Origin of the sequence: Hyphomonas oceanitis SCH89 (assembly GCF_000685295.1) — a bacterium.
GTDB classification, from domain to species: Bacteria; Pseudomonadota; Alphaproteobacteria; order Caulobacterales; family Hyphomonadaceae; genus Hyphomonas; species Hyphomonas oceanitis.
On record NZ_ARYL01000017.1, the window covers coordinates 1 to 54,931 of the forward strand.

57 protein-coding genes, 3 tRNA genes and 1 pseudogene (1 of these 61 cut by a window edge) are annotated in these 54,931 nt (G+C 60.7%); 31 read left to right on the top strand and 30 right to left on the bottom strand.

Annotated features, from left to right (window positions below; genetic code table 11):
- Window positions 1–848 precede the first annotated feature (848 nt).
- Both HOC_RS11775 and HOC_RS11780 read left to right on the top strand, forming a co-directional pair.
- Window positions 849–1,058 carry a SlyX family protein gene (locus HOC_RS11775; RefSeq protein WP_035538807.1) on the top strand — a complete coding sequence of 70 codons (210 nt, stop codon included), beginning with the start codon at window positions 849–851 and terminating at the stop codon, window positions 1,056–1,058.
- Window positions 1,059–1,062: 4 nt separating this feature from the next.
- Window positions 1,063–1,590, top strand: a complete 528-nt coding sequence (locus tag HOC_RS11780) for a VOC family protein (protein WP_035538809.1) — start codon at window positions 1,063–1,065, stop codon at window positions 1,588–1,590.
- On the opposite strand, the gene HOC_RS11785 is transcribed toward HOC_RS11780, so the two are convergent.
- The gene (locus HOC_RS11785; protein WP_051624816.1) at window positions 1,583–2,323 is read right to left on the bottom strand and encodes a nucleoside/nucleotide kinase family protein; all 741 of its coding nucleotides are present in this window, start codon (window positions 2,321–2,323) and stop codon (window positions 1,583–1,585) included. The genes HOC_RS11780 and HOC_RS11785 overlap by 8 nt on opposite strands.
- A 145-nt stretch (window positions 2,324–2,468) precedes the next feature.
- On the opposite strand from HOC_RS11785, the gene HOC_RS11790 reads away from it, so the two are divergent.
- The 5 genes from HOC_RS11790 to HOC_RS11810 are packed head-to-tail and all read left to right on the top strand — an operon-like array spanning window position 2,469 to window position 7,333.
- Window positions 2,469–3,389 carry an oxygenase MpaB family protein gene (locus HOC_RS11790; RefSeq protein ID WP_035538811.1) on the top strand — a complete coding sequence of 307 codons (921 nt, stop codon included), beginning with the start codon at window positions 2,469–2,471 and terminating at the stop codon, window positions 3,387–3,389.
- Window positions 3,390–3,408: 19 nt separating this feature from the next.
- A complete protein-coding gene (locus tag HOC_RS11795) occupies window positions 3,409–4,614 on the top strand; it encodes an acyl-CoA dehydrogenase family protein (RefSeq protein WP_035538812.1) in 1,206 nt (401 codons plus the stop codon).
- Window positions 4,615–4,638: 24 nt separating this feature from the next.
- Entirely contained in the window at window positions 4,639–5,427 is a 789-nt protein-coding gene (locus tag HOC_RS11800) for a glutathione S-transferase family protein (RefSeq protein WP_035538814.1), read from the top strand.
- Between the two features lie 46 nt (window positions 5,428–5,473).
- Window positions 5,474–6,451, top strand: a complete 978-nt coding sequence (locus tag HOC_RS11805; protein WP_035538816.1) for an NAD(P)H-dependent flavin oxidoreductase — start codon at window positions 5,474–5,476, stop codon at window positions 6,449–6,451.
- Between the two features lie 18 nt (window positions 6,452–6,469).
- Complete coding sequence (locus HOC_RS11810) at window positions 6,470–7,333, top strand: enoyl-CoA hydratase-related protein (RefSeq protein WP_035538819.1); 864 nt, start codon at window positions 6,470–6,472, stop codon at window positions 7,331–7,333.
- Between the two features lie 82 nt (window positions 7,334–7,415).
- Here HOC_RS11810 and HOC_RS11815 read toward each other — a convergent pair whose 3' ends face one another.
- Both HOC_RS11815 and HOC_RS11820 read right to left on the bottom strand, forming a co-directional pair.
- The gene (locus tag HOC_RS11815) at window positions 7,416–9,959 is read right to left on the bottom strand and encodes a TonB-dependent receptor (protein ID WP_035538821.1); all 2,544 of its coding nucleotides are present in this window, start codon (window positions 9,957–9,959) and stop codon (window positions 7,416–7,418) included.
- Window positions 9,960–10,067: 108 nt separating this feature from the next.
- Window positions 10,068–11,255 carry an acyl-CoA dehydrogenase family protein gene (locus HOC_RS11820; protein WP_035538824.1) on the bottom strand — a complete coding sequence of 396 codons (1,188 nt, stop codon included), beginning with the start codon at window positions 11,253–11,255 and terminating at the stop codon, window positions 10,068–10,070.
- Between the two features lie 107 nt (window positions 11,256–11,362).
- On the opposite strand from HOC_RS11820, the gene HOC_RS22830 reads away from it, so the two are divergent.
- Window positions 11,363–12,130, top strand: a complete 768-nt coding sequence (locus HOC_RS22830) for a helix-turn-helix transcriptional regulator (RefSeq protein WP_277813048.1) — start codon at window positions 11,363–11,365, stop codon at window positions 12,128–12,130.
- An 80-nt stretch (window positions 12,131–12,210) separates the two neighbouring features.
- Window positions 12,211–13,101 (top strand): dienelactone hydrolase family protein, encoded by an 891-nt coding sequence (locus tag HOC_RS11830; RefSeq protein WP_035538826.1) that lies wholly within the window; start codon window positions 12,211–12,213, stop codon window positions 13,099–13,101.
- A gap of 8 nt (window positions 13,102–13,109) precedes the next feature.
- Here the strand turns inward: HOC_RS11830 and HOC_RS11835 are convergent, their stop codons facing one another.
- The 4 genes from HOC_RS11835 to cpdR all read right to left on the bottom strand — a co-directional run bounded on the left by HOC_RS11835 (window position 13,110) and on the right by cpdR (window position 14,813).
- A complete protein-coding gene (locus tag HOC_RS11835; protein ID WP_035538829.1) occupies window positions 13,110–13,883 on the bottom strand; it encodes an EAL domain-containing protein in 774 nt (257 codons plus the stop codon).
- 130 nt (window positions 13,884–14,013) lie between these two features.
- A tRNA-Val gene (locus HOC_RS11840) sits at window positions 14,014–14,088 on the bottom strand.
- Window positions 14,089–14,133: 45 nt separating this feature from the next.
- Window positions 14,134–14,454, bottom strand: coding sequence for a hypothetical protein (locus tag HOC_RS11845; RefSeq protein ID WP_035538832.1), 321 nt, complete (start codon window positions 14,452–14,454; stop codon window positions 14,134–14,136).
- A complete protein-coding gene (cpdR, locus tag HOC_RS11850) occupies window positions 14,454–14,813 on the bottom strand; it encodes a cell cycle two-component system response regulator CpdR (protein ID WP_034736245.1) in 360 nt (119 codons plus the stop codon). Before cpdR ends, HOC_RS11845 begins: the two co-directional genes overlap by 1 nt.
- Window positions 14,814–14,963: 150 nt before the next feature.
- Here cpdR and HOC_RS11855 point away from each other — a divergent pair, with 150 nt between their 5' ends.
- The 4 genes from HOC_RS11855 (at window position 14,964) to HOC_RS11870 (ending at window position 18,144) form a co-directional block, all read left to right on the top strand.
- A complete protein-coding gene (locus HOC_RS11855; protein WP_035538834.1) occupies window positions 14,964–15,866 on the top strand; it encodes an N-formylglutamate amidohydrolase in 903 nt (300 codons plus the stop codon).
- Between the two features lie 265 nt (window positions 15,867–16,131).
- Window positions 16,132–16,530, top strand: coding sequence for a helix-turn-helix domain-containing protein (locus HOC_RS11860; protein ID WP_035538835.1), 399 nt, complete (start codon window positions 16,132–16,134; stop codon window positions 16,528–16,530).
- Window positions 16,531–16,562: 32 nt separating this feature from the next.
- Complete coding sequence (locus tag HOC_RS11865) at window positions 16,563–17,432, top strand: inositol monophosphatase family protein (RefSeq protein WP_035538837.1); 870 nt, start codon at window positions 16,563–16,565, stop codon at window positions 17,430–17,432.
- Window positions 17,433–17,463: 31 nt separating this feature from the next.
- Window positions 17,464–18,144: an HAD family hydrolase gene (locus tag HOC_RS11870; RefSeq protein ID WP_035538839.1), complete on the top strand. Its 681-nt coding sequence runs from the start codon at window positions 17,464–17,466 to the stop codon at window positions 18,142–18,144.
- Window positions 18,145–18,207: 63 nt separating this feature from the next.
- Here the strand turns inward: HOC_RS11870 and HOC_RS11875 are convergent, their stop codons facing one another.
- Entirely contained in the window at window positions 18,208–18,540 is a 333-nt protein-coding gene (locus HOC_RS11875) for a PRC-barrel domain-containing protein (protein WP_034736253.1), read from the bottom strand.
- Window positions 18,541–18,618: 78 nt separating this feature from the next.
- Window positions 18,619–19,443: a LytTR family DNA-binding domain-containing protein gene (locus HOC_RS11880; RefSeq protein ID WP_156950473.1), complete on the bottom strand. Its 825-nt coding sequence runs from the start codon at window positions 19,441–19,443 to the stop codon at window positions 18,619–18,621.
- A gap of 102 nt (window positions 19,444–19,545) precedes the next feature.
- On the opposite strand from HOC_RS11880, the gene HOC_RS11885 reads away from it, so the two are divergent.
- Window positions 19,546–20,751 (top strand): acyltransferase family protein, encoded by a 1,206-nt coding sequence (locus tag HOC_RS11885; protein WP_035538845.1) that lies wholly within the window; start codon window positions 19,546–19,548, stop codon window positions 20,749–20,751.
- On the opposite strand, the gene HOC_RS11890 is transcribed toward HOC_RS11885, so the two are convergent.
- The gene (locus tag HOC_RS11890; RefSeq protein ID WP_051624817.1) at window positions 20,708–21,697 is read right to left on the bottom strand and encodes a TraB/GumN family protein; all 990 of its coding nucleotides are present in this window, start codon (window positions 21,695–21,697) and stop codon (window positions 20,708–20,710) included. The two genes, HOC_RS11885 and HOC_RS11890, sit on opposite strands and share 44 nt — an antisense overlap.
- A gap of 118 nt (window positions 21,698–21,815) precedes the next feature.
- On the opposite strand from HOC_RS11890, the gene HOC_RS11895 reads away from it, so the two are divergent.
- The 3 genes from HOC_RS11895 (at window position 21,816) to HOC_RS11905 (ending at window position 23,496) form a co-directional block, all read left to right on the top strand.
- Window positions 21,816–21,892, top strand: a tRNA-Arg gene (locus HOC_RS11895).
- Window positions 21,893–21,968: 76 nt separating this feature from the next.
- Entirely contained in the window at window positions 21,969–22,820 is an 852-nt protein-coding gene (locus HOC_RS11900) for a CPBP family intramembrane glutamic endopeptidase (RefSeq protein WP_084146285.1), read from the top strand.
- A gap of 145 nt (window positions 22,821–22,965) precedes the next feature.
- The gene (locus HOC_RS11905; protein ID WP_035538848.1) at window positions 22,966–23,496 is read left to right on the top strand and encodes a hypothetical protein; all 531 of its coding nucleotides are present in this window, start codon (window positions 22,966–22,968) and stop codon (window positions 23,494–23,496) included.
- Window positions 23,497–23,756: 260 nt separating this feature from the next.
- On the opposite strand, the gene HOC_RS11915 is transcribed toward HOC_RS11905, so the two are convergent.
- Entirely contained in the window at window positions 23,757–27,071 is a 3,315-nt protein-coding gene (locus HOC_RS11915; RefSeq protein ID WP_162174835.1) for an autotransporter outer membrane beta-barrel domain-containing protein, read from the bottom strand.
- A gap of 557 nt (window positions 27,072–27,628) precedes the next feature.
- Here HOC_RS11915 and HOC_RS11920 point away from each other — a divergent pair.
- Window positions 27,629–27,961 carry a hypothetical protein gene (locus HOC_RS11920; protein WP_035538855.1) on the top strand — a complete coding sequence of 111 codons (333 nt, stop codon included), beginning with the start codon at window positions 27,629–27,631 and terminating at the stop codon, window positions 27,959–27,961.
- Between the two features lie 396 nt (window positions 27,962–28,357).
- Window positions 28,358–28,879 (top strand): thioesterase family protein, encoded by a 522-nt coding sequence (locus HOC_RS11925; protein WP_051624818.1) that lies wholly within the window; start codon window positions 28,358–28,360, stop codon window positions 28,877–28,879.
- Here HOC_RS11925 and cdd read toward each other — a convergent pair.
- Window positions 28,876–29,280 (bottom strand): cytidine deaminase, encoded by a 405-nt coding sequence (cdd, locus tag HOC_RS11930; RefSeq protein WP_035538967.1) that lies wholly within the window; start codon window positions 29,278–29,280, stop codon window positions 28,876–28,878. The genes HOC_RS11925 and cdd overlap by 4 nt on opposite strands.
- A 139-nt stretch (window positions 29,281–29,419) precedes the next feature.
- Here cdd and HOC_RS11935 point away from each other — a divergent pair, with 139 nt between their 5' ends.
- The 3 genes from HOC_RS11935 to HOC_RS11945 all read left to right on the top strand — a co-directional run bounded on the left by HOC_RS11935 (window position 29,420) and on the right by HOC_RS11945 (window position 32,059).
- Entirely contained in the window at window positions 29,420–30,346 is a 927-nt protein-coding gene (locus HOC_RS11935; protein ID WP_035538857.1) for a nucleoside hydrolase, read from the top strand.
- Complete coding sequence (locus tag HOC_RS11940; protein ID WP_035538859.1) at window positions 30,343–31,194, top strand: ribokinase; 852 nt, start codon at window positions 30,343–30,345, stop codon at window positions 31,192–31,194. The genes HOC_RS11935 and HOC_RS11940 overlap by 4 nt, the downstream gene beginning before the upstream one ends.
- 76 nt (window positions 31,195–31,270) lie before the next feature.
- Window positions 31,271–32,059, top strand: coding sequence for a S1/P1 nuclease (locus HOC_RS11945; protein ID WP_035538861.1), 789 nt, complete (start codon window positions 31,271–31,273; stop codon window positions 32,057–32,059).
- 135 nt (window positions 32,060–32,194) lie between these two features.
- On the opposite strand, the gene HOC_RS11950 is transcribed toward HOC_RS11945, so the two are convergent.
- The 6 genes from HOC_RS11950 to HOC_RS11975 all read right to left on the bottom strand — a co-directional run bounded on the left by HOC_RS11950 (window position 32,195) and on the right by HOC_RS11975 (window position 37,818).
- On the bottom strand, window positions 32,195–33,496 hold the full coding sequence (locus tag HOC_RS11950) for a hypothetical protein (RefSeq protein ID WP_162174836.1): 1,302 nt from the start codon (window positions 33,494–33,496) through the stop codon (window positions 32,195–32,197).
- A 73-nt stretch (window positions 33,497–33,569) separates the two neighbouring features.
- A complete protein-coding gene (gene rpoN / locus HOC_RS11955; RefSeq protein WP_084146287.1) occupies window positions 33,570–35,072 on the bottom strand; it encodes an RNA polymerase factor sigma-54 in 1,503 nt (500 codons plus the stop codon).
- Window positions 35,073–35,094: 22 nt separating this feature from the next.
- Window positions 35,095–35,829, bottom strand: coding sequence for an LPS export ABC transporter ATP-binding protein (gene lptB / locus HOC_RS11960; protein WP_051614637.1), 735 nt, complete (start codon window positions 35,827–35,829; stop codon window positions 35,095–35,097).
- 97 nt (window positions 35,830–35,926) lie between these two features.
- Window positions 35,927–36,448 (bottom strand): LptA/OstA family protein, encoded by a 522-nt coding sequence (locus HOC_RS11965; protein ID WP_035538865.1) that lies wholly within the window; start codon window positions 36,446–36,448, stop codon window positions 35,927–35,929.
- Window positions 36,435–37,109 (bottom strand): hypothetical protein, encoded by a 675-nt coding sequence (locus tag HOC_RS11970; protein WP_035538868.1) that lies wholly within the window; start codon window positions 37,107–37,109, stop codon window positions 36,435–36,437. Before HOC_RS11970 ends, HOC_RS11965 begins: the two co-directional genes overlap by 14 nt.
- 94 nt (window positions 37,110–37,203) lie before the next feature.
- The gene (locus tag HOC_RS11975) at window positions 37,204–37,818 is read right to left on the bottom strand and encodes a ribonuclease D (RefSeq protein WP_035538869.1); all 615 of its coding nucleotides are present in this window, start codon (window positions 37,816–37,818) and stop codon (window positions 37,204–37,206) included.
- 125 nt (window positions 37,819–37,943) lie between these two features.
- Here HOC_RS11975 and HOC_RS11980 point away from each other — a divergent pair, with 125 nt between their 5' ends.
- The gene (locus HOC_RS11980) at window positions 37,944–38,348 is read left to right on the top strand and encodes a PaaI family thioesterase (protein ID WP_241766995.1); all 405 of its coding nucleotides are present in this window, start codon (window positions 37,944–37,946) and stop codon (window positions 38,346–38,348) included.
- Here the strand turns inward: HOC_RS11980 and HOC_RS11985 are convergent.
- The 6 genes from HOC_RS11985 to HOC_RS12010 all read right to left on the bottom strand — a co-directional run bounded on the left by HOC_RS11985 (window position 38,345) and on the right by HOC_RS12010 (window position 42,314).
- On the bottom strand, window positions 38,345–39,628 hold the full coding sequence (locus tag HOC_RS11985; protein WP_084146288.1) for an acetyl-CoA hydrolase/transferase family protein: 1,284 nt from the start codon (window positions 39,626–39,628) through the stop codon (window positions 38,345–38,347). The two genes, HOC_RS11980 and HOC_RS11985, sit on opposite strands and share 4 nt — an antisense overlap.
- A complete protein-coding gene (locus HOC_RS11990) occupies window positions 39,625–40,410 on the bottom strand; it encodes an enoyl-CoA hydratase/isomerase family protein (RefSeq protein WP_034736286.1) in 786 nt (261 codons plus the stop codon). Before HOC_RS11990 ends, HOC_RS11985 begins: the two co-directional genes overlap by 4 nt.
- 85 nt (window positions 40,411–40,495) lie before the next feature.
- A complete protein-coding gene (locus HOC_RS11995; protein ID WP_035538872.1) occupies window positions 40,496–40,972 on the bottom strand; it encodes a YaiI/YqxD family protein in 477 nt (158 codons plus the stop codon).
- Window positions 40,973–41,130: 158 nt separating this feature from the next.
- Entirely contained in the window at window positions 41,131–41,373 is a 243-nt protein-coding gene (locus tag HOC_RS12000) for a DUF1150 family protein (protein WP_051624820.1), read from the bottom strand.
- A gap of 273 nt (window positions 41,374–41,646) precedes the next feature.
- A tRNA-Ala gene (locus tag HOC_RS12005) sits at window positions 41,647–41,722 on the bottom strand.
- Between the two features lie 49 nt (window positions 41,723–41,771).
- Complete coding sequence (locus HOC_RS12010; RefSeq protein WP_035538874.1) at window positions 41,772–42,314, bottom strand: TIGR02300 family protein; 543 nt, start codon at window positions 42,312–42,314, stop codon at window positions 41,772–41,774.
- Between the two features lie 113 nt (window positions 42,315–42,427).
- Here HOC_RS12010 and aroA point away from each other — a divergent pair, with 113 nt between their 5' ends.
- From aroA to mscL, 5 genes and pseudogenes are all read left to right on the top strand, one after another.
- Window positions 42,428–43,756: a 3-phosphoshikimate 1-carboxyvinyltransferase gene (gene aroA / locus HOC_RS12015; RefSeq protein WP_156950475.1), complete on the top strand. Its 1,329-nt coding sequence runs from the start codon at window positions 42,428–42,430 to the stop codon at window positions 43,754–43,756.
- A complete protein-coding gene (gene cmk, locus HOC_RS12020) occupies window positions 43,753–44,391 on the top strand; it encodes a (d)CMP kinase (protein WP_035538878.1) in 639 nt (212 codons plus the stop codon). The genes aroA and cmk overlap by 4 nt, the downstream gene beginning before the upstream one ends.
- 132 nt (window positions 44,392–44,523) lie before the next feature.
- Window positions 44,524–46,203 (top strand): annotated as a pseudogene (rpsA, locus tag HOC_RS12025) (30S ribosomal protein S1); the annotation flags it as partial.
- Window positions 46,204–46,632: 429 nt separating this feature from the next.
- The gene (locus tag HOC_RS12030; protein ID WP_034736304.1) at window positions 46,633–46,932 is read left to right on the top strand and encodes an integration host factor subunit beta; all 300 of its coding nucleotides are present in this window, start codon (window positions 46,633–46,635) and stop codon (window positions 46,930–46,932) included.
- A 98-nt stretch (window positions 46,933–47,030) separates the two neighbouring features.
- Complete coding sequence (gene mscL, locus HOC_RS12035) at window positions 47,031–47,441, top strand: large conductance mechanosensitive channel protein MscL (RefSeq protein ID WP_035538882.1); 411 nt, start codon at window positions 47,031–47,033, stop codon at window positions 47,439–47,441.
- A gap of 117 nt (window positions 47,442–47,558) precedes the next feature.
- On the opposite strand, the gene HOC_RS12040 is transcribed toward mscL, so the two are convergent.
- From HOC_RS12040 to HOC_RS12060, 5 genes are read right to left on the bottom strand one after another with little or no spacing between them, the layout of a single operon-like run.
- Window positions 47,559–48,179 carry an HAD-IA family hydrolase gene (locus tag HOC_RS12040; protein WP_035538883.1) on the bottom strand — a complete coding sequence of 207 codons (621 nt, stop codon included), beginning with the start codon at window positions 48,177–48,179 and terminating at the stop codon, window positions 47,559–47,561.
- Between the two features lie 7 nt (window positions 48,180–48,186).
- Complete coding sequence (locus HOC_RS12045) at window positions 48,187–48,906, bottom strand: DUF3299 domain-containing protein (protein WP_035538884.1); 720 nt, start codon at window positions 48,904–48,906, stop codon at window positions 48,187–48,189.
- 59 nt (window positions 48,907–48,965) lie between these two features.
- Window positions 48,966–50,234 (bottom strand): ABC transporter permease, encoded by a 1,269-nt coding sequence (locus HOC_RS12050; protein WP_035538885.1) that lies wholly within the window; start codon window positions 50,232–50,234, stop codon window positions 48,966–48,968.
- Window positions 50,231–50,926 carry an ABC transporter ATP-binding protein gene (locus HOC_RS12055; protein ID WP_035538887.1) on the bottom strand — a complete coding sequence of 232 codons (696 nt, stop codon included), beginning with the start codon at window positions 50,924–50,926 and terminating at the stop codon, window positions 50,231–50,233. Before HOC_RS12055 ends, HOC_RS12050 begins: the two co-directional genes overlap by 4 nt.
- An 18-nt stretch (window positions 50,927–50,944) precedes the next feature.
- Complete coding sequence (locus HOC_RS12060; RefSeq protein WP_035538888.1) at window positions 50,945–51,550, bottom strand: ZrgA family zinc uptake protein; 606 nt, start codon at window positions 51,548–51,550, stop codon at window positions 50,945–50,947.
- Between the two features lie 196 nt (window positions 51,551–51,746).
- On the opposite strand from HOC_RS12060, the gene HOC_RS12065 reads away from it, so the two are divergent.
- Together HOC_RS12065 and HOC_RS12070 are read left to right on the top strand one after the other, a co-directional pair.
- Complete coding sequence (locus HOC_RS12065) at window positions 51,747–52,538, top strand: ZIP family metal transporter (protein ID WP_241766996.1); 792 nt, start codon at window positions 51,747–51,749, stop codon at window positions 52,536–52,538.
- 103 nt (window positions 52,539–52,641) lie between these two features.
- Entirely contained in the window at window positions 52,642–53,523 is an 882-nt protein-coding gene (locus HOC_RS12070; RefSeq protein ID WP_035538892.1) for a hypothetical protein, read from the top strand.
- Here HOC_RS12070 and HOC_RS12075 read toward each other — a convergent pair.
- A complete protein-coding gene (locus HOC_RS12075; RefSeq protein ID WP_035538894.1) occupies window positions 53,520–53,981 on the bottom strand; it encodes an Lrp/AsnC family transcriptional regulator in 462 nt (153 codons plus the stop codon). The two genes, HOC_RS12070 and HOC_RS12075, sit on opposite strands and share 4 nt — an antisense overlap.
- A 111-nt stretch (window positions 53,982–54,092) precedes the next feature.
- Here HOC_RS12075 and HOC_RS12080 point away from each other — a divergent pair, with 111 nt between their 5' ends.
- A protein-coding gene (locus tag HOC_RS12080; protein ID WP_084146289.1) for a PLP-dependent cysteine synthase family protein crosses the window boundary here: on the top strand, window positions 54,093–54,931 show its 5' portion. Its footprint extends 232 nt past the window's final position; the window shows 839 of its 1,071 coding nt (coding positions 1–839); it begins with the start codon at window positions 54,093–54,095; the stop codon falls past the right edge of the window.

Sequence of the window (54,931 nt, forward strand, 5' to 3'; positions counted from 1 at the left end):
GATCAACCCTGATCGTTGCACTCAATGCGCTGCGGCTTCTTGCATTCAAAGAGCGAAAGGAAGCAGAGGCATGATCAGAGTTCGCAGGAAACTGTTTCACGCGTCGGCGTCACAATGGCGAACGACGCTGCTTTTGCTCGCGACATGGGTCGGCCTTGGTGCCGGGATCAGTGGGTGTGCCACAATTGCAGGCAGCACCAAGCCTCTGACAGATTTTGAGCGAGCGGCTATACGCACCGAATGTGGAAATTATCCGGTATCGCGAATTCGCGCTGGCGGCGCTGGCAGGAAGTATCGCTACCTTGCCTGCAAACAGACCGTTCTGGACCGCGAGAGCGGCCAAACAGCCGTCTCATCAGGTGTCGACTAAGCCGATCTGTGGACGTCGGCCAGCCTTACGCAAGCTACTTGCTGCGTCAGCCAAGAACGGCGATCAATTTCCCGACTTTTCACACCACATCGTAACACGTCCGCCTGACTTGGCTGGAACCAACGCTGTTCTCAATTGACATACCGCAAAGCGATCTGGGTATCCGAAGCCCCTACGCAACCGATGCCCAAACTAGACGAATGGACGATCCCAATTCGGTTTGGATAGCAGAGCAGAACCAACAACCCGATTGCCGAAATGAACGAACAACACGCGCTTGAGGCTGCACACGTAGCGCACACGCAAGCTTGTAATATATTGTTTTACCTATGTTTTTTATGCCATCCATCATGGGGGCCACGGAGAAGCGGTAGTCGGTCATGCGGCCCCGTTTAGTGCGGGGGATGGGGGCGCGTCCAGCGTCTTTGCCGTGATCAATGTATTTGCAGGCAGGGCGCCCGGCAGCTATGAGCAGGGGATGACAGATACAGCCCGCATCGACACGCTTGAAATCCGCGTCGCCCATCAGGATGAGGTGATCGACGATCTGAACAAGACGGTGATTGCGCAGTGGAAAGAGATCGACCGGCTGACGCGGCAAATGGCGCGGCTGACCGAGCAGTTCGCCAACATGGGACAGGCCGAGCGGCCCACGCAGGGCGACGAGCCGCCCCCGCCGCACTGGTGACGCGATGAGCCGCATTTTCGGGAAAGTCTGCCAGAACGGCTATGTCGTGCGCGATATCGAAGCGGCGATGAAACACTGGATCGAGGTGATGGGCGTTGGCCCCTGGTTCTATATTGAAGACGTGAAGACCGACTGGTTCACCTATCGCGGCGTGGCCTCCGACGTGAAGATGAGCATTGCGCTCGCCAATTCCGGCGACCTGCAGATCGAACTGATCCAGCAGCGCAATGACGCGCCGTCGATGTACAAGGACTTTCTCGATGCGGGCCGTGAGGGGCTGCAGCACATGTCCTACTGGACCGAGGATTATCAGGGCCTCTACGACAAGGCCCTTGGGCTTGGTTACACAGTGGGCCATGAGGGGCAGATCGGCGGCGAGAAGGGCCGGTTTGCCTATTTCGATACCGAGGCCCATCCCGGCACCGTGGTCGAGATTTCCGATATCAGCGGCGCCAAGGGCAAGACCTTTGCCTATATCCGCAAGCAGGCCGAAGGCTGGGACGGGACGAACCCGATCCGCACGTTCAGCTGATCCGATCTTCCGCAATTTCGACTGTGTGATCGCGCGCCTTGTGCACGACGATATCGGCGTGGGCTTTCAGCGGATGGATATGGTCGCGCAGGTTCGGCAGGTTGACGCCGTCCCAGACGGTCTTTGCGAAGGCGCGCAGCTCTGTTTCGCTCATGTGGAGCCATTGGGCGTAGAAGGAGCTTGGGTCGGTTCGCGCCGCGTTCCAGAAGCCGACGAAGCGTTCGACATACCAGAATTCAAGATCGGCCTCGGAGGCGTCCAGATAGACCAGCACGTCCGGCTCGCCGTCCGGGCGCTCGGGACGGGTTGGCGGCTGGAAGCCGAGGCCTTCCAGGATGAGCATGTCCGGCAACTGCACAGTGCGCGTCAGGGCGGGGTCGATGTCATAGATGTCGTGGCTGTGGGCCGGGAACGCGGCCGCCCCTTGCCTTATGCTGACGAGCGCATTGGTAAAGCCATCGCGGTCAAAGGTTTCCGGGAAGCCCTTGCGCATGAGCAGGCCCTGCGGTTCCAGCACGGCGTTCGGGAAGAGGAAGCCGTCGGTCGAGACGGTCTCGACGCTGAGCGGCGGGTTGAGCGCGTCAGCCACGTCGCGGGCGAGCGTGGTCTTGCCGGCGGCGACCGAGCCGGTGAGGCCGACGATGCGGGCGGCAGCACTGGACTGTAGCTCGGCGAGGCGTTCGGCCAGCGCGGCAATGCCGGCGCCTTGATGGATGATCACGTCGCGGTCCATGCAGTCAGTTCCCTAGCTTGCGCGCACAGCTTAGCGGTGGAGCGCCAAGGAACCAACGGGAAAACGGCCCGGACGGACCCGCTTGGTGGCGCCCCCTCCCCCTGTTAGATTGAAGAGGTACCGGACGGGGGAAGGACAGCCTACGATGCTGGGCATGAAAACATATCTCGGATGGAAAGTGGATTTCCTGCAGCCTACAGGCGAGCCCGCCTATGCGGGGCCGGACTCCGTATCATGGCGCGTGTTCAAAAACCCGATTGCGCTGGGCGTGGGCGGCATTGCCGCCGTGCTGCTGGAATTTGCCGATGCGCGCATACGGTCCGGCGTGTGGGACCATTCCACGTTCAAGACGGACCCGGTCGGGCGATCCAAGCGCACCGGCATGGCCGCCATGGTGGGCGTTTACGGACCGCAGAGCGCGGCGCGCCGGGTTATCCAGGGTGTCACGAACATGCACACTCAGGTGAAAGGCGAAACACCGTCTGGCGAAGCCTATTCAGCGCTGGATGTGGAGCTGCTCGACTGGGTGAGCGCGACGGCGACCTATGGCTTCCTGACCGCCTATGACCGGTTTGTGGCGCCGCTGTCGGATGCCGACAAGACGCGCTTCTATGAAGAGGGCGAGGCGGTGGCGCGGCTCTATGGCGTGCAGAATCCGCTGCGCAGCGAGGCAGACTTTCATGCGATGCTGGCAAAACTGATGCCGCGCTTCGAGCCGCACCCGATCAATACCGAATTCCTCGATATCATGAAGTCCGGCCGCGCCGCCAAAGGCGTGCCAAAAGGCCTGCAAAGCGCGGTCGTGAATGCGGCGGTGTCGATCCTGCCTGTGGACGTGCGCGACCGGCTGGAGCTTGGGGCGGACTATGACCTGCGGCCCAAGGGAGTCGCGACGGTGAAGGCCATGGGTGCCCTTGCGGAACGTCTGCCTTTGCCTGCAAGTCCCGCGGGTCAAGCTTGCGTCAGGCTGGGTCTTCCTGCCACATTTCTATGGAAGAGCCCTGAGAAACAGGCAAGTATACGCCACACAATACAAGAGGGACGGGCGGCTTCACTGGCGCACTGATCCCCGGAGGAGCGGCAAAGTGAATCTGGAATTTCTTCCCGAAGAAGAGGCCTTTCGTGACGAGGTGCGCGCGTTCCTCGACCGCGAACTGACGGCAGACCTGCGCGCCTATGCAGCGCGGATGACGAGCGTCTATTCTGACAAGGAAACGGCCCTCGCCTGGCAGGCCATTCTTGTCAAACAGGGCTGGGCCGCGCCCGGCTGGCCCGTTGAATATGGCGGCTGCGACTGGACCGTGGCGCAGAAATATATCTTCGACGTGGAGATGGCCCGCGCGGGCGCCCCGCCCCTCTCGCCGATGGGCATTGCCATGTGCGGCCCGGCTTTGATCGGCCATGGCACGAAGGAACAGAAAGACCATTACCTGCCGCGTATCCTCTCCGGCGAGGATTTCTGGTGCCAGGGCTATTCCGAGCCGCATGCAGGGTCTGACCTCGCCTCGCTGACCATGTCGGCCAAGGATGATGGCGACGCCTTCATCTGCAATGGCTCGAAGATCTGGACGACGCATGCCCATGAAGCCAACATGTGTTTCTGCCTGGTGCGCACAGATGCCAGCGGCAAGCCGCAACAGGGCATCACCTTCCTGCTGATCGACATGACGACGCCAGGCGTGCGCGTCGACCCAATCATCATGACATCCGGCGAGCATATCCAGAACGCGATCTTCTTCGATGATGTGCGCGTGCCGAAGGCCAATGTGATCGGCAAGGTCAACGAGGGCTGGACGGTCGCGAAATACCTGCTCGAGTTCGAGCGCGGCGGATCAAGCTACGGCCCCCGCCTGAAGGCACGGGTTGCGTCGCTGCGCATGCATGCGGTGGAGGCCGGCACGGGGCCGGACATGTTGGCGAAGCTCTCTCAGGCGGAAGCGGATGCCTCGGCGCTCGAAGCGGCCGAGCTGATGATGATGTCGGAACTGTCGGGCGGCGGCACACCGGGCCTCAAGGCCTCGATGATGAAGATCAAAGGCACGGAACTCAGCCAGCGCCTGACGGAGCTTGCGCTCGAGATTGCCGGCAACTGGGTCGAACCCTTCCAGCCTCACCACACCAATCCCGGCGGCGAAGTGGTCAACGCACCATCGAACTCGGGCGCGCTTGTCGGGCCTGAAAGCGCCGTGACCGTGTCTGCCAAATACCTGAACGACCGGGCAGGTTCGATCTATGCCGGCTCGAACGAAATCCAGCGCAACATCCTTGCCAAGGCCCAGCTCGGGCTTTGATCACCTAACGGAGCACTAAACCGTATGCTCGTCCTTTATGAACATCCGCTGTCGCCCTATGCGCAGAAGGTCAAAATTGCCCTGCGCGAAAAGGGCCTCGAATTCGAGGTGCGCATGCCGGAAGGCATTGGCGCCGGGCATACAAAGGGCGAATTTGCCGATGCCAACCCACGCCGCGAAGTGCCTGCCCTGATCGATGACGATGTCGCGCTGTTCGATTCCACCGTGATCCTCGAATATATCGACGACAAGTGGCCAGAGCCTTCGCTTATGCCGAATGCGCCTGAAGAGCGCGCCCGCATGCGCCAGATCGAAGACGTGATGGACACGCATTTCGAGGCGATCACATGGGGCCTCGGCGAGTTGCATTTCTTCAAGCGCGGCAATGACGAAATGCGCAAGACGATCGAAGCGCAGGCAAGCCGTCAGATTGCGGGCTTCATGACCTGGCTGGAAAAAGAGCTGGGCGACAATGACTGGTTCAGCGGGCATGAATTTGGCCGGGGCGACCTTAGCGTCATTCCCTATCTCAATGCCGCTGACGGTTTCGGCTACAAGCCTGCCGAAGGCTCGCCGCTCGCTGCATGGATTGCCCGCGCCAATGCGCGCGAGAGCGTTAGTCAGACAGACGCGGAATCGCGCGCGTCGATTACCGGCATGCAGATGGTCAGCGCGGCGGTCGAATCCGGCCTGTTCAAGCGCCAGTACCGCGATCACAGGCTGGAATGGATGATCAGGTCCGGCGGCATGGACATTGTGCGGGACGGCATCGAAAAGCAGACCATACGCTTCACCGATCACTGGGATACCTGAGACACACAACACGGACCGCTCGTGGCGGCAAAGGGAGACAACAAGAATGCACATCAAGACACGTTTCACCGAGATGTTCGGTATCGAGCACCCGATTGTTCAGGGCGGCATGCAATGGGTGGGCTATGCCGAAATGGTTGCGCCCGTGGCCGAGGCCGGCGCGCTTGGCTTCCTGACGGCGCTGACGCAGCCGACGCCGGAGGACCTCGCCAAGGAAATCGCCCGCACCAAGGAGATGACCGACAAGCCGTTCGGCGTGAACCTGACCATCCTGCCCGCCATCACGCCGCCGCCTTATGCAGAATATCGCCAAGCGATCATCGAAGGCGGCATCAAGATTGTCGAGACGGCAGGCTACAAGCCGCAGGAACATATCGATCACTTCAAGCAGCATGGCATCAAGGTGATCCACAAATGTACCGCCGTGCGCCACGCGCTGTCGGCGGAACGCATGGGCGCTGACGCCATCTCGATTGACGGCTTCGAGTGCGCTGGCCACCCGGGCGAGGATGACATCCCCGGCCTGATCCTGATCCCGGCAGCGGCCAACAAGGTGAAGGTGCCGATGCTGGCTTCCGGCGGCTTTGCCGACGGGCGCGGACTTGTCGCTGCGCTGGCCCTCGGTGCTGACGGCATCAACATGGGCACGCGCTTTTGCGTGACCAAGGAAGCGCCGATCCATGACAGCTTCAAGGCCCAGATGGTGGCCAATAATGAACGCGACACGAACCTGATTTTCCGCACGCTGCACAATACGGCGCGCGTGATGAAGAATGCGGTCAGCGACGAAGTGGTTGAGATCGAACGCAAGGGCGGCGCCAAGTTCGAGGATGTTGTGCACCTCGTAGCCGGTGCACGTGGGCGCAAGGCCATGGCCGAGGGCGACGCGGATGGCGGCATCTGGTCGGCCGGCATGGTGCAGGGCCTGATCGACGATATCCCAACCGTGAAAGAACTGATCGACAGCATCATCGCGGATGCCAACGCAATCATCAATTCGCGCCTCGCCGCCACGACCAGATAAACCTCAGGAGGATATGTGATGGCCTACGAGCAGATCCTTTTGGAAAAGGATGGCCCGGCGGCCATCATAACCCTTAACCGTCCGGAAAAGCTGAACGCGTTCACCGCGCAACTTGGCCAGGAGCTGGCCGATGCGGTATATGCGTGCGACGCTGACGATGAGGTGCGCGGCATCATCCTGACGGGTGCGGGCCGCCACTTCTGTGCGGGCGCCGACATTTCCGATGGTGCCGATGCGTTCGATACGAAGAGCGGCACGGGCGCGAAGAATTTCGGCGCGTCAGAGCCCGGCAAGAAGCGCGACGGGGCTGGTTTCATCGGCGCGCTCTATAATTGCCGCAAGCCCGTGATTGCCGCTTTCAATGGCGCGGCTGTCGGCGTTGGCCTGACGCTGGCCTTGCCGACCGATATCAAGATCGCCTCGGAGAAAGCCAAGTTCGGCTTCGTGTTTGCGCAGCGCGGCCTGCCGCCGGAAGCGGGCAGCGCGTGGTTCCTGCCCCAGCTGGTCGGTCTGCCGCAGGCGCTGCGCTGGTGCATGACGGGCCGCGTGTTCGATGCGGAGGAAGCGCTGGCCGGCGGCCTGATCAGCGAGATCCATCCGCCGGAGGAGCTGTTGCCGGCTGCCAAGCGCATTGTGGACGAGATTGCCCGCAACACAGCGCCGGTCTCTGTCGCGCTGGTGCGCCAGCTGCTCTGGCGCTTCGGGCCGACAGGTGATCCGTTCGAATTGCTGAAAGTGGACGGACAATTTGCGCTGACGCTCGGCTCATCGCCCGATGTGAAAGAGGGCGTCGGATCGTTCCTCGAAAAACGCGCGCCTAATTTTCCCGGAAAGATCTCCACCGACATGCCGGAAGGCTATCCCTGGTGGGAGCGTACCTGACGCCTCCCCTGCCCTAAAAAAACGGCCGCGATCCAGAAGGATCGCGGCCGCGGTGCCCGAGGGGAGGAAACACTTTTCGGTTCTAGAACCGGTACGTGAGGGAGGCACCATAAGTCCGTGGCATGCCTGCAAAGCGCATGACGACGTTCGCGTTTGTCGTGATCTGCTGCCAGTAATACTCGTCGGTCAGGTTCTTGCCCCAGACCGAAACTTCCCAGTTCTGGTCGATGGAATAGACGCCGATCGACCCGTTGAGCAGACCATAGGAGTCGATGTCGTAGAGCGGGTCATTTGGCTGACCAGCTGTCGACTCGCTCTGCCAGCGACCACTGAGCGATGCACGCAGGCCCAGGTCCGTCGTGACCGGACGATCATAGAGCAGCGCGAGGCTGACAACGGATTCAGGACTGTAGAGGAAGGGATCGCCCTGACGGTTTGTCGGCAGGCCGAAGCTGTCGACCGTGTCGAAGTCGCCGATCTCGGTGTGCAGAAGCGTGAGGCCACCCATCGCCGTCAGCTCTTCACTGATCAGGTAGGTGACTTCTGCATCGAGACCGTAGGCTTCAGCGGTTGGCACGTTCTGAAGACGGGCGAGCGCCTTGTAGATCGGGTCGGCGAAGAAGGCCGAGATCTGCTTGTCTTCATAGTCGTAATAGAAGAGCGCCGCGTTGGCCTGCATGCGCTGGTCGAGCAAGCTGGCCTTGAAGCCGACTTCATAGGCGAGCAGGCCTTCCTGCGTTGCAGGGGCGTTCTGTTCGGACTTGGACGCCGCGTTCACAGGCGTGGAGGCCGACTTGTAGCCCTGCGTTGCCGAAGCAAAGAGCACGAGGTTGTCAGTCGGTGTCCAATTGCCAACGATGCGCCAGGAGACGTTGTCTTCCTTGGTTGAAGACGCGACCGGGCCGAAGGAGTTGGTTGCGACGTCAAACGTGTTGCAGCCGTTTTCGAGCAGTGGCGCGGCTGGAGCCGTCCCGTAGATCAGCGCGAAATAGGTGCGATTGAAGACGTTGACGTTCGGCTGCATCGAGCCGTTCACGTCGCCCGAGCAGCCGACATAGTCCTGCGTGTCTTCAGTGTAGCGGATGCCTGTCGTGAGCGTGAATTCAGGCGTCAGCTCCCAGTCGGCGTTAGCAAAGATGCTCCAGGTTTTCGTCTCGAATTCGCCAGTGTCCCGATAGGTCTGGAACGAGTTCAGAAGCTCGGCCACCGTGTAGGGCACGCCGGTTTCCGGATCCACGTTCAGGGGCGAGGCCGCAAGCGTGGCAGCGATGGTTGCGACATAGCTGGAGTTAGCATTGTCGAGCAGGAGCGTGCGGTTCGTATCCGAGGTTTCGTCCTTGCCGTAATAGGCGCCGACGAGCCAGTTGGCCTTGCCGGTCTCGCCTTCCAGACGCAGTTCCTGGCTGAAGGATTTGATCTCGGCATCGACATCCTGGAGCAGGACCGCGAAGGGCGCGGATGAGAAGTCCAGCACGGCCTCGCGGTCCAGCTTGTTGTAGCCGGTCAGCGAAACAAGGTTGAGGCCATTGTCGAAGCCATAGCGGACACCGAGCTTAAGGGCGTCAAACTTGGAGTCCTCTTCCAGTGGACCATCAATGCCGTTAACACCGATGCCGTCCGTTGTGCGAGCGTAATTTGGTGCCCAGTCGGTCTGTTCCGCATTGGTCGGGAAGTTATTATTGACGAAGTCAACGAGGCTGAGCCCGGTGACCGGATCAACCGCATTGAAGAGCGAGGTGGTGGACGGGCCGCCGGTGCCGGGAACCACGAAAGTCGGATCGGTGTTCGGTGTCAGCGCGATGGCCTGACCACCGATCGTGTCGGACTTGTTGCGCCAGCCATTATAGGAAACGTCGATGTCGAGGCTGTCGGTTGGCTGCAGGGCCAGCGCGGCGCGGAAGCCGAGCTTGTCTTTCGTGCCGCGATCTTCACCGCGCGTGATCGACTTTTGCCAGCCTTCGTCGCTGTTTTCGCTTCGGATGGCGAAGCGGGCCTGCGCGCGCTCGGACAGCGGCACGTTGAGCATGCCTTCTATGTTCCAGGTGTCATAGTTGCCGACATCGGCACTGACAGACCCTTCGAACTGGTCGGAGGGCTTGTTGGTGACCATATTGATCAGGCCGGCCGTCGTGTTGCGGCCAAACAGGGTGCCTTGCGGTCCTTTCAGCACTTCGACGCGCTGAATGTCGAACACAGGGCCCGAGTTCATGAACGGATAGGGATAGGCCACTTCGTCAACATAAGTACCGACCGTGGAGGTGGCCGAGACGTTGATCGTGTTGAAGCCGATGCCGCGCAGCGTGTAGGTCGGCACGCCCTGATAGCTCTGCGAGACAGAGAAGCTCGGCACGACATTCTGGAGGTCGTCGACACTGTCGACGCGCAGGGCATCCAGCGTGTCTTCGCCGAAGGCCTGAATACTCATCGGCACGTCATTGATGGATTCTTCGCGGCGCTGCGCGGTCACGACGATCGAGCCAAGCTTCAGCGAGCTGTCAGCGGGCGTCTCGGCAGGTGCCGCCGGTGCAGCGTCGGTTTCCTGCGCCATGGCTGGCATCTGCGAGGCCAGCGCGAAAAGCGAGGCGCCCAACATGGCATAACGGCGGATTCGGGGTGTCTGGGTCATCTGATTTATCTCCTCCCGGCAGCCTCCTCTTGGCGGGAGCTGTCCATTGAGCGGGACAGTCAGTAATTATTGGACAATCAACAAGCTATCGGAAGTGACAGGGTCGGCTCACAGCCCCAGCACCATCTTGGCCATGATGTTGCGCTGGACCTCGTTCGAGCCGCCATAGATGGAGGCCGCCCGATTGTTGAGGTAACGTGGCACAAGCGTCACGCGGTCAGACGGACCGACAGCGTCAATATTGCTGCCCGGCTGGCGCGCATCCAACTGCTCGACACATGCATAGGTGCCGCCCGCCTCGACCCCAAGCGTGTCGATCCGCTGCATCATCTCGGTGCGCTGGACCTTGAGCATGGAGGCCGCAGGGCCGGGGTTTCCGCCGCTGGACAGCGCGGAAGAGACACGCTGCTCGGTGATCTTGATGGCTTCGAGGCCAATCTCGGCTGCTGCCAAACGGCTGGTAAAGCCCGGATCGGATGCCAGCAGGCCATCGCGCTGAGCAAGCGCGCGAATGCGGCCGACACTGGCTTCGAGGCCAGCGGACGAGCCGCCGCCCCGCTCGAACTCGAGCAGGTATTTGGCGACGGTCCAGCCATCATTTTCGGCGCCGAGGCGCCCGGCCTTGGGCACGCGTACATCATCAAAGAAAACCTGATTGACCTCATGCTCACCCGCCAGCGTGATGATCGGATCGACTTTGATGCCCGGCAGGGTCATGTCGAGCAGGAGGAAAGTGATGCCTTCCTGCGGCTTGCCATCGAACCGCGTGCGCACGAGGCAGAACATCATGTTCGCGTGGTGGGCGTGCGTGGTCCAGATTTTGGTGCCGTTGAGGATATAGTCGTCGCCGTCGGACGTCGCCTTCAGGCTGAGGCTGGCGAGATCGGAGCCTGAACCCGGCTCGGAATAGCCCTGGCACCAATAGTCCTCACCAGCGAGTATGCGCGGTAGGTAATAGGCCTTCTGCTCGGGCGTGCCGTGCCCGATGATGCAGGGGCCGACCATGGCGAGCCCCATGGGCGAAAGGGACGGCGCCCCTGCCCGCGCGCACTCAGAGGCAAAGATATAGCGCTGCATCTCGGTCCAGCCCGTGCCACCATACTCCACGGGCCAGGCGGGCGCGGCCCAGCCCTGGGCATGCAGGATTTTTTGCCAGGGCAGGCTGAACTGCGGCTCGATGAACACACTCGTGACCAATCGCCCGGCATCTGCCAGTTCTTCGGTCAGGTTGTCGCGAAGGAACGCTCGCACTTGCGAACGAAATTCACTATCCTCAGTTGTGAGATCGAGGTTCATTTTGGGCCTCCGGGTTTGCACGACTCCGATGCCGCGTCCGCTTATCAGGTAAGCTGACAGTATACGGCCTGATCATGCAACCTGCTCTATTTGATAGGGTTTATTTATTGACGGATTTTGCCGACACGCAGGATGCTCCCGGAGACGCTGGCGCCCAAGCCATGCGCCTCGCCCGCGAGGTTGCTGCGCTGGGCGAGGACATTGGCCTGCCCTACATTGCCGTCAGTGCCGATATTGGCAGCCCGGAACCCATGTGCGACCCGACCGGCCGTCCGCTCGCCGAAACGCTGTTTCGCTGGATAGACCCCGAACTGGCCTATTGGAAAGACCGCGCCTTTGCGCTGAGGTCTGGCTATGTGCGCGGGGCACGGACCTGCGCCGAGCCGTTCTTCCATGCCGACAAGCAAATTGGCAGCTGGCGCCATATTGCGGCCCTGGACGGCCTGGCCAAGACGATGCGGGCCGAGGACTATAGTGTCGGGGCCGCAATCATTTCACCCTGCCATCTTCCGTCTGGCGTGATTGGCGCCATCGTGTGGGCAACACCCGAGAAGGGTTTCCCAATCCGGAACGTGTTCGACGCTCGGGCCGCCGAGATCCACGTCCTGACTTTGAAGTTCATTGCCACCTATCACGAGTTCAGGGGCGCCGGGCCGACTGACCTCGCCGTCGCCCTCACGCGCCGCGAAATCCAGTGCCTGAAATGGGCCGCCGCCGGCAAGACCGACCATGAGATCGCGACCATTATCGGCATTTCCCAACCGACGGTGCGGTTCCACATTACCAATTCGAGCCGGAAGCTCGGCGTCTCCGGCCGGTCGCAGGCCGTCCATCGCGCGACGACGCTTGGTTATATCGGCGGCAGTGCGAGCTGAAACACAATTTGCGGAGCGGGGTTTCCCGACCGGAATTGCGGCCTATCATCGCCCATGAACCCGACAAGAGGAAACGCGCCATGACCCGACTGCCACACAACCAGCCTGTGCCCCAGGGCGTGCTCGACCTTTATGATGGCTATTGCCATGGCGCGATGTCGCGGCGGGACTTCTTCGACAGGCTCGGCAAGTATGCCGTTGGCGGGCTCAGCGTGTCGATGCTGGCCGCCTGCGTCATGCCGGATTACGAGGGCACTTTGCAGACGTCGGCGGATGACGCGCGCCTGAGCGTCGAGACCTTCCAGTATAATTCACCCAATGGCGCAGGCGACATGGCGGGCGATCTGGTGCGCCTCAAGAAGGGGCCTGCCAAGCGGCCCGGCGTGATTGTCGTTCATGAGAACCGGGGCCTCAATCCCTATATCAAGGATGTCGCCCGGCGTACGGCGCTTGAGGGCTATATCGCTCTTGCCCCGGACGCGCTCTACCCGCTCGGTGGCTATCCCGGAAACGATGACGATGGCCGCGAGATGCAGGCGACACGCGACCGCGACGCGATGATCCAGGATTTCATGGCTGCCGCCGAGGCCTTGCGCGACCATCCAGAATGCAATGGCAAGGTCGCCTGTGTCGGCTTCTGCTTTGGCGGCAGCGTGACCAACATGATGGCGGTGAACCAGCCCTGGCTGTCAGCTTCAGCTCCCTTCTATGGCGGCTGGCCGACCGAGGAAGAGGCCGCAAAGGTCGAGGTGCCGCTGATGATCCATCTCGCCGGCCTCGACGAGCGCGTGAATGCCGGCTGGCCGGAATATGAAGCCGCGCTCAAAGCCAATGACGCCGAGTACCAGGTCTTCATCTATGACGGCGTGAACCACGGATTCCACAATGACACGACGCCCCGCTATGACGCGGACGCGGCAACGCTCGCCTGGTCACGGACGATGAATTTCTTCAAGGCGAAGCTGGCTTAGTTCGACCGTTACATGACCCGGCTGATGGTGTTTCCATCTGATGGCCACTCAGCCGTCGGCAAGACACCAAGACCGGGCCGCGCAAACAAAAAGCCCTGCATGAGATTGACGCCGAGATCGCGCAGCATCTCGTACTCGCCGACGGTTTCGATGCCTTCGCAGATGGGAATTATGCCGAGATCATCGAGCATATTGAGCGTATTGCGCACGATGACCTGTTTCACGCGATTCTTATCGACGTCGCGGATAAGCTCCATGTCCAGCTTAACGAAATCCGGCTGAAAGTCGGCCAGAAGGCCAAGCCCGGCATAACCTGCCCCAAAGTCATCAATCGCCGTCTTGAGGCCCAGGGACCGGTAGGTGCGCAGGATGTTGAGAATATGCGCTGAATCGAGACGCTCCACCTCGGTGAACTCAAACATGATCTGCTGAACCGGAAAGCCTGTCCGCATCGCAGCGGCCAGCGTCATGCGAATACAGGCGCGTGGCTCATAGACGGCGTTGGGCAGGAAATTGATCGACAGGAGCGTGCCGGACTTTGCAAGGTCCAGTCCGGCTGCCATCTCGATCGCCGTCGTACGGCATTGCTGGTCAAATGCGTACCTGTTGGAATCCGATACGTGGGCCAGAACCTCCCCGGCGCCCATGCCATCAACACCGCGCACCAGAGCTTCGTATGCGAACGTGCTGCGCGCATTGGTATCGGCAATCGGCTGGAACGCCATCGTGATCGGCAGGTCAAAGCCGGCGCCATCGTGGCAGCCATTGCATGCGGTCGTCATTGTAACTTCCCCCGTAGATCAGAGCAGGAGAGTTTCGCATGATTAAAATGAAGAAAATGTGTGTGGCTGCAACGCTTCTACAGGCCAACGTGCATCAGGTAACATCCGGAACGCGCGCACCGGCTTGGAATGGTGGGCGGTACAAGGTTCGAACTTGTGACCCCTACGATGTCAACGTAGTGCTCTACCACTGAGCTAACCGCCCGATCCATTCGGGAAGCAGGGGTAATGGATAATTCGGGGCGTGCCGTCAAGACGCGTTTGACGGTGTCACTATGTGAAGGGCGATTTTCTGCAGTATCGCTTCAGGTGTTTCCGGGTCGTCGGCATAGAACCAGACCTCCCGGAGGGGGTCGCTGGCCGTGAAACTGTAGCCATCCAGCTGGAAAACCAGCCATTGGCCTATCTCGGCCGGCACCAGCGAGGCGATGTCGATACCGTCCATCGCAATCAGCCGGATGACACAGTCATCCATACTCATTTGTGCCGGCGCATCAAAGAAATGACGCCCCGTATCGGTCACAGTGGATTTGATCAGCTTCGGCGGCTCGTCGGACGAACCGCCGGCCATCAGGCAGCCATCACCTTGTCAACTTCGTCGACAATCTCACGCAGGTGGAACGGCTTGGAGAGGACTTTCGCCCCGGCCGGCGTCGGCGCGCTGGAAGACAGCGCCACAGCGGCAAAACCCGTAATGAAAACAATCTTCATGGCCGGGTCGAGCTCTGCGCCGCGACGGGCAAGCTCGATGCCGTCCAAGCCGGGCATGACGATATCGGTCAGCAAGAGGTCAAACACTTCGCGCTCGAGCGCGTGCAGGGCTGTTTCGCCGTCCGCATAGTCCTGGATCTCATGGCCAGCCCGGCGCAGGGCTGCAGCCAGGAATGTGCGCATTGAGTCGTCGTCTTCTGCGAGAAGGATCTTGGTCACGCTCGCCCCCTTGGATGCCAGTAATTGATTTAAGACATAAACAGCCTATCCGGTAAATCAGCGGTGAAGACGGGTGAAATTTCAGAGTTCTTTTTTACCAGACCCCTGAAAAGGCTTGACCTTCATGCGAACAGGCAAACCATTGGCCCCATGACCGGCGCCCTCCCCCTGACACGATCGGCCACTTCGCCCCCTGCCGGGCCGTTCGGCTATGACACGCCCTATACGCTGGACGTGCCCGAAGGCCCCCCGGCGCCGGTGCTGTTTGCGTCACCCCATTCGGGCCGCGACTATCCCGAGAGCATGCAGGCGGCCCTACGCGTGCCCCTGATTGATGTGCGCCGCACCGAAGATGCGTTCGTGGAAGAATTGTTCGGCGAAGCCCCCACGCTTGGCGCAACGCTGATGGCCGCGCGCTATGGCCGGTCGGTAGCCGATCTCAACCGCGACCCGCGCGAGCTGGATGCCAGCATGTTCAGCGACGGCCTGCCGCGTGCGTCCGGCCTGCCGACGGCGCGGGTGGATGCGGGACTCGGGTGCCTGCCCCGTGTCGGCGCCCGGGGCGAGGCCATTTATGCCCGACGCCTGACCCGTGAGGAGGGCGAGGAGCGCCTCAGCTGCGTGCATGATGCCTATCATGACCGGCTTGGCCAGGAGCTGGCCCTGCTGCGCGAGGCGCATGGCGCCGTTCTGCTGATCGATTGCCATTCCATGCCATCGGTCCAGCCGGGCCGCAGGCAACTGGCCGATATCGTGCTGGGTGACCGGTTCGGATCGAGCTGCGATCCGCGCCTGACAGGACGGGTTGAGCGGGCCTTCCGCACGCATGGCCTGAGCGTGGCCCGCAATGCGCCCTATGCCGGGGGATATACGACGCGACGCTATGGCCGACCTAAACGCCAAGTGCATGCCTTGCAGATTGAGATAAATCGCGGGCTCTACATGGATGAGCACACGATCAGCCGCCTTGAGCGATTTGCTGAAATAAGAGCCATCATTACAGATGTGACAGCGGAGATCCTTGAGATCGCCGCGCTTGTCGTCCGTCCCTGACATTCCGACAAAAAAAAGGGCCGCACCCGTGGGTGCGGCCAAAGTCAAAGGGAGGAAACGCCAGAGGCGTCTGCACCGAAGTGCAAGGACAGGAATATGTTGCGGTGCACAAATAGGCAAGCGCAGGAATGTCGCACCTGTGCAATTAACCTCAACTGCCCGTTTATTGGGCACAATAATGCTCTGCGGCACACCTATTGCGTAGGACTTGCTCGAAATTCCTGTTTTGGGACTGAAACGGTCCTGCATAAGTTTGGAGCAAGTAATGGCTGATGAAACCGATCTGCACGTAGGCAAGCGCCTTCGCCGCCGCCGCCGCCTTCTGGGCATGACCCAGCAGGATCTCGCGGGCCAAGTTGGCGTGCGATTCCAGCAAATCCAGAAGTATGAGTGCGGTGCCAACCGCATTACGTCCTCGCGTCTTTATGAACTGTCGCGGGCACTGAACGTGTCGGTGCAGTACTTCTTTGACGGCATCCCGGTGGCCGATGCCCCTGACGCCGCCAATGACGCCAATGAATACATGGAAGGCGATATTCTTTCGCAGAAAGAAACGCTGGAACTGGTTCGGGCCTATTACCGCCTAGGCGAGCGCCCTCGCAAACGTCTGCTGGAGCTTGCAAAAGCACTGGAAGGCGACCAGTCGAGCCACGGCGCCGCTTGACGCCGGGCGCAAGGCAGGGCTAGCCCTGCCGGATGCCAGACGGAATTTCCCTCGAAGATGAGCTTGCCCTCGCCGGGCGGCTCGCAGATGCGGCCTGGACAGCAATCCGGCCGCATTTTCGTGCGCTGACAAACGTGGATAACAAGGCGCAAGACACCTCGCTCATCCCGTCAAACGGGCGCCCGAAACCCACATCGACCCCGTCGGTCCCGACAAGAACACCGTTCGACCCGGTAACCGAGGGCGACCGCGCCGCCGAGCGCGTCATTCGCGACATCCTCACATCCGAACGCCCCCACCATGGCGTCACCGGCGAGGAATTCCCAGAAACACCGTCGCAGAGCGGTTATCGCTGGCTGATCGACCCGATTGACGGCACCCGCGCCTTCGTGGCGGGCCTGCCGGTTTGGACGACGCTGATTTCACTGGTTGATCCGGATGATGTGCCGGTCATCGGCATTATTGACCAGCCGGTTCTGGGCGAGCGCTATCTCGGCTGGCCGGGCGGCGCCGCGATGGAAAAAGGCGGGGAGCGCACACCTATTCATGTGTCCGGTTGCCAAGACCTGCGCGAAGCGACGATCGCAACAACCGATCCCTTCATCTTCAATCCGGCAGAACAGGGCGCGTGGACGCATTTGCGCGCGACGGCCCGGATCACGCGCTATGGCCTCGACGCTTATGCCTATGCCCGCGTAGCCGGGGGCACGGTGGACCTTGTCGCCGAGTCAGGCCTCAAGCCCTGGGACGTGGCAGCACTGTTCCCGGTCGTGCGCGGCGCTGGCGGCCTCGTGACCGACTGGCGCGGCAACACGCCGAAGCTCGGGGGACAGATTGTCTGCGCCTCAAGCGAAGGCGTCATGGAACAGGCGCTGCTGGCCCTCAGGCGATCTGCAACATAAGGCCGACACAATCGGCAGGCACTTTCAAAGCATGACGACCCATCCCTATGCCGCCCTGATTTTCGATTGCGACGGCGTACTCGTCGACTCCGAGACGATCCATGTGGCCGTGGAAATCGCGCTGCTGACCGAGATGGGCCTCGCCTATGAGTGGGACATCTATCTCTCGCGCTTTGTCGGGCTCGGTGTTCCGGAGTTTCACGCCGCCCTTGCGGAGGACTATGCCGCCCTTGGCTACGGCCCCTTCCCTGATGATTTCGGACCGCGCCTGCATGCGCGGGCCTGGCCGCGTATCGAGGCTGAGCTGACAGCCTTGCCGGGCGCGGCGGCGCTGGCCGCGAAATTTTCCGGACCGATCGCGGTCGCTTCCTCGTCCATCACACCAAAGCTGCGCCGCAAGCTGGAATTGACCGGTCTGACGGAAACGTTTGCCCCACACATCTATTCGGCTGACCAGGTGGCACGCGGAAAACCTTCGCCTGATCTATTCTTGTTTGCCGCAGACAACATCAAATCCGCCCCGGCAACATGTCTCGTCATAGAGGACAGCGTGAATGGCGTGAAAGCCGCGCGCGCGGCGGGCATGACCGCTTTTGGCTTCACCGGCGGAGGTCATGCCGATGCGGGCTTGTGCGAACGGCTTATCGCCGCCGGCGCTGTGGCAAGTTTCGACAGCCATGACGCCATCGCCGCACACCTCTTCCCCTCCTGACCCGTTCGCGCAAACAAAAAGCCGGCCCCAGAAGGACCGGCCCTTGATGGCATCAAGCTGAGATCAGCCGTAATGCGTCGTCATCGATGTGCGAAACTGCGGGTCGGCGAAATCCGGCCACTTATCCTTGTCGAAGCCCGGCGCGTTCTTGAGTCGCTCTTTTTCCACGTTGAGGACCATGCGCTTGTTGGCGCGGTCAACGCTAAGGCGTTCGAAAGGCACGGCGAAATACTTGTCGCCCATGCCGAGAAAGCCACCAAAACTTAGAACGGCATATTCAATCTGGCCGCTGTCTGTGTCGACCATGAGGTCCTCGATCTTGCCAAGATCCTCACCGGCAGCGTTGTGAACAGAGTCGCCATTGATAGACGAAGCAGACAATACGAAATGTGTCATAAGCGTTTCCTTTCCATTTGACTCTATGGAAAACCAATGCGCGGGACCGGCCTCGCGTTCCGATGCGCCAGCCTTAAATTACATAGAGGTTGCAAGCACTTCCCGGTAGCGTCGGCTGCCCGTAATGACCCGGTCGTCATCAAGCGTGATATCGACATCACCGGAAGCGCGCGGTTTGAGCGCGCCGATCCGGGCCCTGTTGACGAGGCGGGAACGATGCACACGGACAAAACCCTGACCCCCGAGACGCCCCTCCCAAGCTGCCAGCGTTCCCCGCACCAAGTGTTCCTTTTCCTGCGTATGAAAGGCCACGTAATTCCCGGCCGATTCGACGAACAGGATATCGCGCGCAGAAAGGAAGACAGACGTATTCCCTTCCCTCAGCTCAATGCGTGAGGCATCTGGCGGGACAATGGGCGGCGAGACAGCAAAGCGTTCAAACGCCCAGTAGGTCGCCGCGACCAATGCATAGGAGAGCACATCCTTGCGCCATTCATAAATGAAGGCGAGCAAGACACCATCGCCGAAGAAGTCATAGCGGATGCCCATGGCGCCGAGCCACAGGTTGCGCAGCACAACCATGCCGCCAACATGGATCAGAGAGATCACGACAGTCATCGCAGCATGGAACAAGGCAAAGCGTGCATAGTGTCCGCCGCGGGGCGGCACGCGGCGTATGGCGAGGCCAATCAATGGCGCCAGCCCTATCCAGAAGATGTAACTGGTCGCTTCAAGAATGAAAGGGACAGCCGTATTGATCGCATCTCCGTCGCTCCGCGCTTCCAAGATGCCGGACGTCGCGTTGACGAACAGGTTGACCAGACCGATGACGATCACCGTCAGCCATGGCCACAGCCACAGGCGCCTGTCACCGCTCGTCCCGCCAGTCCCTCCACTCGTCACAAGGTCATCTCCGTTTGTCCCGGCCCGCTGCCGCTCGCGTCACGACGATAGCGCGGCCCGCAGCTTCGCGAAAGGAAGAGGGACACGCGAAGGAGACGCTACATGACCGAACGCCGCTATGACCTCGACTGGCTTCGCATTGGCGCCTTCGGCCTTCTGATATTCTATCATGTCGGCATGTTCTACGTGACCTGGGACTGGCACGTGAAATCCAGCCATGCGAGCGCGCTGATCGAGCCGATCATGCAGCTGTCGAGCCCCTGGAGGCTGGTGCTGCTCTTTCTGATCTCGGGCGTCGCAACGCGTTTCATGGCCAACAAGATCAGCACATGGCAGCTGACCAAAGCGCGGATGGGGCGCCTCTGGCCGCCCTTGCTGCTGGCAATGTTCGTGATCGTGCCCCCTCAGAGCTATTACGAGGTTGTCGAAGCGCTGAGCGCCATGCACGCGCCGCAATCGCCCTGGCTTGATGATTTCTATGTGAAATACGTGACATCCTCGGGTCACTGGTGCGACGCTGACGGGTGCCTGATGACGCCGACCTATAACCACATGTGGTTCGTCGCCTACCTGATCCTCTACTCACTTGCGCTTTTGCCTCTGATCCCGCTGCTGCGCCGCCTGCCGGCAGCACTGGCGGCCCTCATCCGGGGGCCGGGCCTGATTATCGCGCCATGGCTGTTCCTCTATGCAGCGCGCGTCTTTCTCATGCCGCTGTTCGGCGAGACGCATGATTTCCGCAATGACTGGTATCTCCATGTCACCTATTTCGTCACTTTCCTGTTCGGATTCGCCATCGCGAAGCACGCGACCTTCTTCGAGACTTGTATGCGCTGGCGGTGGGCTGCGCTGGCCATCATGGGTGCCGCCTGGGCAGCGCTGATGACTTATTACGCCGCATGGCCGGGCGATTCCATCCCGCCCGAATGGCAGCGCATCATCTTCCGTGGCGTGCGCGAGATGCAGGCGTGGACCGCAATTGTCGCGGCCATCGGCTTTGCGCACCGGCATCTGCGGGGCCATGATGGCCCGGTGCGGCGCATGCTGACAGCAGCAGTGTTCCCGTTCTACCTGATACACCAGACCATTATCGTGGTCGCCGGGCACTATCTGAATGAACTGCACCTGCCTGTGACATTAGAGGCGAGCCTCCTGATCCTGATCACATTTGCCGGTTGCTGGCTTTTCTACGACCTTGGCCGGCGTATCCCTTTCCTGCGCATATGGATCGGGCTGCCCTCGCGGGCAAAGACGGCGCGGGCCGCTATGGCCCCGCCACGTCCAGACCCTGCGCCCTCAGGAGGGTGATAACACTGTCGTCACCAGCAAGGTGGCCCGAGCCGACCGCGACCAGACGCGTGCCGGGCGTGTCCAGCATCGCGGCGATCTTGGGCGCCCAGGTCTCGTTGCGCGTCTTGAGGAGGGCGTCATAGACCTCCTCGGAGCCCATCATTTCCGGGTTGGCCATTAGAAGTCCGAGGCCATTCACGTCGCCATCGGTCCATTCTTCAACCAGCATGTCGAGCATTTCGGCACCGTCCTCTATGGATTCCGCCGAGCTGATCAGAAAGTCCACCTGCACATCATCAGGCAGGCGGGCGAGGCGGCCCAGCTGGTCATCGACGGTTTCGAGATAGGCGAAGGATTTGCCCTGCGCCGCGCCCTCGGCCATCAGCACCTGCTCGACGCCAGCTGTCGGGTCGAAGCCATCCTTGGTCATCTGCATGACTGACAGGTTCACGGCGGCAAACCAGGGCCGCATGTTCTGCACCGCGCCGAGCGGCAGGCCGACATAATCGAGCGCCGCCTGAAGCTCGACCGTCTCGGCATCGCTCAACAGGTTGGTCAGCTGGCCGCCATTGGCAAAGAGGCCTTCCTCGCGGACGAATTTCATCATTTCAGCGCCCGCCTCAGGGCTCGAAACGTCGGCCTCGAAGACAAGCGTATCGGCCGCATTCACGGCCTGATTTATTGCATCGCTGCGCCAGTCGAGTTCCGGGCGCAGGAGGTGGACCGTGCCCATTACATATATGGTCGTGTCCTCATCCTTGAGCACCCAGAGGGCCGGCTCACCAATGCCATGCGAGGCCTTCGCCGCCGCAACAGCTGCCTCTGTGGCTGCTTCCATCTCGGCGCGGGCCTCGGCCGCCTGTGCAGCTACACTGGCCGCATCGGGCGCCTCCTCCTTACAGGCTGCAAGGCCCGTCAGCGAGAGGCCAATGATCAGGGAGAGGGCCAGGCCGCGAATCTGCATGTCGGTTCCTTTTCGGTTGCCGCCCTAGCTAGCGCATAAACCAGCCAGCGCAAACGACCTCAGGCGGCATTGAACCGTTGCACCCCCGCCCGGCTTGGCCTAAAGACACGGCCACCCCGCACCCATAGCTCAGCTGGATAGAGCGCTGCCCTCCGAAGGCAGAGGTCACAGGTTCAAATCCTGTTGGGTGCACCATTCTCCAAGCAAATGCGCGAACAGTCAGGGCCGTTCAGAAGGCGCTGGACAAATTATCGAAATTCGATATGCCTTGATGATGACACGTGCTCAAACCGATCAGCGGGATGCCTGGATAACGATTTCCATATTCATGGGAATCCTGTGCGGCCTGAGCGCGATTGCGCATTTTGCCATCCTCGAACTCAATCCCACCAGCCTCTATGTCGGCGCATTGATGCTGACTCCGGCGATCGCCGCCCTGGCGACACAAAAGATCAGGGGCCGCACGATTTCCAGCCTGCCTTGGGCATGGGGTAAGTGGCGGAGCAATATTCAGGCATATCTAGTACCGGTCGCTTATATCGCATTGGCTTATGGTCTGATCTGGGCATTCGGGCTGGGCACGCCGTTCAACCCTGAAACCCTTTCCGAATGGTCTGATGACCTCGGCTTTCCGCCAAATGTGCCTGCGGTTTCCATGTTTGTGATGATCGCCCTTCTGGCCAGTGTGCAACTGGTCAAGTCCCTTGGGTCCATAGCCGGGGAGGAGATTGGCTGGCGCGGCTTCCTTGTCTGGGAATTGCGCAAGGTCATGCCCTTTGGCGCCGTGTCCGTGGTGAGCGGACTGATCTGGGCCGCATGGCACTATCCCATCGTCATCAAGTATGGCGGCGGCGATCCGCTATTCCAGGTCGCGTGTTTCACACTGATGATCACAGCCATGTCCGTGATCATGACGTATTTCACATTCAAATCCGGAAGTGTCTGGCCCGCGATCATGTTTCATGCCGCCCATAATATTTTCATCCAGAAGATCTTCACGCCCCTGACAGGGGAGACCGCCGGCACGCAAATGTGGATCGACGAATACGGGCTGATGATCCCCCTCGTCGTGACCGGTTTTGCCCTCTTCTACTGGCGCAAGGCCAAGGCTGAAGGGTTCTAGGAGGGCTTTGTTGGAGGGATGAGCCCATATCTTTTCTCAATCGCACTACAGGCTTTTTCATCGTCAGATTCCTGAACGCGCCAGCGAATGGAAGAAATTGATGTGTTAGGGCTTGCAACTCTACCCCAACGTGAAAATGTAGCGCATGGGTATTGAACAAATTATCGCCAGCCTGCCAGACAAGTCACCTTCTGATCGCGAGAAGATACGCGCAAATATTAGTCGGCTTCTTGAGAAGGGCAGCGAAAAAGAGCGCAAGGACGCTCAAGCCCTGCAGGATGCGATGAACGCTCTGGCCCACACGGAAGCCCAATCACTTTTTGAACGGCTCGACGGGCTTGATGACGCCCAGCTCGTTGCTGCAGCTTTTGCTTTCCTTCCGGCGACCGATACGGAAGTGAAAATCATTGAAGCGCTCTTGAACCATCCTGCCAGCACCTCGACGGAACTCAGCAAGGCCTGTGGCTGGAAGGCCCAGACCTGGCACATGCATTTTGGAAAAATGTGTAAGGATCGCGAAATTTATCTCTGGCCCGCGCCACCCTCGGTGGTGCGCGATGGCGAGAAAATCATGACAGCCATACTCGCAGACCTGGATGAAAACGAGAACCGCTGGACCATGAAACCAAATGTGGCCGCCGCATTCCGTGCCATGAATATCGGTGCTGGCAAATGAGTGCCGCGCCAGCGCAAATGTAGTTCAATTCAAACAGCCCCCGTTTCACGCGCGCTTTTCGGCGAGGAAGTCGATGAAGGCGCGGACTCTCGCCGGAAGGGTTGCACCGCCGAGATGGAGTTCGCAGAACGGCTCGATATCGTGGGGGCAGTAATCCTTCAGAATCTCGACCAGCGGGCCGACCCAGACATTGATCAGGCCACATAAAAAAGGCCGGCTGCAGTTTCCCGCAGCCGGCCTCTTTCAGTTTGGGGTGAGGCCTACCAGGCGACGTTCACGCCGACCATGAGCTGTTGGGCATCATAGTTGTCGCTGTTGTAACGGCCGGTGTACTCAATCTCGAAGCCAACCCGCTCAGTAATGTCGCGGCGGGCGCTGGCACCGTAATTATAGGTGTCCAGTCCGCGGCCAACCGACCGGGTCTGCCAGATCGCATTGCCCAGCGACACCGCACGTTCGACGGTCGGATCATCACCGAGGTCATGTGCCCAGTTGGTGAACACGGCGAGATCCGTGCCGCGATAGCTGTGAACTACTTCACCGCCGAGTTTGGACTGAACCGTGTTACGCGATTCCGCCATGACATCGAGCTGGGTGTAATCGACATTGCCGTACTCGGTGTAGCCATCCTGATTGAGGCTGGCTGCGCGCAGGCCGCCAATCGCATAAAGGCTGGTCGCACCACGCTGGAGGAGCGCATAGCGCGCCTCGGCCTGAACGTGCATGACCGAGAAATCTTCCTTCGACTTCGAGGCGGCAACGAGGCCACCCAGCGGTGTCACGCGGTCGGTCTTGGGCGAAGCCTTCGTGTAGCCGACAAGGCCCGAAAGGGTCAGGCGCGGTGTCACTGTGCGGCTGCCATAGGCGTAGAGCGATGCCATGTGGTTGGTCGCCCCACTGGCCGTGTCGGTGTAGAGTTCGACCGTGTTATAGCTGGCTGCGACGCCCACACGCATTTCAGATGTATTTATGAAAGTCGCGCCCAGCGTAACGCCATACGTGTCTTCATCGAAGCCCATCGTGTTGCCGTCCGGATCATAGCTGGCGCCGCGCGCGTCGACGCGTGACCAGACACGAACCCCGTTTTCGAGCTGATTGTCGACACCCCCGAGACCAGTGTTCCCTTGCGCGGCGGCGATAATGATATCGTCAGACCCAAACAGGACCGATTCTGTGCTCTCAAGGACATGAGCATGCATGTCGCCCGACAGGGATTCCATCGCCACACCAATCTGAGCAGCCCGCATGGGCATGAGGGAGACAAGCAGGTCGTCAAGATCGCCCGTCGCGGCGTTGCCATAGCCCGTGCCATAATCAATGGCCTGAGCTGCAGCAATCGCATTACCCGTTCCATACATATCCGTGACCAGAACTCTCAGGCTCTCTGGAACTACCGCCAGCTGTACAGAGTCCGCATTGTAGATGACCTTGAACCGGGCATTTGCCTGAAGGCCTTCGCTCGGCTGTGTCAGGGCATCAAACTCCCCTGTCACATTGGCCGCCGTCACGATTGTGAACATATCGCCGATGACCGGCTCGAAATCGTTATTGGCGGTGCCCGAAATTCCGCGAAGGATCGGATTGACCGAACCTGCCGCCGTGAAGGTCGAATCCGCGCCTGTGAGAACGACCCGGTCATAGCTGCCAGCACCACCAACGAGTGAGTAATCGCGACCGTCTATTTCTGTAAGGAAGATGGACCCGTCATTCAGCGTGACATCGCCGGACACATAGAGCGTGCCCGGAGAGTTGCCCGGTGTCAGCGTGCCGCCGCTCAACACCCGGACTGAGCCGTCGACCACGCCGGAACCATAGAGAGAGGCCGTGTCATAAACGATCAGATCGCTCGTGCCGAATAATCCATTCACGCTCAGGCTGCCGGACTCGACCGTGCTTGTGCCTGTCATCGTGCTATTACCCGTCAGCATCAGCATGCCGTTGCCCAGCTTGCGCAGACCGCCGCTGCCGGACAGGACGCCTGCAAAAAGGCCGTTCTGCGACTGGTTGAACTCGACCGTACCATTGTTCGCGATATTGCCCTGAAGCGAGTTCGTCGAACCGGCCAGCGTACCCTGCTCGACAAAAGTGCCGCCGGAATAAGTGTTCATCCCGGTCAGGACGAGACGGCCTGTCCCCAGCATGTTGAGCTGCCCTGTCCCGGAAAGGACACCCGCATAGGTGCCTGCATCCGACTGGTCGAACTCAACCGTTCCGTTATTCTCGACATCGCCCTGAAGCGAGTTCGTCGAACCGGCCAGCGTGCCCTGCTCCAGAAAGGTGCCACCGGAATAGGTGTTGGCACCCGTCAGCTCAAGTCGCCCCGCGCCGAGCACATTCAGCGTGCCATCTCCGGCAATCTTGCCATTCCAGGCCACCGAGTTGCTGCCAACATCCATGCGCGCGGATGTGCCATCGACGATGATGTCCTGCGTACCGGTCATGTCACCGGAAACCTGGAGCGATCCCTTTCCGATTGTCACCGTACCCGTACCAAGATTGGCGGCTTGCGATATCTGCAGCGCGCCTTCTGCAATGGTGAAGCCGCCCGTCGTCGTGTTAGTGCCTGACAGGGCCAGAATGCCCGTGCCCTTCTTGATGATATTGCCGACGCCGGAGAATGTGCCGGTCACAACAACGGCATTGCCTTCTGTATCAATCGTGCCGCCTTCTGACTGGACCGTGAAGTCTGCACCGACTGCGGCATTATCAGCAAACTTCAGTGTGCCACCTACAAAGTTCGGTTTGACTTGCGATCCATTGAGCTGCGAGGCCTGATAATAGGCGCTGTTCGTATCGATATTGAAAGCACCCGACAGCGACGGGTCGACGGAAGAAGAACCTTGCGGAACGCTGTTCAGGGCTACCGACGAGAAGGCAAGATAGGCGCCCGCGCCGAAATATTCCCCGTTGCCGGTCGCAATGATGGTCACACTGTTGAAGAGGCCGGTATCGTTGATCGCTCCGACGAAGTGTTCCGTGCCGCTAATTGATTGCTCGATCCCGCCCAGCAGAAGAGGATCACTGGCCCCAAAACGGAAGTAGACTGCCGATGCGCCCGTAGAATTCCCGTCAGGATCAACGCCATTCGTGCAGCACGTACCCCAGTCATTCACATATGTTCCCAGGGCGTTCATGTCGTAGGGCGTTACACCATCGGCCTCGAAGAATTTGTATGTATACCCCATGGCCTCAGCATCGGCGAAGGTTGAAGAATAGCTGTTGCTCCAGTTGGTAAAGCCATCGCTACCCGCATCGCCGGTGAAGTTATTGGGCGCCAAATTCCCGAGCCGCACGGTTTCAACGACAATGTCGTCACCACCATTCGTGCTCGAGACCGTGAATTGACCACCCGTCGTGTTGAGAATGTCGAATGTGTAAACATCAGACGTATGAGGTGTTGTCGGGTTCGCTGTGTTGAACGATGCGTCGGCCGCAAGGACCGTATCAATAAACGTCTGCAGCCCTGCTGATGTATCTTCGTTGAAGAAAACGGCGGGCGTTGCGCTGGCGGTGCCCGGCGCCAGAACCGCCAGAACGAGGGTGAAAACGGAGGCGGAACCCAATGCCCGCCCCATCAAATGTTTTCGGCCGCAAGCGCGGCCGGTGTCGTGGTTTAAATCCATCTTGGAACTCCAGTATCACTCAATCCTAAAGCGATCTCCGCAGGCTCTCCCCACGCAACGCTGGCTTGAATAAATAAGGGTCCGAAATGAAGCAGATATTACTATTTGGCCATATTGCAGCCCGATGTGTTAGCAATTATTGCCATGATTTTAACGGGTTAAAACGATTTGTTCATCATCCCTTCCATGAGGTTAAATAGGGATGGATTTCGCGTTCTGCTGTGCTTTCAGCAGATAAAGGACACATATAGAAAGTCTTTGCAGGGACTGATTGCGCAACTGCATTGACCGATTTAAGAGCACAGTAATATTCCCGCCAGCAGGCAGGGTTGGCCATTAACCTTAAAATCAGAGCATGCGAAGCAACTTATCGTTGCTTTCGATTTGACGCACTCGCTGGAATGGGTCGCGCCCATATAGGTAGAAGTGCTTATTCATTCCTATGCCCTCGAGCTGATATCGTTCCATTCTAGATCAATTTTTCTGCGATTGGCGGGTGGTGCATATAAATGGAACTCAATGATCAGCCTGAGGGCGAAGCAAAAGCGGTTTCATACGCCGTGTTTGCAGATGCGCTGGAGCGCGAAATCGTGCCTCTCCGCGCCATGACATTGACAGCAACCGGTGACCCCGAACTGACCGAACGTATCGTTGCCGGATTCCTCCTGCGCGTGTTGGACCGGGAGATCCCAAGGCCGATGGCGATCAAGCCCGACACGATCGAGATACTCTATCTTGAATACCTCAAGGACGTGCTTGAATCCGACATGGTGAAAGTCGCCATAGCCAACAACGTAACTGTCTTTCTTTCCCTGGATCAACTCCGCGAGGCGATGAGATAGGCGCTCTAACAAAGCCATCGCCACCCACCTCCCCCACCGCAAAAAAGTACAAATCCCGTGGCCCAAAAAGACGATGATACCCCCCCCACTACGCACGCCTCACACCTCAATGGCGGAGGAAATGGAAAACTTCCCGAAGGCTTGCGGAGCGCTGTTAAGCAAGCATCTGAAACCGACCGCTCCACGCCGCTGTCTGAAAGGCTGATGGATATCATCCGGCGTATCCGGAAAATGCCGTCGGACGACTAAGCCTACCACTCCCAAACCGCCCCTCACGCTTTTTTAGCCAGTCTCTGCCACGCTCGCATTTCGGCCTAGAGATTGCAGTATGCAGGCCGTGAGCGTGTCGTCGGGGGACGACGTGCATGAGGGCAAGTCGTCGGGAGCGTGCGAGCCATGAATCTGTTTTTCCGGTTCCTCCGGATATTTCTGCCTGCCTGGTTTGCGCGCGAGCGGACCCAGCCGCTGGATGTCCACGTCATCAAGTCAGCCGTGTGGATCGGCGACCATGACCCGATGGGGCACATGACGAATTCGCGCTATGCCTCATTCACCGATCTCGGCATGCTGAACTATATCGCCCGCACCGGCTTTCTTAAAGTCTTCCGGAAGAATGGCTGGACCCCGATCATCCAGAGCGAGGCGATCAGCTTCCACCGCATGATGCGCTTCCCGCAGAAATTCGAGCTGCACACGCGCCCCGTCGGCTGGGAGGGCAGCTATATCCTGTTCGAACACAAGTTCATGTCCAAGGGCCGCACGGTCGCCGAGAGCCGCATGGTCGCGCGCCTTGTCGGCCGCAAGAAACAGCGCGTGACGATCGACATGGTGTTTGAAGGCTATGGCCTGCACATGGACAGCCCGGAAATATCCCCGGCCTTTCGCGCCATGCTTGATGACCTGCAGGTTCGCCCCTAGAGGCGGAAGCCGCCCGGCAACACGTCTTCGACGCTCATGCGTTGGGTTTCGTCGCCTTTTTCAGCCACGCAATAGATATCCGTGCCATCGACAGCGAGTTCCGCGATCCGCTGGCGGCAGCCGCCACAAGGCGTGATCAGCGTTTCGCCGGTGCCGACAATGACAATTGCCCGGCATTCCCGGCCCCCAGACGCAACCATTGAGCCCAGCGCCACAGCCTCGGCGCATGTGCCGAGTGGATAGGCCCCATTCTCCATGTTGCAGCCGACAGACACATTGCCATGCTCGTCCAGCACGGCCGCGCCGACATGGAAACTGGAATAAGGCGCATGGGCATTGAGGCGCACGGCGCGCGCAGCCTCAACCAGTCTTTCAAGTGTGCCTTCAGGAAGATTGGTCACGAAAATCCCCATGCTTTCCAAGGGTTGAATGCAGCTTGCCGCCTGATCTCACTTGCCGGGGCGGGTCCGTTGGTTAGCATGGGCCACCACAAGCCTACAAGGGAAGGAAAACCCGTTTGGAAACGCTGGCGATACACGCATGACGGCCCGCCCGATCATTATAGACTGCGACCCGGGCGTCGACGACGCCGTGATGCTGATGATGGCGCTGGCCAGCCCGGCGCTGGACGTGCGCGCGATCACGACCGTTGCCGGCAATGTGCCGCTCAGGCTGACCAGCCGGAATGCCCGCATGATGTGCCAGATCATGGACCGGCCGGACGTGCCCGTCTTTGCCGGCTGCCCGCGCCCGATATTGCGCGAGCCAGTCACCGCCGAACATTTCCATGGCGACAGTGGCATTGCCGGGCTGGAACCATTCGAGCCTGACACACCTCTCGCCGCAAGCCACGCCGTCACCCACCTGATCGACACGTTGCGTAGCGCGGCGCCTGGCGAATACACCATCGTCGTCACCGGCCCGCTGACCAATATCGCAAGCGCCATCGTCATGGCCCCCGATATTGCCCGGGGCATCGACCAGTTCGTCATCATGGGCGGCGCTGACAGTGAAGGTGGTAACATCACGCCGACCGCAGAGTTCAACATTTTCGCTGACCCGCATGCCGCCGCCGTCGTGTTCGACAGCGCCATTCCGGCGACACTGCTCAGCCTCGACGTGACGCATCAGGTTCGCGCCGAACCCGAGCGCCTTGAGCAGCTTCGCAAGTTGCCCGGCGCGCGGCCAGCCATCATGGTGAAGCTGCTGGAAGCCGCCAATGTGCTCGAAGCGCGCTGGAAGGAAGGCCGCATGACGCCCATGCATGACCCGTCGACGATCGCCTACCTGCTCGCCCCACACTTGTTCGAAAGCCGCAAGGCGACTGTCAGCGTCGACACCGCTGAAGGCGCCCATTTCGGCCAGACGCGCCTCTCGGCAGAGGCAGATGGCCCGCATACATGGGTCACAAAGGCCGATGCAGACGGCTTCTTCGCCCTCGTTGAGGGGCTGATGACACCGTCATGATCACCGTCACGGGCTCCATCAATCTCGATATCGTCGCCACGGGCCCCACCCTGCCCCGCCCCGGCGAAACGGTGACCAATGCCCGCCTCGCCCGCCATCCCGGTGGCAAGGGCGCAAACCAGGCGCTCGCCGCCAAACGCCTCGGCGCGGACGTCCGCCTGATCGGAGCAGTCGGCGCTGACGACATGGCCGAGGAAGCGCTGAAACTACTCCAGGCAGGCGGCGTGGACCTTTCCGGCGTGCAGCATATCAATGGCGAGACGACGGGTGTCGCCCTGATCGCCGTCTCGGCCGATGGCGAAAACCTGATCGTGGTCTGTCCCGGCGCAAACCGCGCCCTTCGGCCGGCGGACGTGGAAGACGCAGATATCACCCACATGATGGGCGTTCTCGAAATCCCGGCCGACGCACTGCTCGCCGCCGCCAGTCGTGCCACCGGCTTTGTCAGCCTGAACCTTGCCCCCGCCATGACCGTTCCCGACGCCCTCCTCGCCCGCGCGAGCCTGCTCTGCGTCAACGAAACCGAGGCCGCTTTCTATGGCGACGCGCTGCACGCGTCAGGCGCGCTGGTTGCCATCTCGCTCGGCAGCGAAGGGGCGGCGCTCTACCAGCATGGCACGGAAATCGCCCGCGAGGCTGCACCAGAAGTGCAGGTTGTCGACACAGTCGGCGCCGGTGACACGTTCACAGCAGCCCTCACTGTCGCGCTGATCGAAGGCATGATTGAACAGGATGCCCTGCGCTTTGCCGTCACGGCCGGTGCGCTCGCCTGCACAAGGGCTGGCGCCCAGCCCAGCCTGCCCAAGCGCGCAGAGGTCGACGCGCTCGTTGCGAAAACATGGCCCTGAGGCGACAGGCTGCATTGACCCGGCAGCGCAAATCCTTTTGAGGTCAGGCCAGCACCAAAGCCTTGGAGACCGCCCGATGAAACGCCTGATCGTGACCTGCCTCATGGCCCTCGCCACCGTCATGCCGGCCCATGCGTGGGGCAAGACGGGTCACAGAGTGGTCGGCGCCGTCGCGCAGACCTATCTCAGCCAGTCGGCCGATACGGGCGTCAAGGATATCCTCGGCCCTGAAGGCATCGCAGAGGCCGCCGACTGGCCGGACCATATGCGCTCAAACCCCGAGCCTTTCTGGCGCTCAGAAGCCAATCCCTGGCACTATGTGACTATTCCCGTGGGCCAGACCTACGCGCAGGTCACGCCGCCGCCGGAAGGCGACGCAATCACTGCGCTCGCGAAATACCGCGCCATTGCGATTGACCCCACCGCGCCGCTGGAAGAGCGCCAGCTCGCCCTGCGTTTCATCATCCATCTCGTTGGCGACCTGCACCAGCCGCTGCATGTCGGCAATGGCACCGACCGGGGCGGCAACCAGTTCGTCTGCACCTTCTTTGATCAAATGAGCAACCTGCACGAAGTCTGGGACGAGCTGCTGATCAATTACCAGGAGCTGTCCTACACCGAATGGACAAACTGGCTGGTCCAGAAGATCACGGCGAACCAGCTCGCCGAATGGGCCAAGGCCAGCCCTGCTGACTGGGCCGATGAAAGCGCCGCCATCCGCGACACGATCTATCCGGACACGCAGATCCTGTCCTACGACTACGCCTACCAGACGCGCGACATTATCCGCCAGCAGCTGTCAAAAGGCGGCGTGCGCCTCGCGGCCTATCTCAACGAAATGTTCGAGACAGCGGGTGCTGAGTGAATTGGATCAAATGGGAATGTCGTTATTTCATTAACGAGCTACATTCCAGACGAACCCATCACGATCCAGAAGGATGTAGGGTTGCTGACTGGTCACCATTGAGTTCGGAACACCATCGACTGGTACATCCTTGCTCTAATGGTCTGGCCCCAGCAAAAAGCCCTCACGATCAATAATGTTGGGGGGGTCTTGGGCAAAATATGTGCTTCTAGGAACTCCCTCGACGGGAATATCTCCAACCATCAAAACATGACGCTTGGATAAGCCCTCGGGATCGAAGGGCGCATCATACTGCCTCTCGGTGCCTCTGAGCCAAGGAGAAGTCCTCTGCAATGAATCAATCGGATTGAGGCTCGATGAGCACGCACCAAACCCCAGATACTCCGGGTAGAGCAAAACCTTTTGATAATAAGTGTCTTGAGCCATTTCCACGGCAGGCATTGCAAGTGACCGTGTCTGAAAAGGATACACATCTCGATATGCAAACCCCTTTGCATTGTCTGCCGTCTCTCCCATCGGGATAATGTAACCACCTCCGGACCGACGCAGTGTTCCGGAGTATTGCTTCCCTCCGGATACGTAATCACGATAGGAGTGCCCGTCTTGAAGCGGCCCATCGCGTGAAAACAGCTTTGTCGTTTCATCTAAAGCGATTTTTGCGGACTCGGTCGTAAACCAATACCTGCCAATATCGTCCGTCGACTTGGCGAAAATCGCATCAGCAACGTCTTTGTGTATTTTGACGCGAAAAACTGAAGTACATTGAGGCGAAACAATACCCAGTCCACCCTCGTGAGCAGCCTTTGCCCGAGATCTCATTTCTTCGTTTGTATAACTATATCCCCACGGCCCTGGCAGCACGCCAATCTGCTCGTAGGACGCTTCCGCCTCTGCCCGCCATTTCTCCCAGTCACTTTTATCCGTGACTGATACGCTTGCGCTCACAAACTTCATTTTTGCGAGCGGACTTTCGTAGGCATCATCCGTCTTGTAACCCCATCCCCTGCTCAGGTCGTCGATGTCGTCAAACCAGATAGCAAGCGGCCGCAGATCGTCAGGTATGCGGCTCTTTCCAGCCCGCGGCCCAAACTCGACTTTGCCCCACTTCCAGTTGTCGCACATATCGATGGTAACGAGCCCAAGCGCCTGACCTTCGCCGACCGGTTGGAACATGATGATGGGATGATGCGTGTAAAAGACAGATGGTGTGGTGTAGGAATAATTCTGCACGACCCCACCACAAGCCGCGACATAATCGAACTGAACGGTTTCGTCCGTCTCCTTCAAGATGAAGTCTGCCTTCATCCGATAGAAGAACGATGGCGGGCGGGGCGCGTGCGATGATGCACTTCCCGAGCGCGAAGGTCCCTCCTGCTCACCAGAGCAGGACGACAGAGTAAGGGCGAACAGCAAGGCGCCAAGTATTCTGGATGACATCGAAGGACCTACTTCTGGTTTGCCGCTGTGATCCTGCCTTGGATTGCCTTCATGCAAAATCAGAAGACTGACCTCAGGCGCTGGCGCGATTGATGCGGCGGCGCTGGACGCTCGATGGAATGTGCAGGCTCTCGCGATATTTCGCCACCGTGCGGCGGGCGATCTCGATGCCGTAGCCGGTCAGGATCTCGACGATCTGGTCGTCCGAGAGCACATCATCCTCGGTCTCGCCATCAATCAGCGCCTTGATCCGGTAACGCACGGCTTCGGCTGAATGGGCCTCGCCGCCACCGGTCGACGGAATGGCCGCCGAGAAGAAATACTTGAGTTCGAACAGGCCGCGTGGGGTCGCCATGTATTTGTTCGACGTCACACGGCTGACCGTGGATTCGTGCATCTCGATCACGTCGGCCACCTGCTTGAGGTTCAGCGGACGAAGATGGGCCACACCATGCGCGAAGAAAGCGTCCTGCTGGCGCACGATCTCGCTCGCCACTTTCAGGATGGTGCGGGCGCGCTGGTCGAGCGACTTGATCAGCCATGTCGCGTTCGCCGCGCATTCGGAGATGAACTCCTTCTCCTGATCGCGCATCGGCAGCACGCTCACTTCGGCATAATAGGCCTTGTCCATCAGAACGCGCGGCAGGGTCTCTGAATTGAGTTCCACGCCAAAACTGCCATTCGGCAGCTCACGCACAAACACGTCTGGCGCAACCGCAATGGTCGTGTCGCTGGAAAAGCCACTGCCAGGCTTGGGCGAGAGCTGACGCAGCTCGCCCAGCATGTCCATGAGGTCAGCCTTGTCGACGCCGCACACATCGGCGAGCGCCTTCAGGTCATGCTTCGCCACCATGTCGAGATTGGCGAGCATGGCTTCCATGGCCGGGTCGAAGCGGCCGCGCTCCTTCAGCTGCAGGGTCAGGCATTCGGGGATTGACCGCGCCATCACGCCGGTCGGCTCAAAGCCCTGACAGACAGCGAGCACGGCGGCCACGTTGGCTTCATCCGCACCGAGAGCCTTGGCAACATCCTCGAGAGGCGCGCGCAGGTAGCCGGCTTCATCGGTCTCATCGATCAGGCGGGCACCGATCAGGCGGTCCGCCGCCGAGAGACCGGCAATGTTCAACTGGTTGTGCAGATGTTCCTGCAGGGTAAGATCGGTCGTGAGGTTCGCCGCGAAGTCATATTCCTCGCTGTTGAAGCTGCCGCCGGATGTGGCGCTCGACCAGTCCGTCTGGGCCGACGGGCCAGAGCCCTCGACCGGCATCGCCGCATCCGAGCCCGTGCCCGGTTCGAACACATCCTCGCCAGGCGCATCGAGCTGCTCGCGTGCAGCGCCGAGGCCGGAATTGTCATCAAGGGAAAGCTGCTCACGGCGCGCCGGCGCATTGCCCTGCTCGCCGCCACCATCCTCGGCATTCTCCTCGGCCTTGTTCAGCAAGGGATTGCGCTCGATCTCGTTTTCCACGAACTCGGCGAGCTCCTGGTTGGAGAGTTGCAAAAGCTTGATCGCCTGCTGCAGCTGCGGCGTCATTACCAGGGACTGGCCCTGGCGCATGTCGAGTGACTGTTTCATTCCGTAGCCCGCGCCTTATCGATCAAGCGGCGAACTGTTCACCCAGATAGACCCGGCGCACATCCTCGTTCTTCAGCACATCGCCTGGCGTGCCATCGAAGAGAACGTCGCCATCATACATGACATAGGCCCGGTCTACGATCTGAAGCGTCTCACGCACCTGGTGGTCCGTAATCAGGACGCCCAGGCCACGCTGCTTCAGGTAGCGGACAAGTTCGGAAATGTCGGAAATGGCGAGCGGGTCAATGCCGGTGAACGGTTCGTCCAGTAGCATGAAGCTCGGACGGGATGCCAGTGCACGTGCAATCTCGACCCGGCGACGTTCACCCCCCGAAAGGGATGTGGCCGCCTGGCCGCGAAGATGTTCCACATGCAGCTCGCTCAGCAGGCTGTCGACCTGTGCCATGCGTGCAGACCGGTCTTTCTCGACCAGTTCCGCCACGGCCATGACATTCTCTTCCACTGTCATTCCCCGGAAAATGGATGCTTCCTGGGGAAGATAGCCCACGCCAAGGCGTGCGCGCTGGTACATGGGCAGGCGCGTCACGTCTTCCCCATCGATCGAAATCGATCCGGAATCCGCGCCGATCAGGCCCATGATCATGTAAAAGCAGGTCGTCTTGCCGGCCCCGTTGGGTCCAAGCAGGCCAACAACCTCCCCGCGCTGCAGGGACAGAGAAACGTCGCGCACCACCTGTCGTTTGCCAAAGGATTTGGCAATATTCTTAACGACAAGGCCTTCGGCCGCTTCAGTCATCTCGTGAATTCGTCCCTGTTCACGGGCAGTATCGTCGCCCCGGAAATTGCATAGCCTGACATACTTAAGATCGGCTTCACGCCATTGCTCGAATTTTTCAGTTCCCGGCTGTTTTCTGGTCCGGTTCGATCACCATGCGCGTCCGTCCGGCACCGCCATCAAGGGTCGTACGGCGCCTGCCGACTTCCATTTTCAGGGTCTGGCCCTCGGCCACGTCACGATCCCGCATCAAGGCCACATGCCCCGTCATTGTTATCGTATCGACGGCGGCATCATAAACGCCGCGGTCGCCCTTGGCCTTCAGTTCAGGCGTCACATAGAACACGTTTCCCTCGGCAACCATGGTCTCGATCGAACCAAAGCCAGAGCCGACGCCGGAGGACTCACCGCCTTCGGCCTTGCCACTGAATATGATCGTCACCGTGTCAGCGCGCAGCCGGGCCGTGCCTTGCTGAATGTCGACATTGCCGATCAGCAGCACCTTGCGCTCGCGCTCAAGGCTCTCGGTCCGCTCGGAATCGATATAGATTGTCCCACCTTCCGACGAAATCTGTGCCATGGCCGGGGCGGCCAGAGAGGAGAGCGCCAGCGCTGCCCCGAAGAGTTTAAGGATTGCCATCTGCACCACCTTCATCACTGGCCGCCACATTGGGCTCGGCCGGATAGATCACTGTTTTTACGTTACCTTGAAAGACAACGCGGTTACCACCGTCAAGAATTTCATACGAGTCCGAGCGGATATCGCCAAGCGGTCCCTTGCCCTGTAGCGGCGAAAGACCTTCGACCCAATCCTGCCCGACATGCACGCGCGCGGCGGCTGTATGGAAGGAATAGCCCGACGCATCGGTGATTTTCACATCATCATAAAGCTCAAGTATGCCAGCGTCGCGGTCATACATGCCCGATGGCGCGCGCACTTCGCTACCGGCTGCATCGCGCAGGATGGGCGCGACAAGGTCAACAACATTGGCCGTCAGTTCCTTGCGGCGCGCCGCATCCGCCGTGATCGTGAAGCTCTCTCCCGCAGAATCACGCCCCGTGAACCGCGGATTGAGCATGGTGACGACCTCGTCACCGGAAATCTGAACCGGCACGGCATCACGCGTCAGGGCACTCTTGATGATGAAGCCCAGGAAAAGCCCCATAGAGACCGCCGCGCAGGCCATGAACAGGATACGCAGGCCGCGCACACGGTCCGACCGCTTGCGGGCATCGGCCAGCGTCAATTGCCGGCGGGGCACCCAGAGGGATGCCGGGTCGTGATGCTTGACTGCGTCCATGAAAGCGAGCGCCTGCGGCCTGTTACTGACTATTACAGGTCGTGTTTACCTTTGATAGGGCCGAAACAAAAGCGCGCACAACATGACGCTTGCTTCAGGAATGGGCGAAAATGTCCTGTTCGCCCCATCCGGCCAGATCGAGTGCAGCGCGGGTCGGCAGGAAGTTGAAACAGGACTGCGCCAGTTCCAGCCGCCCTTCGCGGATCAGCATCGCCTCAAGACCTTCCTTGATGGCATGCAAGTGCAGCACGTCGGAAGCCGCATACTGAAGCTGCGCATCACTCAACTCCTTCGCCCCCCAATCGGAGCTTTGCTGGGCCTTGGAGAGGTCGACGCCTGCAATTTCGCGGGCGACATCCTTCAGGCCATGCCTGTCGGTATAGGTTCGCGCCAGTTTGGAGGCGATCTTGGTGCACCAGATCGGCGCGCAATCAACGCCGAGCCAGCGCTTGATCATACCCACATCGAACCGGGCAAAATGGAACAGCTTGATAACCTTGGGGTCGGCCAGCAGTGCCTTCAGGTTCGGGCAATTATAATCCCGACCGAGCTGGACCAGGTGCGCAGTCCCGTCGCCGGACGACAATTGCACCAGTGTCAGGTGATCGCGCAGCGGATTGAGGCCCATGGCTTCGGTATCGATGGCAACAATCGCGCCGAAATCGATATTCTGGGGCAGGTCGCCCTTATGCAGTTGGATTCCGTTCATGCGCAGCGCTTTAGCATGGCTTCGGTTAAGGGCAAATGATCGGTGCAGGCGGTTTCCGGAACCCGGTTCCGATTTGACGCCGCACCAATGCCGGGGCTAGCTTTCAGGCACACCAGAGGGAGCAGATGATGACCAGAGACCCTATGCAGGCCATCGTTGCCTCCATGCCTTTCGCGGGCCAGATCGGCCTGCGCGTCATCGAAGCCACGAAGCATCAGGTTATTGGCGAGGTCACTGTCCAGGCTGACAAGTGCACCTCCGGCAATATTGCCCATGGCGGCTTTCTGATGACCTTGGCAGATTGCGTCGGGGCTGTCGCAGCCTTCCTGAACCTGCCCGATGACGCGAGAGGCACGACCACGACCGAGAGCAAGACCAACCTGATCGCTGCGGCGCCCGTCGGCACAGTCCTGCGCGCCACAGCCCTGCCGATCAGCGTCGGCCGCCGCCTGCAAGTCTGGCAAACACGCGTCGAAACGCCTGAGGGCAAACTGATCAGCCTGACCACGCAGACCCAGCTGAACCTCTAGAGCCCCGCCCGCACCTCGGCCCAGGCATCCGCCAGCGCCTCCCGGTGTGCCGGATCAGCAATCGAGATCAGCATTTCGGCCCGTGCATCAAGGCTCGCGCCGCGCAAGTTCACCGCGCCCTGCTCGGTCACGACCCATCCGATATCCGAGCGCGGTACGCTGACCGCCTCTGGCCCCAGCCGCGCCACGATCCGGCTGACCTGCCCCTTCGCCGCTGTCGACGGCAGCGCGACAATCGGCATACCGCCTTCAGAGGCCGCCGCACCGCGCAGGAAATTGGCGAGGCCCCCGATGCCGGACACCTGCTGCCCCTTCATGAATTCCGCATTGGCCTGCCCGAACAGGTCCACCTCCAGAACCGAATTGATCGCCGTAAAGCGCGGGATCTTCGCCAGCACCTCAATGCCATGCGTGACATCGACACCGCGAAAGCGGAACCGCTTGTCGCGCGCCACCCGCTCATAGAGCGCCTCGGTGCCCATCGCGACACCAGTGAGGATTGCGCCGGGCGCATCGACCACGCGACCTGCATCGATCAGGCCCAGCACGGGGTCGGTCACGAGGCCGGAATGGATCGTCAGGTTCGCTGGTCCGCCTGCGTCAGCCAGCGCCTTCAGCACCGCCTGCTGCACATTCCCGATCCCGAACTGAAGGCAGGCCGCCTCCCCGCCAACAAGATCCGCAATCCGTTCCCCAATGCGCGCAAACACCGGCGGCAAGGCCGATTCCGTCAGCTCCACCAGCGGCGTCTCGTCCCGGGCCACCACATCGAAGCGCGAAAGCGGCACACGCAAGGTGTCGCGCGGCGCCGGCATGCACGGATTGACCACGGCCATCACCGGAATATCCGGACGCGCAAGAATCGCGCCTGAGAAATCCGCCGACAGGCCAAGGCTGACAGTTCCGTCGGCTTCCGGCGGCGAGACCATGATGACAGCCACGTCAATCGGCCCGGCCTGCATCTCGCGATAGCTTTCGGTATAATGCATGGGACGCAGAAGAATCTTTCCCGCCGCGAAGCCGTCCCGCATGGCGCCATACATGAAGGGCATTTCCGCGCGTGCGGTCGCATGCAGGTGCGTCCAGTCGAGATGATTGAGGCCTGGCACGGGTACGCCGACAAAGGTGAGGTCTCGCGCCAGTTCAGCCTCGGCGCTGAGCGCATTATATAGCCCGACAGGCTCGCCGCTGCATCCGGCAAGGTAGAGCCGCGCAGGCCCCGGCTTCAGGGCCCGCAGCGCGGCAAAGCCCTCGGCAAGACTATCAGCGCGATGCATCATTTGAATGTGAAATTGGCGGGGCGCTTTTCGAGGAAGGAAGAATAGCCCTCCACGAAATCCTCGCTCGCAAACCCGTCCGCGAACAGGCCTGTCGCTTCAGACGAGGTGTCGTCCCACCCGGCCTCGATACCCGCGACCATCCGCTTTATCGCCCGTGTCGACCATTGCGACGTCGCGGCCACCGCATCGCCAAGCGCGCGGGCACCGGCCAGTGCCTCGCCTCTCGCCACCACACGGCTGAGCAGGCCCATTTCCTTCGCCTCGGCCACGTCAAAAATGCGCGCCGTAAACAGGATGTCCTTCGCGCGCGCAGCCCCGATCGCCGCCACCAGCCGCCGCGTATCGCCCGCCGGATAGACAATGCCCAGCTTGGCCGGCGTGATGCCGAACCGCGCATCCTCGCTCGCGACCCGCAGGTCTGCCGCCATGGCAAGGCTCATGCCCCCGCCAACACAGGCGCCATCAATCGCCGCAATCACCGGCTTGGTGCAGGCCTCCACAGCATTCAGCGCCGCCGCGATCACCGCGCCAGACTGCGCCGCCGCTTCAGGCGTCGAATAGATCGTCGAAAACTCCGAAATATCTGCACCCGCCGCAAAGGCGCCAGCGTCTCCGCCATGAATGATCACCACCTTGACTGTCTCGGCCGCCACAACCCGCTCGATCAGTTCCGGGATGGCCGCCCACATGTCGACCGACAGGGCGTTACGTTTTTCCGGCTTGTTGAGAATGATCTCGCCGAAAGGCGCATTGATCTCGAGGCGTATGGATGGCTGGCTCAAACGGGCCGCTCCCTGGTCGGCGCGCCGCACTGGCGCTATCAGCCTCCCGTCATGGCAAGAAGCCCGCAACCACGCAAGCCGTGGCCTAGGGCATACGTTTCAGCTTCACCAGCGCCTCATCAAGCGCCGAGAGGAAGCGCGACCTGTCCGCCTTGGTAAAGGGCGCCGGTCCGCCCGCCCGCGGCGTGCCTGTCTCGGCAATGCCGACGCGCAAGTCAGCGAGGATCGCCCGCGTAGCGACCGCCGCGCCAATGGAATCATCGGTAAAGGGTTTGCCCGTCGTCCCGATCACTTTCGCGCCAGCTTTCAGGCAGCGGTCGGCCAGCAAGATGTCCGCCGTGATCACGACGCTCTTGGCGTGCGCCCGCTCGGCGATCCAGTCATCTGCGGCATCAAAACCATCTGTCACGATCTGGCGTGAGAGCAGCGCATGCTCCGGCATGCGAATATAGGAATTGGACACGAGCACAGCAGGCACGCCATGGCGTACCGCCACACGGTAGATCTCGTCCTTGACCGGACAAGCATCGCCATCAATGAAAATCTGTACGTCAGCGCTCATGCGCGCCCTTTAGCAGGTGCTGGCCCGGAATTCATCTCCCGCAGTCCATTTACACACCAGGCAAGCCGCAAATAGGCGCCAAAAGCTCTCCCCCGGCTCCTCGTAATGTCCCAAAGGTCATCGTCAAACCGGGGGAAAGCAAGCGCGATCCGTTCTGGTTAGTGCACGCTGAGGGGCTTCAGGTCGTTGGCAAGGGCAGCCGCAAACGCAGCATCGCGTCCCTCGACAACCGCCAGCCGTACGCCATCGGCAGACAGGACAACAAAGAGTTCTTCGGGATCCTTGATCTGCTCCATGGCATTTGCGGGCATCAGCGTCTGCAATTCGTCAGCATCCAGGTGGCGGATGTAGACAAAGGCGTCGCTTTCAAACGGGTTCGTTTTCAGTTCGGTCGTTATCATTTCCAATCCTTTCCGTCACAAGACAGATACCGAACGCCAGAGCCGGTTGCCGTGCCTCATGGGCGGACCCTTCGTTCAATAAGAAGGTGGGGGATCAATGTGTCCGCTTCAAGCGCCAACCTGTGGCGGAAGTGAGACAGCGTTCACACTTAAGTGAAGCTAAACGATGCTGCTGCCGCGCAGCTGCATCAGATGTTCTGTTGTAAGATCAGCCGTGAGCCCGTTCATGTGAGGCGCAAAGCGCCGATACGGAACCCACTAAAAAACCAAGAATGGTGGAGCCAGACGGAATCGAACCGACGACCTCTTGCATGCCATGCAAGCGCTCTCCCAACTGAGCTATGGCCCCAATCTCGGGAAGGGCGAGAACTAGACGCAGTGAACGCGCCTTTCAAGCCCTAATCTTCATCCTCGTCATCAAGAACGAGCGGATCATCATCGTCATCGTCCGCATCAGCGTCGATGTCGAATGTGTCGTCCTCATCATCGTCCAGGATGACGTCATCATCATCGTCATCATCGACGCCTTCTTCGGTGAATCCGGCGGGAACCTTGGCCGTCGTGCCTTCTTCCTCGTCGTCTTCGCCAGCGCCTTCCAGGATCACTTCGGCTTCTTCGCCGCCGAGTTCCTTGGCATCTTCCTCGTCGTCGATTTCGTCTTCATCATCATCTTCGATGTCGTCGTCATCGTCGCCTTTTTTCTTGCCCTTGCCTTTAACGTCGATTTCCTCGTCGTCATCATCATCGTCATCGTCGTCAGACTTGACGGCGGCGCGGGCGGCCTTGGCTTTCACTTTCGTGATCGTCGTTTTGATCACTTCGTCTTCGGGATCGAACTCATTGCCACATTTGGGGCAAACGGCCGGGCGTTTGTGCAGGTCGTAGAAGCGGGCTTCGCAGTCTGGGCAGACTTGCTTGGTTCCGAGTTTGTCTTTCGACACTGTGCGGCTCCCTCCGGAGTTTCAATGAATTTGGTCTGGCGGGCGCTTGCCATGAACGCTGCGCGCTGTCAAAGCCCCAATTCACGTTCGAACTGCTCAACTGGAATTATCCCATGGTCTGGACCAGCCGCCCTGTCTCCCGCCTGCACGGCATCCTTCGCGCCCCGGGCGACAAGTCCTGCAGCCACCGCGCCCTTATCATGGGCGGCATCGCGCACGGCACCAGCCAATTCACCGGCCTCCTGGAAGGCGACGACGTTCTGCGCACCGGCGCGGCCATGCAGGCCCTTGGCGCCACGGTCACGCGTACTGGCGCCGGGCAATGGGAAGTCACCGGCACGGGCGCGCGCGGACTCACCTCCCCTGCTGCCTCGCTTGATTTCGGCAATTCCGGCACGGGCTCGCGCCTGATGATGGGCCTGATGGCCGGCTACGCCCTCACCGTTGAACTTTGCGGCGATGCCAGCCTCAGCGCCCGCCCGATGAACCGCATCCTGACGCCCCTGCGCCAGATGGGCCTCACCGACACGGCCGAGCCGCACGGTCGCCTGCCCTTCCGCCTCACAGGCTCTGCCGCGCTGCAAGCCATCACCTATGCGCCGCCACAGGCTTCCGCCCAGATCAAATCTGCCGTGATGCTCGCGGGCCTCAATGCTCACGGCACAACGATTGTTGAAGAGGCAAAACCCAGCCGCGACCACACCGAACGCATGCTGCGCGGCTTCGGCGCCGAAGTCGGCGTCACGCGCGGCGCCGGTCAGGCCCGCACCATTTCGCTCCTTGGTGGCCAGAAGCTCTCGGCCATCGAGGCGGCCATTCCGGGCGACCCGTCCTCGGCCGCCTTCCTTATTGCTGCGGGCCTGATCTCGCCGGATGGCAACGTGCTGGTCGAAGGCGTCATGTCCAACCCCACCCGGTCCGGCTTCTATGATCTCGCTGAACTCATGGGCGCCCGCCTCGGCGCCGAAGACACAGGCGACGCCGCTGGCGAACGCCTGATCGACATCCAATCCGGCAGCGCCGCCCTGATCGGCCGTAACGTCCCCGAACGCCTCGTGCCTTCCATGATCGACGAATTCCCGATCCTCGGCGTGCTCGCCGCCTTTGCAACCGGCGAAACCGTCGTCACCGGCGCCGAAGAGTTGCGCGTCAAGGAAACGGACCGTGTGAAGGCCGTGGTCGACATGCTGCGCGCCAATGGCGTCGAGGCCGAAGAGCGCGAAGACGGCTTCGTCGTCCAGGGCTGCGGCGGCCCGCCCCCCGGCGGCGGCTTGGTCGAGACCCGCCACGATCACCGCATCGCCATGAGCGCCCTGATCATGGGCACAGCCTCGCAGAAGCCTGTAAGCGTAGACGACATCTCCATGATCGACACCAGCTATCCGGAATTCCTCGCCCACATGGCGACACTGGGAGCTGATATTTCCGAGGGCGCAGCATGATCATTGCCATCGACGGAACCACGGCCTCGGGAAAAGGCACGATCGCCAAGCGGCTCGCGGCGAAATACGCCCTGCCCCACATGGATACGGGCTGCCTCTACCGCGCGACCGCCGTTGCGGCCCTGAAACAGGGCATTGCTCTCAATGACGCGGCCGGATTGCAGCAGATCGCGATGAATCTCGACCTGTCCAAATTCCGCGATTCCGACCTGCGCACAGGGGAAGCCGGCAAGGCCGCCAGCCAGGTCGCCGTTATCCCGGAAGTCCGTCAGGCCCTGTTCGAACTGCAGCGCAGCTTCGCCACGCAGGCCGGCGGCGCCCTGCTTGATGGGCGCGACATCGGAACAGTCATTGCACCTGACGCCGATGTGAAACTCTGGGTCGATGCCAATGTCGAGCAGCGCGGATACCGCCGCTGGAAGGAACTGGTCGGCTTTGAGCCGGATGTGACGCTCGAAGAGGTCATCAAACAACTCCGGATTCGCGATGAACGCGACCAGTCCCGCAAGGATGCGCCCGCTGCCATCGCGTCAGATGCTGTCTTGATAGATACGACTGATCTGACTATAGACGCCGCAGTGGAGAAGGCGATTGCAGCCGTTGAGGCCGTTCTCGCCCGTGGAAAGACCGTTTGAAGGGCCCAAAAGGCTCAAATCCAAACAAACGGTACCGCTCTGAAATGACAGACCACTCTAACGGGTCGTTCCGACGCGGGCTGCAATGGTGCAGGCCCGCCTTGAACCGTTCGCCCCGTCCCCGGAGACACAATGACTGACAAGATGAACCCAACAACCGACGATTTCGCGGCGATGTTCGAATCGTCCGCTGCCGCGGGCGCCATGCAGGAAGGCCAGGTTATCCCGGCCACTGTCATTCGCATCGAGAACGAAAACGTCCTGGTCGATATCGGCCTGAAAACCGAAGGCCGCATTCCGGTCAAGGAATTCGCCCTCGAAGACGACCAGCCGAAGCCCGGCGATATCATCGACGTATATCTCGACCGGATCGAGAACGCCCTCGGCGATGCCGTCCTCTCGCGCGACAAGGCTCGCCGCGAAGAGCGCTGGATCAAGCTCGAGCGCAGCTTCAACAAGGAAGAGCCCGTCAAAGGCGCCATTTCCGGACGCGTCAAAGGCGGCTTCACGGTCGACCTCGGCGGTGTCAACGCCTTCCTTCCCGGCAGCCAGGTGGACATCCGCCCGGTTCGCGACGTCGGCCCGCTCATGGGCGAAGTCCAGCCGTTCGCCATCCTCAAGCTCGACCGCACACGTGGCAACATCGTTGTCTCGCGCCGCGCCATCCTTGAAGAGAGCCGCGCCGAACAGCGTGCCGAAATCGTTTCGGACATGAAAGAAGGCGACGTCCGCAAAGGTATCGTCAAGAACATCACCGATTACGGTGCGTTCGTGGACCTCGGCGGCATCGACGGCCTGCTGCACGTCACCGACATGAGCTGGAAGCGCATCAACCATCCTTCGCAGGTTGTTGAAGTCGGCCAGGAAGTCGAAGTGCAGATCGTCAAGATCAACCCTGAAACCCAGCGTATCTCGCTCGGCATGAAGCAACTCGGTTCCGACCCATGGGACGGCATCGACTCGCGTTATCCGGTCGGCGCACGCCTCAAGGGCCAGGTCACGAACATCACCGATTACGGTGCATTCGTTGAACTGGAAGACGGCGTTGAAGGCCTGATCCACGTCTCCGAAATGAGCTGGACCAAGAAGAACGTCCACCCCGGCAAGATCCTCTCGACGACCCAGGAAGTCGACGTGGAAGTGCTGGACGTCGACAGCGACAAGCGCCGCATCTCGCTCGGCCTCAAGCAGACCATGGACAATCCATGGGACGCATTCGTTGCCGAACATCCGGTCGGTTCCGAAATCGAAGGCGAAGTCCGTGGCATCACCGAGTTCGGCCTGTTCGTGGGCCTCGGTCCCGACCTGGACGGCATGGTGCACATCAATGACATCGCCTGGGACAAGTCCGGTGAGCAAGCCATTGAAGGCTTCAACAAAGGCGACATGGTCAAGGCACGCGTCCTTGACGTCGACGTCGACAAAGAGCGCATCTCGCTCGGCATCAAGCAGCTCAGCGGCGACCCGATCGCAGCCCCTGCTGATGGCGGCACAGGCCTCAAGCGTGGCTCGATCGTCACCTGCACCGTCACCGAGATCACCTCGGGCGGTATCGAAGTCGAGTTCGGCTCCCCGGCGATGAAATCCTTCATCCGCCGCTCCGACCTCAGCCGCGACCGCGCAGACCAGCGTCCAGAGCGTTTTGCTGTCGGCGACAAGGTCGACGCCAAGATCCTCACAGTCGACCGTGGCTCGCGCCGCGTGTCCCTGTCGATCAAGGCGCTCGAAATTGCTGAAGAAGCAGATGCTGTTGCCCAGTACGGTTCGGCTGATGCCGGCGCCTCGCTCGGTGATATCCTCGGCGCAGCGCTTGCCTCCTCTTCGGTCGGCAAGCCTGCCAAGGCGACATCCGAGAAGGTCGAAGCGACACCCGCTTCTTCCGACGGCATCAAGGCCGGTGACGCGTCCTCGCTCGACGAGCGCGGCCGTCTCGAAGGCCCGCAAGGCGATGCTGACGACCTGAAGCAAATCAAGGGTGTCGGTCCGGCATTCGAGAAAAAGCTGAACGAAGCCGGTATCTACCACTTCTGGCAGGTCGCTGCCCTCAATGAAGCCCAGATCGCAGAGCTTGAAGAAGAGCTCAGCGTCCAGGGCCGCATGGAGCGTGACGACTGGAAAGGCCAGGCCGAGGAATTGATGGCCTAGGCTTGCCCGGGAAGCGACACCCGCTTCCTAAAATTGATGAAATGTTTGCGGCGGGGGCCTAGCGCTCCCGCCGCAAATACGTTTAATAACAACAACATGCTAAAGTCAGAACTCATCGCGAAGCTTGCTTCAGAATATAGCCACCTGCGCCAGGAGGATCTGGAGCGCGTGGTGAATGTGATTCTGGACGAGATTGCCGATGCCCTCGCCCGCGGTGACCGTGTTGAACTGCGTGGCTTTGGTGCCTTCTCCGTTCGCAAGCGCGACGCCCGCAAAGGCCGCAATCCGCGCACCGGCGCACCGGTCAAGGTGCCTGCCAAAGCTGTCCCCTTCTTCAAGGCCGGCAAGGAGCTGCGCGCCCGCGTCAATGGCGGCGAGGATCCCGAAGCGCGCTAGCGCCGGGCGCTTGCAAAGTCGTCGCTTGACCGCGGATTCGAATAGATCGACTAATTCTGTATTCTTTACGAAACACACAATCTGGGAAGGGGCTGGCAATGCTCAAGGAGTTCAAGGAATTTGCGATGAAGGGCAACCTCATCGACATGGCCGTCGGCTTTGTCATGGGCAGCGCTTTCGCAACTGTGGTCACGGCCTTCATCCAGGGCGTCTTCCTGCCACTTCTCGCGCCCATCATGGGCGGCATCGATCTCTCAGCGCTGAGCTACACGATCTCGCCCGCTGTCGTTGATGCTTCGGGTGAAGTGACCAAGGAAGCCGCTGTCATCGAGCTCGGAAATTTCATCGCCGCCGTGATTTCCTTCATCATCGTCGCCTTCGTCATGTTCATGATCATCAAGGGCATGAATTCGATGAAAAAGAAGGAAGAGGCCGCGCCATCAGAGCCGCCACGCCAGGAAGTTCTTCTGGAAGAAATCCGCAACCTGCTTGCAAAAGGCGCCAAATAGGCGACGCAATGCGCATTCGTAAACCGTTAGGGTTTTTTCCTTAAGGATTACGATTAGTAGAGTGCCAGGTAGAGTAAGGAGAAGGGCAGTCAGTTTGGCTGCCCTTCTTTTTTTGCCTTAGAGGCCGAGCGCCGCGACCAGATCGTCATGCGCGCCTTCGGTAAAATGGAAGGCCTGCCAGCCAATGCTGCGCGCCGCCTCGACATTCTCCGCCATGTCATCGACCAGCAGCATGTGCGCGCCCGGCATGCCGAGTTCCTGCTCCTGATGGCGGAAATAGTCCGTGTCAGGCTTGGCAACGCGCATCCGGCCAGCCGCAAAGATCCGGTCCATGTGCCGGTCAAAGCCCATATCGGATTCAATGAATGCCGTGCGGTGGATCTCGTTATTGGTGGCCATGACATTGGCAATACCGCGCTGACGCAGCTGCGCGACCATGGCCAGTACATCCGCGTCCGGCAGGGCGTCGCTTGTGAACCAATAGTCGAGGATCTCCCCTTCCCGGCCCACTGCGCCATTCACAGCCGCCCATTCGGTCACGAGTTCCTTAAGGCAGGCCTCTCCGACCATGGCCTTCTGGAACCGTCCCTGAAAGAGAAAGCTGCTGAACGAGTCCAGCGACAGGCCAAGATCCTCGGCAAAGCCACGCGACCAGGCAAAGACGCCATCCTGAACATTCCGGTTCAGCACGCCGTCAAAATCCCAGGCGACGACCCGTATGTCTTCAGGTCTGATCATGTCGGCCTCAGTATTCGTATTTTGTCAGGCTCGTCATCTCGATCGTATAGGCCGCATCCGCGAGATCGGAATTCTGCGTCTCCGTCCGGATCGTGCCTTCGATCCAGACCGCCTGCGCCAGATCCTTCAGCTTGATCGGCGTATCGGTCTTGACGAAAATCGTCTGGTTCGGTGGTGGCGGCGGGGCGTGGATACAGGCGCCGAAATACGGCACCAGCAGGAATTGCGTGATCTCAGCCTTCGAGCCGTATTCGAACGGCACCGTATAGCCTGGGATGCGCACCTTCACACCATCAAGCGCGGCGACCGTATTGAACGTGCCGATCTGCATGGCCGTGTCGGCGGCAGAGCCTTCGGCGATAGGCGATCCGGAATAGAGCGAAGCCATCTGCGACTGGTACATCTGGGCGAGGCGCTCCTCCTCCCCTTCCGGCATCAGGTCTTCCCAGCCAATGCTGCGGATGCCGCGCGCCTTGAGTTCAGCTTCGATACGGGCCTCCTCGACCGCCTTGGCGACGATGGAGGCATCCTTCTCGGCCTTCTTCTCTGCGGCCTTGGCGGCCTGCTCGGCGTCGCTCTCACCAATCTTGTCGCCCACTTTGGGACCGGCATCAGAGGTGGAGGTCGCGGCGGCTGGCGCGGCAGGCGTTTCCGGCTCAGCGGTTTGGCCACACGCCGTTACAAACGTCACAAGCAGGGCGGCGGATAGGATTTGGATCGTTTTCATGGGTCTCAACTTAAACTCCAGCTGCTGGCAGGACCAGACGGTTTGAGCGGTTCATTCAGTCACACTTTCACGGACAGGCCATCGGCCAGGGACCGGCGGAAGGCCGCCCAGGCTGGCACCATGCCGATCAGCAGCGAGGCCAGCGTCACCGCCAGCAATGTATAAAGGTCTGTCAGCCCCGGCCCTGTCCCGGCCAGCGACACGCCATAACGCGCTTCCACCATCGGTCCAGCCACCAGCAGGATCGCATGGATCAGCAGGATGCCGACCACGGCGCCGAGAAAGCCGACCAGTCCTGCCTCGAGCACAAGCAGGCTGAAAATATGCCCCGGCCGCGCGCCGACGGCGCGCAGGATCGACATTTCACGCCGCCGCTCATTCAGGCTCGTCAGGATGGAGGTCAGGATCGACACCAGCCCCACAGCAATCACGAACACGGACACGGCCATCAGCGCCCGTTCTGCAAAGGCCGTCACGCTCCACAGCTCGGCCAGCGCCTCGCCCGGGATGATCGCCATCAGCGGCTCACCCTTGTTTGTATTGATCGCCCGACGCGTCGTCAGGATGGTCCCCTTGCGCTCAAGGCCGACAAAGAAGGCCGTGATGGTTTTAGGTGTCAGGTCGAAACTGCGGATCATCTTCTCGTTGATCGTGTCCGCAAGCGGATTCTTCGCGCCGGTCTCCCAGCCAACATGGATCGCGGTGATCGCCTCCAGCGAGACATGCACCGTGCGGTCCACCGGCGTGCCGGTTGGCGCCAGAATGCCGACGACGCGGAAGGGCCGGTTCTCGTGCCCCGCACCAAGGCTCGCGGCACCTAGCCCATGGCTCAGCACAAGCGGTGTGCCGATCTCATAGCCAAGTTCACGCGCCACATCGGCGCCAATCACGGCATCAAACAGGTCGCTGAATTCCGCGCCTTCGGCGAGCTTCAGGGGCTGCCTCCGCCCATATTTGTAATGGACGAAATAGTCATTCGTCGTGCCGAGCACCCTGAAACCGCGATGACTGTCGCCCAGCGAGATCGGCACCGTCCAGGCCACATCCGGCCTGTCGGCAATTTTCTGATAGGTCGGCCACGAGACTTCCGCCGTCGCATTGCCCATCCGGAACACCGAGTAGAGCAGCAGGTTTACACTGCCGGTCGGCGCGCCAACAATCAGGTCTGTGCCCGAAATCGTGTTGCCAAAGCCTTCGCGCGCGCCGGTCCGCGCCTTGTCGACACCGAGGAAGAGCGCCACCGAGAGCGCCACCGCCACAAGCGTCAGGATCACAGATCCCTTGCGGTTCATCAGGCTCTTCCAGGCGAGAGAAAGAACGGCGCTCATGCCTTCACCCCGGCGCGGTTGATCTCGGCAAGGTCTACCGCCCGGTCAAACAGGCGCGCCAACGACGCATCATGGCTCACGAACAAGAGCGCGGCCCCAGTGCGGGCCGCCTCTTCCGACAGGAGGGTTATGAACCGGTCCCGCGCATCGGCATCGAGCGCGGAGGTTGGTTCATCTGCGATCACGATCTCCGGTGCACCGATCAAGGCTCTGGCCGCCGCCACGCGCTGCTGCTGGCCGACAGAGAGATCAGACACGCGCCGCTCAAGCAGGGCCTCATCCGTCAGGCCAAGCCGCCCAAGCAGGCGCTTCGCCTCTGCCTCCGCATCTCCGCCAACCGCCTTGCGCCGCGCCGCCGAGAATTTCAGCGGCAGCGTCACGTTCCCGACGACCGAGAGATAAGGCACCAGATTGAACATCTGGAAGATCACGCCGAGATGGTCGGCCCGCATCCGGTCGCGGGCAGAACTGGAAAGGGACGCCAGATCCTGCCCCAGCACGCTGACCTTGCCCGCATCAGCCTCCAGCACGCCCGCAATCACGCCCAGCAGTGTCGACTTGCCAGAGCCGGACGGCCCGCGCAGGAACAGCCGCTCGCCACGCGCCAGCGTGAAGGCGGGCACGTCGAGCACGGGCGCATTGCCCTTCCACGCAAAGCGCAGACCGTCGATCTGTATGGCAAGATCAGTCATGCGTGCCGCTTCGAAGGTTTAACGGGTGGCCAGTTCGGGATTGCCCGGGGTCAGCACAGCCGCTGTCTGGGAGTCAGGACCAACGAAGACCGCATCAACGGTCTCAAAGCCCGGAAACTCGGAGAAGGCATTCAGGCGAACGCCGTCCAGCTTGTCGAGGTTGCTGCAGGTGAACTCGAGGGTCAGCGTCAGGCCGCTATGATCGCCCACCGTGCGGGTCTGGATATGGCGGTTGCCTTCCGTGCAGTCGGCGCCGCCCTGGAAGCTGACAAGCTTGTCGCCAATACCGGTGCTGACTTCCAGCGCATCGGTGTCGCCTTCGCCGAGGCCAAAATTGGCCAGCGGCGCATCAAGCGTAACGGTCACCAGATCGCCATCAATGGCAACAGCGAACTCACCGGCGCCATGAACATGTGCCTCACCCCCTGCAGATGCGGTCTCTTCTGCCTCGGGAACCTCAGGCGTTTCCGGAACGGCTGATTCACCCTCCATATTCTCGGGCGCTTCGACAGAGGGAACTTCCGGCGCGGCAGGCGGCGTTTCCGCTTTCTTGCTGCAACCCGCCAGCGCGAGGGCTGGAACAGTCAAAATAAGGCACAGGGCCACACGCGGTGAAGTGAACATGAAGAGGGGCCTCCTGGCGCCGTAATGAGGGGAAATTGCGCGAACCGCAAATTTGTACTCGCGATTTGCATAATGAGACTATATAACATTTTCCCACAAGGCCGCATTACCGTTTTTCGCTGCAGCATCGCCTATTCTGTTCATTTTCTGGCCCTGCGCGGCCTACCGAGACCGCTTTCCATTCATGCTCCAGTCCATGCAGGCCCCTCTTTTCTTCGGCTTGATTGCCGCCTTTGTGACGACGATCGGCCTGCTCGCCGTTGCCGCGCGTGGCGACTGGAGCGCGCGCCATTCCGGTCTGTTCGCGCTCGCCGCCGGCGGCATGCTGGTCACGCTCAGCATCCTTCATATCACGCCCGAAGCCTTCGCGCTCAGCCCGCATGCCCCCGGCCTCATCCTGTCGGGCTTCCTCGGCGGTCTGCTCATGAGCTTCCTTGTGCGCGTGATATTTCCCGAAGGCGGAGAGGAAAGCCATGCCGCGGCCGCAACGCCCGTGCTGGCAATCGCGCTTCACTCGTTCATCGATGGCATCGTTTATTCAGTAACCTTCGCGGCCAGCTTTTCATCCGGCGTCTATGCCGCGTCCTCGCTCTTGCTTCACAAGTTTCCCGAAGGCGTGATCGCCTTCGCCATCCTGCGTCGGCATGGTTTCGCCAACCGTCAGGCGTTCTTTTTTGCCTTCCTCGCGGCGGCTGCCACGACACCGCTGGGCGTCATTGCCTCTGCGCCATTCATGTACGGGCTGGGCTCTGAAACCATTGGCAACCTCTTCGCCATTTCAGCCGGGCTGCTCCTCTATGTCGCCACCGGCCCGCTGATGGAGCCGCTGAAGGAAGAACCACCCCTGCGCAGCTTCCTGTCGCTCGGTGCAGGTGTTGCCGTTGCAGTCGCAATTGCGAGCCTGCCATTCCATCGCCACAGCCATGCCCTGAACGAAACGCCCTTCCATAATCACGATCCCGCGCACATCCACCCGCTCAGCGATTGACGTATCGGCCTTTCCGGGCTGCAATCAGACCTGCTGAACTGATCGGGCGCGCTTGCATCGGCATGGCCCTTGCAACGTCGCCCCCAGTTCAGGGAGAGTCTCGATGGCCTATTCACGTTTCGCACTGAAAGCAGTCTCAGCCCTGATCGCCTCCGGCATAAGCGCCTTGATCGGGCTGGCTCCCTACGCCCATGCCGAACCCGCATGTGGCCTTGCAGATGCCGCGCGCTACCAGAACGCCATCGCCGCGCCGACAGAAGAAGGTAGCCCCGCCTATTTCCTGCGCACGGCTGAGGCCTTTATTGCCGCCTGCCCTGACCGGTTTGAAGTGCGCGATGCCCACCTTGTTGCCGCCCGTGCAGCGCTGGATTCCGGGCGCGCCGATGTTTCCGCCTTCCATTACGATGCAGCCCTTGCCGCCGGCGCCCAGCTTTCACCGTCTGCCCGTATGGACCAGGCCGTGGTGCTGATGGCGACCGGTGAACAGGCCCGCAGCCGGGAAGCGCGCAACCTTGCCGTCTCCGGCTGGCTCGCGTCGCTTGATGCGACCGATGCCGCCAAACTCGCTTCCTACAAGGTCAGCGGCGGCACGATCTATTCCGTCCGTTACACCCATCCCGATCCCGGCTTGGCCGTCACAGCGCTCTGGATGGCCGTACCAACCGGCACAGGCCTTCCGTCGAGCATCCTGATCCGGAATGCGCCCCAGCGCGCCGCCTGGCGCAGCCTACGCGAAGGCACAGACGTGGCCGAGCTCATTGTCGCCGAACGCCTTTCCTGCCGGTCAGCCGCGCTGCTGGGCGAAGTGACGGACGATATCTCCCTCGAAGACATTGATCGCGGCGCGATCAGCGAGCTTGCAGCCTATCTGGGCGATCCCGACACGCTCCACTCGACAGACAAGGGAGAGCCGATCGCAGCCTGCTTCAGCCTCAACCGCATGATGCATGTGCCCGGCCAGGCCGACACGTCCATGCTGCGCTAGACCGGCAACTCTGTCGTGTTCTTCATGCATTCCATGGCGAACGTCGCGCTGACATCGGAAATATTCACACGCGCGATCAGGTCCTTGTAGACGCGGTCATAGTCGTGAACGCTGCGGGCCTGCACTTTCAGCAAATAGTCCACCTCACCCGCCATCCGGTAGAACTCGACCACTTCCGGGATCATGCGAACCGCATCGGCAAACCGCTTCAGCCAGCCGGCCGAATGGTCATTCGTGCGAATTGCCACGAAGATTGTCTGGCCAAGCCCCAGCTTGTCGGCATCCAGCAGGGCCACGCGCCGCGCAATCAGCCCGCTTTCCTCAAGGCGCTTCACACGCCGCCAGCACGTATTGGTCGAAATATCCGCCCGCCCGGCAAGCGATTCGAGCGAAAGCGTGCCATCCGCCTGAAGTGCCCGCAGCAGGACACGGTCTGTATCATCAATTTTTTCTTCCATTTGGCCTATATATCGAAATATCTACCCATATTCCATCATAATAATTGTAAGACTGCGATGATATTTGATCGCACCTGTGTGACTCTCACTCACTGAAATGAGGAGACATCCATGCCACTCGCCCTTGCTACCGCGACATCCCAAAACGCAATCCGCACGGCGAACCCGGTTGATCACCCTCGCCTGCGCGCCCTGTCGAACCTGATCGGTCGCACGCCCCTCCTGTCAATCCACCTGCGCTATCGCGGTGTTGAGCGCGTCATCCACGCCAAGGCGGAACACTATAATCTCACCGGCTCGATCAAGGACCGCATGGCCCTTTCGATCCTCAGCCGCGCCATGCGCTCCGGCGCGCTGCGCCCGGGAGACCGGATCGCGGAAGCCACCAGCGGCAATGCCGGTATCGCGATCACCGCGCTCGGCCGCGCCCTCGGCCACAAGGTCGACATCTACATGCCCGACTGGATGAGCGACGAACGCAAGAGCCTGCTCCGCAGCCTTGGCGCTGACCTCCACCTCATCAGCCGCGAGGAAGGTGGCTTCATCGGCGCCATCGAAGCCACGCGCGCCCTCGCTGCAAGCCAGGACGGCGTCTTCCTGCCCTGCCAGTTCTCCAATTGCGACAATACGGGCGGCCATTGCGACACAACCGGCCCGGAACTGCTGAAACAGATGGCCCTACTCGGCCTTGCGCCGGATGCCTTCGTGGCCGGTGTCGGCACCGGCGGCACGGTGATGGGCGTCGGCCGCGCGCTGCGCACCAGCCTGCCCGGCGTCAAGATCCATCCGCTTGAACCATTGGAATCGCCAACGCTCTCCACCGGCCACAAGGTCGGCAGTCACCGCATCCAGGGCATCTCGGATGATTTCATCCCGGCCATCGTCGATTTTGCCCAGCTCGACGACGTCATCGCCGTCTCCGATGGCGACGCCATCCTGATGGCGCAGGC

Excerpts from the sequence above, each read along its gene's own strand:
- HOC_RS11905 (WP_035538848.1), top strand. The coding sequence starts at position 22,966 with ATGGGTATTGAACAAATTATCGCCAGCCTGCCAGACAAGTCACCTTCT.
- HOC_RS11845 (WP_035538832.1), bottom strand. The coding sequence starts at position 14,454 with ATGGCCGGCGGTTCGTCCGACGAGCCGCCGAAGCTGATCAAATCCACT.
- HOC_RS11885 (WP_035538845.1), top strand. The coding sequence starts at position 19,546 with ATGACCGAACGCCGCTATGACCTCGACTGGCTTCGCATTGGCGCCTTC.
- mscL (WP_035538882.1), top strand. The coding sequence starts at position 47,031 with ATGCTCAAGGAGTTCAAGGAATTTGCGATGAAGGGCAACCTCATCGAC.
- HOC_RS11780 (WP_035538809.1), top strand. The coding sequence starts at position 1,063 with ATGAGCCGCATTTTCGGGAAAGTCTGCCAGAACGGCTATGTCGTGCGC.
- HOC_RS11970 (WP_035538868.1), bottom strand. The coding sequence starts at position 37,109 with ATGGACGCAGTCAAGCATCACGACCCGGCATCCCTCTGGGTGCCCCGC.
- HOC_RS11865 (WP_035538837.1), top strand. The coding sequence starts at position 16,563 with ATGCCAGACGGAATTTCCCTCGAAGATGAGCTTGCCCTCGCCGGGCGG.
- HOC_RS11805 (WP_035538816.1), top strand. The coding sequence starts at position 5,474 with ATGCACATCAAGACACGTTTCACCGAGATGTTCGGTATCGAGCACCCG.
- HOC_RS11995 (WP_035538872.1), bottom strand. The coding sequence starts at position 40,972 with ATGAGCGCTGACGTACAGATTTTCATTGATGGCGATGCTTGTCCGGTC.
- HOC_RS11965 (WP_035538865.1), bottom strand. The coding sequence starts at position 36,448 with ATGGCAATCCTTAAACTCTTCGGGGCAGCGCTGGCGCTCTCCTCTCTG.
- HOC_RS11900 (WP_084146285.1), top strand. The coding sequence starts at position 21,969 with ATGATGACACGTGCTCAAACCGATCAGCGGGATGCCTGGATAACGATT.
- HOC_RS11950 (WP_162174836.1), bottom strand. The coding sequence starts at position 33,496 with ATGTCATCCAGAATACTTGGCGCCTTGCTGTTCGCCCTTACTCTGTCG.
- HOC_RS11875 (WP_034736253.1), bottom strand. The coding sequence starts at position 18,540 with ATGACACATTTCGTATTGTCTGCTTCGTCTATCAATGGCGACTCTGTT.
- HOC_RS12060 (WP_035538888.1), bottom strand. The coding sequence starts at position 51,550 with ATGTTCACTTCACCGCGTGTGGCCCTGTGCCTTATTTTGACTGTTCCA.
- HOC_RS11800 (WP_035538814.1), top strand. The coding sequence starts at position 4,639 with ATGCTCGTCCTTTATGAACATCCGCTGTCGCCCTATGCGCAGAAGGTC.
- HOC_RS11980 (WP_241766995.1), top strand. The coding sequence starts at position 37,944 with ATGATGACCAGAGACCCTATGCAGGCCATCGTTGCCTCCATGCCTTTC.
- HOC_RS11935 (WP_035538857.1), top strand. The coding sequence starts at position 29,420 with ATGACGGCCCGCCCGATCATTATAGACTGCGACCCGGGCGTCGACGAC.
- HOC_RS11940 (WP_035538859.1), top strand. The coding sequence starts at position 30,343 with ATGATCACCGTCACGGGCTCCATCAATCTCGATATCGTCGCCACGGGC.
- HOC_RS11790 (WP_035538811.1), top strand. The coding sequence starts at position 2,469 with ATGCTGGGCATGAAAACATATCTCGGATGGAAAGTGGATTTCCTGCAG.
- HOC_RS12050 (WP_035538885.1), bottom strand. The coding sequence starts at position 50,234 with ATGAGCGCCGTTCTTTCTCTCGCCTGGAAGAGCCTGATGAACCGCAAG.
- HOC_RS12000 (WP_051624820.1), bottom strand. The coding sequence starts at position 41,373 with ATGATAACGACCGAACTGAAAACGAACCCGTTTGAAAGCGACGCCTTT.
- HOC_RS11945 (WP_035538861.1), top strand. The coding sequence starts at position 31,271 with ATGAAACGCCTGATCGTGACCTGCCTCATGGCCCTCGCCACCGTCATG.
- HOC_RS11775 (WP_035538807.1), top strand. The coding sequence starts at position 849 with ATGACAGATACAGCCCGCATCGACACGCTTGAAATCCGCGTCGCCCAT.
- lptB (WP_051614637.1), bottom strand. The coding sequence starts at position 35,829 with ATGACTGAAGCGGCCGAAGGCCTTGTCGTTAAGAATATTGCCAAATCC.
- HOC_RS11890 (WP_051624817.1), bottom strand. The coding sequence starts at position 21,697 with ATGCAGATTCGCGGCCTGGCCCTCTCCCTGATCATTGGCCTCTCGCTG.
- HOC_RS12070 (WP_035538892.1), top strand. The coding sequence starts at position 52,642 with ATGGCCTATTCACGTTTCGCACTGAAAGCAGTCTCAGCCCTGATCGCC.
- HOC_RS11925 (WP_051624818.1), top strand. The coding sequence starts at position 28,358 with ATGAATCTGTTTTTCCGGTTCCTCCGGATATTTCTGCCTGCCTGGTTT.
- HOC_RS11820 (WP_035538824.1), bottom strand. The coding sequence starts at position 11,255 with ATGAACCTCGATCTCACAACTGAGGATAGTGAATTTCGTTCGCAAGTG.
- HOC_RS12045 (WP_035538884.1), bottom strand. The coding sequence starts at position 48,906 with ATGAAAACGATCCAAATCCTATCCGCCGCCCTGCTTGTGACGTTTGTA.
- HOC_RS12065 (WP_241766996.1), top strand. The coding sequence starts at position 51,747 with ATGCAGGCCCCTCTTTTCTTCGGCTTGATTGCCGCCTTTGTGACGACG.
- HOC_RS11785 (WP_051624816.1), bottom strand. The coding sequence starts at position 2,323 with ATGGACCGCGACGTGATCATCCATCAAGGCGCCGGCATTGCCGCGCTG.
- HOC_RS11830 (WP_035538826.1), top strand. The coding sequence starts at position 12,211 with ATGACCCGACTGCCACACAACCAGCCTGTGCCCCAGGGCGTGCTCGAC.
- HOC_RS11985 (WP_084146288.1), bottom strand. The coding sequence starts at position 39,628 with ATGATGCATCGCGCTGATAGTCTTGCCGAGGGCTTTGCCGCGCTGCGG.
- HOC_RS12040 (WP_035538883.1), bottom strand. The coding sequence starts at position 48,179 with ATGATCAGACCTGAAGACATACGGGTCGTCGCCTGGGATTTTGACGGC.
- HOC_RS12030 (WP_034736304.1), top strand. The coding sequence starts at position 46,633 with ATGCTAAAGTCAGAACTCATCGCGAAGCTTGCTTCAGAATATAGCCAC.
- rpoN (WP_084146287.1), bottom strand. The coding sequence starts at position 35,072 with ATGAAACAGTCACTCGACATGCGCCAGGGCCAGTCCCTGGTAATGACG.
- HOC_RS11810 (WP_035538819.1), top strand. The coding sequence starts at position 6,470 with ATGGCCTACGAGCAGATCCTTTTGGAAAAGGATGGCCCGGCGGCCATC.
- HOC_RS11835 (WP_035538829.1), bottom strand. The coding sequence starts at position 13,883 with ATGACGACCGCATGCAATGGCTGCCACGATGGCGCCGGCTTTGACCTG.
- HOC_RS11860 (WP_035538835.1), top strand. The coding sequence starts at position 16,132 with ATGGCTGATGAAACCGATCTGCACGTAGGCAAGCGCCTTCGCCGCCGC.
- HOC_RS11920 (WP_035538855.1), top strand. The coding sequence starts at position 27,629 with ATGGAACTCAATGATCAGCCTGAGGGCGAAGCAAAAGCGGTTTCATAC.
- cmk (WP_035538878.1), top strand. The coding sequence starts at position 43,753 with ATGATCATTGCCATCGACGGAACCACGGCCTCGGGAAAAGGCACGATC.
- HOC_RS12075 (WP_035538894.1), bottom strand. The coding sequence starts at position 53,981 with ATGGAAGAAAAAATTGATGATACAGACCGTGTCCTGCTGCGGGCACTT.
- aroA (WP_156950475.1), top strand. The coding sequence starts at position 42,428 with ATGGTCTGGACCAGCCGCCCTGTCTCCCGCCTGCACGGCATCCTTCGC.
- HOC_RS12055 (WP_035538887.1), bottom strand. The coding sequence starts at position 50,926 with ATGACTGATCTTGCCATACAGATCGACGGTCTGCGCTTTGCGTGGAAG.
- HOC_RS11915 (WP_162174835.1), bottom strand. The coding sequence starts at position 27,071 with ATGGGGCGGGCATTGGGTTCCGCCTCCGTTTTCACCCTCGTTCTGGCG.
- HOC_RS11855 (WP_035538834.1), top strand. The coding sequence starts at position 14,964 with ATGACCGGCGCCCTCCCCCTGACACGATCGGCCACTTCGCCCCCTGCC.
- HOC_RS11870 (WP_035538839.1), top strand. The coding sequence starts at position 17,464 with ATGACGACCCATCCCTATGCCGCCCTGATTTTCGATTGCGACGGCGTA.
- HOC_RS11975 (WP_035538869.1), bottom strand. The coding sequence starts at position 37,818 with ATGAACGGAATCCAACTGCATAAGGGCGACCTGCCCCAGAATATCGAT.
- HOC_RS11815 (WP_035538821.1), bottom strand. The coding sequence starts at position 9,959 with ATGACCCAGACACCCCGAATCCGCCGTTATGCCATGTTGGGCGCCTCG.